The organism is Nonlabens sp., from assembly GCF_965657255.1.
Lineage (GTDB): Bacteria > Bacteroidota > Bacteroidia > Flavobacteriales > Flavobacteriaceae > Nonlabens.
Window position 1 is genome coordinate 173014 of record NZ_CBFHNM010000003.1, and the last position, 57671, is coordinate 230684.

Annotated in this window: 51 protein-coding genes and 1 tRNA gene (2 of these 52 only partly in view); 37 read left to right on the forward strand and 15 right to left on the reverse strand. The window is 33.9% G+C overall.

The annotated features are described in order from the left end of the window. Window positions 1–453, forward strand: the 3' end of a protein-coding gene (locus ACTF54_RS05070; protein ID WP_438968871.1) for a DUF4837 family protein. Its footprint begins 537 nt before the window's first position; the window shows 453 of its 990 coding nt (coding positions 538–990); the start codon falls outside the window, past its left edge; it ends in the stop codon at window positions 451–453. Window positions 454–527: 74 nt separating this feature from the next. On the opposite strand, the gene ACTF54_RS05075 is transcribed toward ACTF54_RS05070, so the two are convergent. Next, the gene (locus ACTF54_RS05075; RefSeq protein WP_347196385.1) at window positions 528–722 is read right to left on the reverse strand and encodes a Sec-independent protein translocase subunit TatA/TatB; all 195 of its coding nucleotides are present in this window, start codon (window positions 720–722) and stop codon (window positions 528–530) included. 285 nt (window positions 723–1007) lie between these two features. Here ACTF54_RS05075 and ACTF54_RS05080 point away from each other — a divergent pair, with 285 nt between their 5' ends. The 19 genes from ACTF54_RS05080 (at window position 1008) to dprA (ending at window position 23842) form a co-directional block, all read left to right on the forward strand. After that, entirely contained in the window at window positions 1008–1874 is an 867-nt protein-coding gene (locus tag ACTF54_RS05080; RefSeq protein ID WP_347196384.1) for a M23 family metallopeptidase, read from the forward strand. Further along, complete coding sequence (locus ACTF54_RS05085) at window positions 1875–3383, forward strand: GH3 auxin-responsive promoter family protein (RefSeq protein ID WP_347196383.1); 1509 nt, start codon at window positions 1875–1877, stop codon at window positions 3381–3383. A 389-nt stretch (window positions 3384–3772) separates the two neighbouring features. Further along, window positions 3773–6376 carry a sulfatase-like hydrolase/transferase gene (locus ACTF54_RS05090; protein ID WP_347196382.1) on the forward strand — a complete coding sequence of 868 codons (2604 nt, stop codon included), beginning with the start codon at window positions 3773–3775 and terminating at the stop codon, window positions 6374–6376. Between the two features lie 3 nt (window positions 6377–6379). Beyond that, window positions 6380–7240, forward strand: a complete 861-nt coding sequence (locus tag ACTF54_RS05095; RefSeq protein ID WP_347196381.1) for a diacylglycerol/lipid kinase family protein — start codon at window positions 6380–6382, stop codon at window positions 7238–7240. Window positions 7241–7269: 29 nt separating this feature from the next. Continuing rightward, window positions 7270–8991 (forward strand): DUF6909 family protein, encoded by a 1722-nt coding sequence (locus tag ACTF54_RS05100; protein ID WP_438968872.1) that lies wholly within the window; start codon window positions 7270–7272, stop codon window positions 8989–8991. A gap of 94 nt (window positions 8992–9085) precedes the next feature. Then, window positions 9086–10123 (forward strand): hypothetical protein, encoded by a 1038-nt coding sequence (locus tag ACTF54_RS05105; RefSeq protein ID WP_438968873.1) that lies wholly within the window; start codon window positions 9086–9088, stop codon window positions 10121–10123. Further along, window positions 10123–10659 carry a dTDP-4-dehydrorhamnose 3,5-epimerase gene (gene rfbC / locus ACTF54_RS05110; protein WP_438968874.1) on the forward strand — a complete coding sequence of 179 codons (537 nt, stop codon included), beginning with the start codon at window positions 10123–10125 and terminating at the stop codon, window positions 10657–10659. Before ACTF54_RS05105 ends, rfbC begins: the two co-directional genes overlap by 1 nt. Before the next feature lie 133 nt (window positions 10660–10792). Next, window positions 10793–11629 carry a dTDP-4-dehydrorhamnose reductase gene (gene rfbD / locus ACTF54_RS05115; protein ID WP_347196377.1) on the forward strand — a complete coding sequence of 279 codons (837 nt, stop codon included), beginning with the start codon at window positions 10793–10795 and terminating at the stop codon, window positions 11627–11629. Window positions 11630–11663: 34 nt separating this feature from the next. Continuing rightward, the gene (gene gmd / locus ACTF54_RS05120) at window positions 11664–12791 is read left to right on the forward strand and encodes a GDP-mannose 4,6-dehydratase (RefSeq protein WP_347202046.1); all 1128 of its coding nucleotides are present in this window, start codon (window positions 11664–11666) and stop codon (window positions 12789–12791) included. Continuing rightward, window positions 12791–13834, forward strand: a complete 1044-nt coding sequence (locus tag ACTF54_RS05125) for a GDP-L-fucose synthase family protein (protein ID WP_438968875.1) — start codon at window positions 12791–12793, stop codon at window positions 13832–13834. Before gmd ends, ACTF54_RS05125 begins: the two co-directional genes overlap by 1 nt. A gap of 50 nt (window positions 13835–13884) precedes the next feature. Beyond that, window positions 13885–15159 carry an oligosaccharide flippase family protein gene (locus tag ACTF54_RS05130; protein ID WP_438968876.1) on the forward strand — a complete coding sequence of 425 codons (1275 nt, stop codon included), beginning with the start codon at window positions 13885–13887 and terminating at the stop codon, window positions 15157–15159. After that, complete coding sequence (locus ACTF54_RS05135; protein WP_347196979.1) at window positions 15160–16188, forward strand: glycosyltransferase; 1029 nt, start codon at window positions 15160–15162, stop codon at window positions 16186–16188. A gap of 8 nt (window positions 16189–16196) precedes the next feature. Then, on the forward strand, window positions 16197–17636 hold the full coding sequence (locus ACTF54_RS05140; RefSeq protein ID WP_347196980.1) for an O-antigen polymerase: 1440 nt from the start codon (window positions 16197–16199) through the stop codon (window positions 17634–17636). Continuing rightward, the gene (locus ACTF54_RS05145; protein WP_438968877.1) at window positions 17615–18874 is read left to right on the forward strand and encodes an O-antigen ligase family protein; all 1260 of its coding nucleotides are present in this window, start codon (window positions 17615–17617) and stop codon (window positions 18872–18874) included. Before ACTF54_RS05140 ends, ACTF54_RS05145 begins: the two co-directional genes overlap by 22 nt. Beyond that, entirely contained in the window at window positions 18871–19926 is a 1056-nt protein-coding gene (locus ACTF54_RS05150) for a glycosyltransferase (RefSeq protein ID WP_347196982.1), read from the forward strand. Before ACTF54_RS05145 ends, ACTF54_RS05150 begins: the two co-directional genes overlap by 4 nt. Further along, window positions 19923–20651 carry an SGNH/GDSL hydrolase family protein gene (locus tag ACTF54_RS05155; protein ID WP_347196983.1) on the forward strand — a complete coding sequence of 243 codons (729 nt, stop codon included), beginning with the start codon at window positions 19923–19925 and terminating at the stop codon, window positions 20649–20651. Before ACTF54_RS05150 ends, ACTF54_RS05155 begins: the two co-directional genes overlap by 4 nt. Before the next feature lie 36 nt (window positions 20652–20687). Continuing rightward, window positions 20688–21233, forward strand: a complete 546-nt coding sequence (locus ACTF54_RS05160) for a putative colanic acid biosynthesis acetyltransferase (RefSeq protein ID WP_347196984.1) — start codon at window positions 20688–20690, stop codon at window positions 21231–21233. A 2-nt stretch (window positions 21234–21235) separates the two neighbouring features. Beyond that, the gene (locus tag ACTF54_RS05165; protein WP_347196985.1) at window positions 21236–22444 is read left to right on the forward strand and encodes a WcaI family glycosyltransferase; all 1209 of its coding nucleotides are present in this window, start codon (window positions 21236–21238) and stop codon (window positions 22442–22444) included. Window positions 22445–22744: 300 nt separating this feature from the next. After that, entirely contained in the window at window positions 22745–23842 is a 1098-nt protein-coding gene (gene dprA, locus ACTF54_RS05170) for a DNA-processing protein DprA (RefSeq protein WP_347196986.1), read from the forward strand. Window positions 23843–24032: 190 nt separating this feature from the next. Here dprA and ACTF54_RS05175 read toward each other — a convergent pair whose 3' ends face one another. Together ACTF54_RS05175 and yiaA are read right to left on the reverse strand one after the other, a co-directional pair. Continuing rightward, window positions 24033–24311: a hypothetical protein gene (locus tag ACTF54_RS05175; protein ID WP_347196987.1), complete on the reverse strand. Its 279-nt coding sequence runs from the start codon at window positions 24309–24311 to the stop codon at window positions 24033–24035. A gap of 61 nt (window positions 24312–24372) precedes the next feature. Then, the gene (yiaA, locus tag ACTF54_RS05180) at window positions 24373–24831 is read right to left on the reverse strand and encodes an inner membrane protein YiaA (protein WP_438968878.1); all 459 of its coding nucleotides are present in this window, start codon (window positions 24829–24831) and stop codon (window positions 24373–24375) included. A gap of 133 nt (window positions 24832–24964) precedes the next feature. On the opposite strand from yiaA, the gene ACTF54_RS05185 reads away from it, so the two are divergent. Beyond that, window positions 24965–26431, forward strand: coding sequence for a hypothetical protein (locus ACTF54_RS05185; protein WP_438968879.1), 1467 nt, complete (start codon window positions 24965–24967; stop codon window positions 26429–26431). 106 nt (window positions 26432–26537) lie between these two features. After that, window positions 26538–27140: a thioredoxin family protein gene (locus tag ACTF54_RS05190; protein WP_347196990.1), complete on the forward strand. Its 603-nt coding sequence runs from the start codon at window positions 26538–26540 to the stop codon at window positions 27138–27140. 270 nt (window positions 27141–27410) lie between these two features. Here ACTF54_RS05190 and ACTF54_RS05195 read toward each other — a convergent pair whose 3' ends face one another. Then, on the reverse strand, window positions 27411–29450 hold the full coding sequence (locus tag ACTF54_RS05195; protein ID WP_438968880.1) for a TonB-dependent receptor family protein: 2040 nt from the start codon (window positions 29448–29450) through the stop codon (window positions 27411–27413). A 917-nt stretch (window positions 29451–30367) separates the two neighbouring features. Here ACTF54_RS05195 and ACTF54_RS05200 point away from each other — a divergent pair. After that, entirely contained in the window at window positions 30368–31120 is a 753-nt protein-coding gene (locus ACTF54_RS05200) for a helix-turn-helix domain-containing protein (protein WP_347196992.1), read from the forward strand. 194 nt (window positions 31121–31314) lie between these two features. Here ACTF54_RS05200 and ACTF54_RS05205 read toward each other — a convergent pair. Beyond that, window positions 31315–31388: transfer RNA gene (locus ACTF54_RS05205), tRNA-Ile, on the reverse strand. A 71-nt stretch (window positions 31389–31459) separates the two neighbouring features. Then, the gene (gene mce / locus ACTF54_RS05210) at window positions 31460–31867 is read right to left on the reverse strand and encodes a methylmalonyl-CoA epimerase (protein WP_347196993.1); all 408 of its coding nucleotides are present in this window, start codon (window positions 31865–31867) and stop codon (window positions 31460–31462) included. Window positions 31868–31983: 116 nt separating this feature from the next. Here mce and rbfA point away from each other — a divergent pair, with 116 nt between their 5' ends. Together rbfA and ACTF54_RS05220 are read left to right on the forward strand one after the other, a co-directional pair. Beyond that, on the forward strand, window positions 31984–32379 hold the full coding sequence (rbfA, locus tag ACTF54_RS05215; RefSeq protein ID WP_347196994.1) for a 30S ribosome-binding factor RbfA: 396 nt from the start codon (window positions 31984–31986) through the stop codon (window positions 32377–32379). Between the two features lie 32 nt (window positions 32380–32411). Continuing rightward, on the forward strand, window positions 32412–33596 hold the full coding sequence (locus tag ACTF54_RS05220) for an ABC transporter permease (protein WP_438968881.1): 1185 nt from the start codon (window positions 32412–32414) through the stop codon (window positions 33594–33596). Here the strand turns inward: ACTF54_RS05220 and dusB are convergent. Together dusB and trhO are read right to left on the reverse strand one after the other, a co-directional pair. Further along, a complete protein-coding gene (gene dusB / locus ACTF54_RS05225) occupies window positions 33581–34573 on the reverse strand; it encodes a tRNA dihydrouridine synthase DusB (RefSeq protein ID WP_347196996.1) in 993 nt (330 codons plus the stop codon). The two genes, ACTF54_RS05220 and dusB, sit on opposite strands and share 16 nt — an antisense overlap. Window positions 34574–34627: 54 nt before the next feature. Further along, entirely contained in the window at window positions 34628–35683 is a 1056-nt protein-coding gene (gene trhO / locus ACTF54_RS05230; protein ID WP_347196997.1) for an oxygen-dependent tRNA uridine(34) hydroxylase TrhO, read from the reverse strand. Between the two features lie 554 nt (window positions 35684–36237). On the opposite strand from trhO, the gene ACTF54_RS05235 reads away from it, so the two are divergent. The 5 genes from ACTF54_RS05235 (at window position 36238) to ACTF54_RS05255 (ending at window position 40286) form a co-directional block, all read left to right on the forward strand. Next, window positions 36238–36411, forward strand: coding sequence for a hypothetical protein (locus ACTF54_RS05235; RefSeq protein ID WP_347196998.1), 174 nt, complete (start codon window positions 36238–36240; stop codon window positions 36409–36411). A gap of 177 nt (window positions 36412–36588) precedes the next feature. Beyond that, window positions 36589–37602 carry a recombinase RecA gene (recA, locus tag ACTF54_RS05240; protein ID WP_347196999.1) on the forward strand — a complete coding sequence of 338 codons (1014 nt, stop codon included), beginning with the start codon at window positions 36589–36591 and terminating at the stop codon, window positions 37600–37602. Between the two features lie 121 nt (window positions 37603–37723). Continuing rightward, on the forward strand, window positions 37724–38137 hold the full coding sequence (locus tag ACTF54_RS05245) for a hypothetical protein (protein ID WP_347202251.1): 414 nt from the start codon (window positions 37724–37726) through the stop codon (window positions 38135–38137). A 14-nt stretch (window positions 38138–38151) separates the two neighbouring features. Then, window positions 38152–38700, forward strand: coding sequence for an RNA polymerase sigma factor (locus ACTF54_RS05250; RefSeq protein ID WP_347197001.1), 549 nt, complete (start codon window positions 38152–38154; stop codon window positions 38698–38700). A gap of 2 nt (window positions 38701–38702) precedes the next feature. Next, window positions 38703–40286 carry a hypothetical protein gene (locus tag ACTF54_RS05255; protein WP_438968882.1) on the forward strand — a complete coding sequence of 528 codons (1584 nt, stop codon included), beginning with the start codon at window positions 38703–38705 and terminating at the stop codon, window positions 40284–40286. A 140-nt stretch (window positions 40287–40426) separates the two neighbouring features. Here ACTF54_RS05255 and ACTF54_RS05260 read toward each other — a convergent pair whose 3' ends face one another. Further along, window positions 40427–41164: a lysophospholipid acyltransferase family protein gene (locus ACTF54_RS05260; protein WP_438968883.1), complete on the reverse strand. Its 738-nt coding sequence runs from the start codon at window positions 41162–41164 to the stop codon at window positions 40427–40429. Between the two features lie 154 nt (window positions 41165–41318). Here ACTF54_RS05260 and trpS point away from each other — a divergent pair, with 154 nt between their 5' ends. After that, on the forward strand, window positions 41319–42287 hold the full coding sequence (gene trpS / locus ACTF54_RS05265) for a tryptophan--tRNA ligase (protein ID WP_347196045.1): 969 nt from the start codon (window positions 41319–41321) through the stop codon (window positions 42285–42287). 174 nt (window positions 42288–42461) lie between these two features. On the opposite strand, the gene ACTF54_RS05270 is transcribed toward trpS, so the two are convergent. The 4 genes from ACTF54_RS05270 to ACTF54_RS05285 all read right to left on the reverse strand — a co-directional run bounded on the left by ACTF54_RS05270 (window position 42462) and on the right by ACTF54_RS05285 (window position 46157). Next, a complete protein-coding gene (locus tag ACTF54_RS05270) occupies window positions 42462–43079 on the reverse strand; it encodes a deoxynucleoside kinase (protein ID WP_347196046.1) in 618 nt (205 codons plus the stop codon). A gap of 2 nt (window positions 43080–43081) precedes the next feature. Further along, window positions 43082–43867, reverse strand: a complete 786-nt coding sequence (locus ACTF54_RS05275) for a hypothetical protein (RefSeq protein WP_347196047.1) — start codon at window positions 43865–43867, stop codon at window positions 43082–43084. 96 nt (window positions 43868–43963) lie between these two features. After that, window positions 43964–44653 (reverse strand): response regulator transcription factor, encoded by a 690-nt coding sequence (locus ACTF54_RS05280; RefSeq protein WP_347196048.1) that lies wholly within the window; start codon window positions 44651–44653, stop codon window positions 43964–43966. Further along, entirely contained in the window at window positions 44646–46157 is a 1512-nt protein-coding gene (locus ACTF54_RS05285) for a sensor histidine kinase (RefSeq protein ID WP_438968884.1), read from the reverse strand. The genes ACTF54_RS05280 and ACTF54_RS05285 overlap by 8 nt, the downstream gene beginning before the upstream one ends. Window positions 46158–46273: 116 nt before the next feature. Here ACTF54_RS05285 and ACTF54_RS05290 point away from each other — a divergent pair, with 116 nt between their 5' ends. The 6 genes from ACTF54_RS05290 (at window position 46274) to ACTF54_RS05315 (ending at window position 54957) form a co-directional block, all read left to right on the forward strand. Further along, window positions 46274–47152, forward strand: coding sequence for a GLPGLI family protein (locus ACTF54_RS05290; RefSeq protein WP_347196050.1), 879 nt, complete (start codon window positions 46274–46276; stop codon window positions 47150–47152). Between the two features lie 96 nt (window positions 47153–47248). Continuing rightward, window positions 47249–48118: a GLPGLI family protein gene (locus ACTF54_RS05295; protein ID WP_347196051.1), complete on the forward strand. Its 870-nt coding sequence runs from the start codon at window positions 47249–47251 to the stop codon at window positions 48116–48118. 80 nt (window positions 48119–48198) lie between these two features. Next, window positions 48199–50904, forward strand: coding sequence for a carboxypeptidase-like regulatory domain-containing protein (locus ACTF54_RS05300; RefSeq protein ID WP_438968885.1), 2706 nt, complete (start codon window positions 48199–48201; stop codon window positions 50902–50904). A gap of 558 nt (window positions 50905–51462) precedes the next feature. Further along, a complete protein-coding gene (locus ACTF54_RS05305) occupies window positions 51463–52803 on the forward strand; it encodes an MATE family efflux transporter (RefSeq protein WP_438968886.1) in 1341 nt (446 codons plus the stop codon). 104 nt (window positions 52804–52907) lie between these two features. Continuing rightward, window positions 52908–54041, forward strand: a complete 1134-nt coding sequence (hemW, locus tag ACTF54_RS05310) for a radical SAM family heme chaperone HemW (protein ID WP_438968887.1) — start codon at window positions 52908–52910, stop codon at window positions 54039–54041. Between the two features lie 100 nt (window positions 54042–54141). Next, window positions 54142–54957, forward strand: coding sequence for a DUF6624 domain-containing protein (locus ACTF54_RS05315; RefSeq protein ID WP_438968888.1), 816 nt, complete (start codon window positions 54142–54144; stop codon window positions 54955–54957). A gap of 45 nt (window positions 54958–55002) precedes the next feature. On the opposite strand, the gene ACTF54_RS05320 is transcribed toward ACTF54_RS05315, so the two are convergent. Both ACTF54_RS05320 and ACTF54_RS05325 read right to left on the reverse strand, forming a co-directional pair. Then, window positions 55003–56469 carry an MBOAT family O-acyltransferase gene (locus tag ACTF54_RS05320; RefSeq protein ID WP_347196056.1) on the reverse strand — a complete coding sequence of 489 codons (1467 nt, stop codon included), beginning with the start codon at window positions 56467–56469 and terminating at the stop codon, window positions 55003–55005. Beyond that, on the reverse strand, window positions 56466–57671 hold the 3' portion of the coding sequence (locus tag ACTF54_RS05325) for a LysM peptidoglycan-binding domain-containing protein (protein ID WP_438968889.1). The gene runs 171 nt beyond the window's last position; the window shows 1206 of its 1377 coding nt (coding positions 172–1377); its start codon lies beyond the right edge, outside the window; its stop codon occupies window positions 56466–56468. The genes ACTF54_RS05320 and ACTF54_RS05325 overlap by 4 nt, the downstream gene beginning before the upstream one ends.

A 57671-nucleotide genomic window follows, 5' to 3' on the forward strand; every position in this document is an offset into this window, starting at 1 on the left:
TATAATGGAGAGATAGATAATAATTTCTTCTGGCTGCGCAGAGATATTAAAGAAGGAACGATGGATTTGATGATCTATGAAGTAGATCGCAATAGAATTAAACGCAGTGATAGTACTGTTTTAGATATCGTTAAAGTAAGAGATTCTATAGGTGCCATAAAAATTCTTACAGATGGTGGACCATTCCAGACAGAGCCTGCTTTTTCACCTTTCTTAAATGAAAGTCAGATCGATGGCAATTTTGCTTTTGAAACTAAAGGAACTTGGGAAATTAAAGATATGTTTGTCGCAGGTCCTTTTGTTAATTATGCGATTTACAACAAGCAAAAAGACAACTGGTTGATAATTGAAGGATATGTAAGCGCGCCTAGTAGTGCGCAGCGCAACTATTTATTTGAAATAGAAGCTATTTTGAAAAGCGTTCGTTTTGTAGAGGCTGATAAAGAAGAATAAGTTAAAATTATCCAATAAAAAAATGCGCATTGTTTCAAAACAATGCGCATTTTTAATTTTATAAGAATAAGAACCTATGCGTCTAGATTAGGTTTCTCATCTTTTTTAGATTCGTCATCTTTTGACGCCTCTTTAAATTCTTTAATTCCACCACCTAGGCCGCGCATTAGTTCTGGAATTTTCTTACCTCCAAAAATGAGAAGAATAACCACCACTATCAGAATGATACTCCATAGACCTGGCATTGCTAAAAAGAAATTTGCTATCATGATTTGCTCTTTTAATAGATTGCAAAGATACAATAAGCCATATAACCACAAGTAATTAGGCTGTTAATCTTTAATAAATCAAAATTAAAGTCTAACTAGCTCATCTTCAAATATCATTACCTATGTGTTATAAACTTACAAAAGGTATGTAATCAAGGATAACATGGTATGAAAGGTATAGAAATTTGACAAAACGATTTTAATTTTTAAACTTGTTTCTATCCGTATCACGGTCATGGCTCTTTTGAAAGAAAACTATTTATATTTGTTTCAGGTTACTTCACAATGGCTAAAAAGAAAAAAAATAAAAGACAAAAAAGTAAGTGGACACACCATTACCGCATGGTGGTGCTTAATGATGATACTTTTGAAGAGCGTTTTAGCCTTAAATTAAACAGGTTAAATGTTTTTGTAGTCACATTTATCACAGCCGTATTATTGATAGGTGCGACCACCGTACTGATTGCATTTACACCATTACGCGAGTATATTCCTGGCTATGCAGATCTTAGCATACGCAAGAACACTATAGAATTGAGTAAAAAAGCAGATTCTCTCCAGCAAGTAGTTCGTATTAATGAAGAATTTTATGGACGTATAAAAATGCTTCTCAATGGCGATATCACTACTGAAGAATATGCACGTATTGATAGTATTGCAAAAGTAGAAACCAATTTAGGAGTTCCAGACCTAGCACCTATTAAAGAAGATAGTTTGCTTAGAGAAGAAGTTGCAAATGAAGATCGTTACAGTGTAATAGCTGGCGCAAAGGCCCAAACTAATTTTGTGTTCTTCCCACCAGTACAAGGGACTATTTCTGGTAATTATGATGCAGAATTGAAACACTATGCAGTAGATATTGCTGCCGTTAAAGGAACACCAATAAAAGCTGCTGCAGATGGGACAGTTGTCTTTTCTGGCTGGAGTGCAGACACTGGTTATACCATATTAATCGAGCATGCATATGGGCTCATTACGGTCTATAAACATGCTGGTAGTTTAAATAAAGATCAAAATGATCAAGTTCTTGCTGGAGAAGTTATTGCCAGCGTAGGAAACACTGGAGAATTTACAACAGGACCACATTTACATTTTGAAATTTGGAGTGATGGATATCCTTTAGACCCAACTAACTTTATCAATTTTGAATAAATGTCATTAAAATCACTCGCAGCAAAAGTGTTTGCAGCCATCGTTGATAAACAAACCAAAAAATGGGCTTCAGATCCAGTAGGCTCACAAAATAGGGTGTTTAAACATTTATTAAAGACTGCTAGTGATACCGCTTTCGCGAAAGCGCATTCTTTTTCCAGTATCAAAACACATCAAGATTTTATTGATCAAGTACCAGTACGAGATTATGAGGATTTAAGACCTTTTGTGGATCGAGTGGTCGCTGGCGAAATTGATATTTTATGGCCTGGAAAACCACTTTACTTTGCAAAAACATCTGGTACCACAAGTGGTGCTAAATACATTCCTATTACCAAAGAGTCCATGCCAGAGCACATAAAAGCTGCTCGAAATGCGATATTGAGCTATGTTCATGAAACAGGAAACGCCAGCTTTGTAGATGGTAAAATGATATTCCTTCAAGGTAGTCCCGAAATGGAAACTAAAAATGGGATTCAGTTAGGTAGGTTAAGCGGTATTGTAGCTCATTACGTACCTAATTACCTTCAAAAAAACAGATTGCCTTCCATGAAAACCAACTGTATAGATGATTGGGAAACAAAAGTAGAAGCAGTAATTGATGAAACGCTTCCAGAAAAAATGAGTGTTATTTCTGGAATTCCTAGCTGGGTGCAAATGTACTTTGAACGTATCGTGCAGCGCACTGGTAAGAAAGTAGGCGAGGTATTTCCAGATTTCAATCTCTTTATTTACGGAGGTGTCAATTTTGAACCATATCGTGCAAAATTTGATCAGTTGATAGGTCGTAAAGTAGATAGTATAGAACTGTTTCCTGCTAGTGAAGGCTTTTTTGCCTATCAAGATAAACAGAATGAGAAAGGAATGTTGCTACTTCTTGATGCTGGTATTTTTTACGAGTTCATTCCTGCAGATCAATTTCATGAAGAAAATGCTCCACGACTCACGATAGGCGAAGTAGAAATAGGCGTTAATTATGTTCTTATTCTTTCTACAACAGCAGGATTATGGGCGTATAACATAGGCGATACGGTTGCTTTTACTTCTACAAATCCATACAGAGTAGTGGTAACTGGTCGTATTAAACATTATATAAGCGCTAGTGGAGAGCATGTCATAGGAAAAGAGGTAGAAGAGGCTATGAAAGCAGCTTCACAAAAGTTGAATATAGTCATTAATGAATTTACCGTTGCGCCACAATTAAGTCCAGTAGAAGGAGAATTACCTTATCATGAATGGTTTGTAGAGTTCGGTCAGAATAAAATAGACTTGAACAAATTAGAAGTATCTCTCGATCTCCAAATGAGAGAACAAAATAGCTATTACGACGATTTAATATCTGGTAAAATCTTACAGCCGTTAAAAATTACGTCTGTTCCTGAAAACGGTTTTAAACGATACATGAAAACTATAGGCAAATTAGGTGGTCAGAATAAGTTGCCGCGATTATCAAATGATCGTAAAATTGCTGAGGTTCTTGAGAAGATAATAAGCTATGATCAAAAATAATAGAACAATTACAATTTGATATATTTACTGCAATCAATTATTCTTACATGGTATACTTGCAATTATTAGCTTTATCTCTTCTTAGTTTAGGTGTTTTGACTTTGATCAAAAACAACCTTTTAAAATGTATAATTGCTATTATTTTTTCAGCGTTTTTTTTATTGCAGCTTTCTTCCGTGTATTTAACAGGCAATGTTGGTGATTATAGGTTTTACGAACATTTAAAATGGAATGTTATTGCAAACATTTATAAAGAGTTCCTTGCAGACGGAATACTTTTAATATTGCTATTTGTGGCTGTTACTTTTTTATTTTTTTGGCTTTCACAGAAATTAAAAAATATTTCTAAAATAATTTTTATTCCAATCCTATTAACAAGCTTAATTTTTTTGAGCTTTGATAACTATGTTTTTCATAATGTATATGAAATATATTCACTGCAAAGATCAAATACATACACACTTAAAAAAGCCTTAGAACAGCTGCCGCTTAAGAATGCGAATGAGCTATTAAGTAACACAGTTAGCGCAAAAGCTGGTAATAATGTTATTTTCCTTTCTCTAGAATCTTTTGAGAAAGGATTTATAAAAGAAAGGCCAGACTTGACACCATTTCTCAACAAACTTAAAAGAGAGTATCATTACTATGATTTAAATCCTACAACAGGTGGTGATTGGACTAGTGCTTCAGCATATATGGCTCTTACGGGAATGCCCGCTTATTTTGGTGAAGATGGGAACAATATTTTTCAGGGTTCACAGAATTATAAGTTAAACACTTTAGGACAGGTATTTGAGAGTGCTGGCTATAGTATGACCTACTTAATTGCAAACAAGGATTTTTCTGGAATAAATGACATGTTACAAACTTTTGGCTTTGAGGTAAAGTCAGAGACCGATTTTGATGAAAACTATGAGAGAATTCCTTGGGGCTTACATGATAAGGATCTTTTCAACGAGCTTGAGAAAGAGATACTCTTAAAGAAAAATAATAATACTCCATTTGCAATATATGCAAGCACTGTGGCAACACATTTTCCAGATGGACTGTATGATAAACGTATGGAAGGTATAATTCCAGCACAAAGAACTGATCTAGAGTTTATGATCGCTGCTGTGGATTATTATATAGGCGAGCTCTTTGAAATGCTTAATCGGGAAAATTTACTAGATAGTACAACAGTTATAATTGTTCCTGACCATCAGTTTATGGCAACACATCCAGTTATTGACGATCTGAAAGAAAGGGGTTTGTTTGTGCTATCCACTGAAAAATTAGAAGAAGTTGAAACTAAAGAATTATATCAATTATCTATACCTGAAATAGTATTAGACCTTTCTGATATACAGACTAATGCAGTTTTTCTAAGCCATTTAATAGGTGCTGATAAGAACCAGTTTATTGATGCAAATAGAAGTCATCTGAGAGATATAAATGTGGCTGCACTAACTACAATAAATTTAGACAAAGGCTTTACCATAACAAAGGATAATCAACAGCTTATTATAAAGATCCTTGATCAAGAAATTATTGCTACAAATCTCAAATTAGGAAACAATTCAGATGTTTATCAAATAGAATTGGATGATCAGTATAGAATTGTGAAAACACAAGAGATCGCACAAAGCCAATTAAAGAAAGCTGTACTAAAGCCATTAACACTTACTATAGACGCTTCAGTAGAAGATACGATCTCCTCATTTTTTACAGATATTGATGGAATCATATCATACAAAAAAGGCAAAACCCAGGTGGATTTTGAAACTTATGATGTGGAGTCAAAATTTGATGTAAACAATACCATCACAGAATCGATTGTCGATTTAGATCAAAACACTACTTCTCTTTTCCTAAAAAGCTCTAGTTTTAATTCAAAGAAACTTAGTTATGTGAAGCTAGGAGAACAGCAATTTTTACTTGACAGAGGAGTAAACTTAATAACCGTAGATCAAGAAGGAACACTATTGATAGATAGGTTTGACACTTATTTAGAACCAGAAACTATTGAAGAGTTAATTGAAAGTATTTCAAAAGCTAAACAATCAAAAAAACATATTTTCTTAGTCGTCCATGATACAGCTGGAGCGTCGTTCTCTAATTACGATGTACAGTTAAAAAATTTAGGACTTAAAAAACTTGTTGATCTTAAAAATAGACAGGCTTATATTGCTACTCTGAAACAAACAGAAACACAGGAGTATGTAGATAATCTCATCTTAGAGTCTACTTTTAACGTGCCACTTAAAAAAGTACAATTGATTAAAAATACAGATATTGCTATCAATAAATTTAGTAAAGATGTAGATCGCTTTATTGCTCATGCAGGTGGGAAAATTGACGGTAAAGTTTATACTAATTCTTTAGAAGCAATGGACCTCAACTACAAGAAAGGATTTAGAAATTTTGAATTAGATATAATAAAAACTACTGATAATCATTTTGTTGCGGCTCACGATTGGGATATTTGGAAAGAGCAAACAGGTTATAGTGGTAATACACCAGTGACGCTAGAGGTTTTTAATTCATATAAATTACTAGATAATTATACAGCTATCGATATGGCTGCGATAAATAAGTGGTTTAAAAAACACAAAGACGCCATTTTAATAACAGATAAAACTAGAGATGTAAAAGGTTTTGGAGATCTTTTTATAGATAGAAATAGACTTGTAATGGAGGTGTTTACGACTAAGGATGCAGAGATAGCTAGAGCAAATAGTATTAAACCTATGCTGTCAGAAAACATTATGGATAGATTGAAAGACCAGTTGATTCCTTTTATGAAAATAAATCAAATAGAACACCTAGCATTTTCTAGAAATTCTATTCAAAAATTCCAAGTAGTATTAGAACAAGCAAATGAATTAGGATATAAATCTTACGTTTATCATGTTAATTTTCAGGCAGGCAAAGATGAAAAATATGTAATAGATTACGAGTTAGGAAAAGTTTATGGAATGTATGCAGATCAATGGAATTTTAAATTAGACTAAACAGTGATTAAATTAGCCTTTTTAGTAAATCCTATTTCAGGTAAGAGTGGAAATAGACTGGAGTATAAAGAGTTGACTTCTCACCTAAGCGAGAAAAGCTATCAAATTGATATTTTATATTCTTCTTCTAAAAGGAATCTAGAAAAACTAACTCTTTCTTGTGTTAAAAATAAAGTAGATATCATAATCGCTGTTGGTGGAGATGGAACCGTCAACACAATAGCAAAACACCTAGTCAAAACAAATATAAAACTTGGAATACTTCCTCGTGGTTCCGGTAATGGACTAGCCGGTCATTTAGGGATTTTAAATTCGGTTCCAGAAATGTGTCGCTCATTAAAAACTTTAAATACAATAAGAATAGATTGTGGAATAGTTAACGACCAGTTTTTCTTTTCAAATTTTGCATTAGGATATCCTGCCGAGGTTATTCATAGGTATGATAAAGATTTCAAAAGAGGTTTTATTACCTATTTCAAGCATGGAATAAAAGCTTATTTCGCAAATCGCAAAAATAAAATTAAAATAGAAGGGCATTCAAATCCTAAATATTCTGTTTTAGTTTCAAACACAAAATATTTAGGATATAAAGTCTCTTTAACTCCAGGTGCAAAAATTAACAATGGATATCTATCTTTAATATATGCTAAATCTAGAAAAGATCTTACTTTAAAAATTGGTCAAATACTTTTATTTAAAAAAAACTATGCACAATCTGTAAAAGAAATAAACCTTCATTGCAGTGTAGAATGCCCAGCACAATTAGATGGAGAGCCAGTTCATTTACAACCTCCATATAGTATAAAAGTAAAACAAAATTGCTTAGATATACTTATTCAAACTAAAACCAAGTCACCACACTAAATACTTATCTTTGCCACGAAAGAGAATATATGCCTATAATTAACGTAGAACCACGTACAAGAGCTCAAGAAAGTACTAACGCCATAGAACGCATGTATATTACCATGCGACACCTTTTCAATAGAGGTTTTTATAAACCTATGGGCGTAAGTGGAGAATCCTTAAGAGAATCCTTACTTACCTTACGACCAGAAATTTATGGTAGTATAGGAGAAGATAAAATAGAATTAAGTGGTCTGCTTTATGTAATGGACAGATTACCAGTAGGTATAGAAGAATGTACTTATATCAACCTTACTAGTGATGAAGGTTATGAAGGGTCTCATTTTAAAGCTATTATTCCTAAAAAAAGACGCCGTCATTGCTATCGTATTGATGAGCATCAAATGAATATAGAAGTAACTCGTGGACGTTCTGAAATCTATGATATCCTCACGCACCTTACTTTCTTAATGATCGAGTCTCATAAGATCATGAAACAAGTGATAGTGGGCGATAATGGTAATACCACACGTGACTGGAAATGTCTTGAAGATGCTGTCTCAAAGAAAAAACTAACTCAAGAAGAGAAAGAAGTTGCTATTACTCATGTAGCAAACATATTAGGGCGCACTTTTGATGAAGTCACATCAGTTTATAAAGACTTCAGCACGACTGGAAATCACAACCGGTTTTTAAGTATTATATATCATTTAGGTAGATTAGCAAAACAAGAAGTACTGGATGAAGAAAAGCGACTCGTTACTTTTTCACCTGTTTTGAGAGAGCGTCTAGGACATCATATTCATGGTGATGCTTGGGCGATGCGTATTAAGAAACACCTTATAGAAAAAGACCTTTTTCATAGACCACTACATATTATAAGCGCAAACCTGCATAGTGTAATGAATTCACTTTACGGTCCCAAAGCGCTTGCTAGTCAAATGATCAAAAAGAGTCGCATGGAAATCTTTGCAGACTTAAGTAATGATAGCGGTAAGAAAAACCGTGACTTGATTAAGAAACACGCTCTTGCAAATGGAATGACAGAGCTTAAAGATAAAAGCGGTACTAATATCGATGTACAAATTTTTGATCTTTCTAATTGTGAATTTGAAAAAGTAGATTTTTGTGATATTCGCTTTCGCGAAAGCGATAACAGTAACAAACCTGTACTTGTTGTTATGGACTATGCTTTTGGTGAACAGGCTTATGAAACAATGGATGAGTTGTTAAAACCGTTCAAAGATGAAAAAGGCCAGACACACCAAATGAATGTAAAATCTATAAATATCATGGGTAAAGCTGGCATTCTAGAAGGTGATAAAGGAGATATTATGGTTCCTGATGCACACGTTTTTGAAGGTACAGCAGACAATTATCCATTTGTAAATCAACTTTCTAAAACAGATCTTGAGCAAGAAGATGTAAAAGTTGTTACTGGTTCTATGGTCACAGTTTTAGGTACATCTCTTCAAAATAAAGATCTTTTAGAGTTTTTCTATAGCTCCAGTTGGAGAGTAATCGGTCTAGAGATGGAAGGTGCACATTATCAAAAAGCTATACAGGCAGCATCTAGAGTTAGACGTAGTATTAGTGAAGATGTAAATGTACGCTATGCATACTATGCGAGTGATAACCCATTAAAAACAGGACATACGCTGGCTAGTGGTGGACTAGGTTTAATAGGTGTAAAACCTGTTTATGTGATTACTGAAAAGATACTAGAGCAAATTATGGAGAATAGCATTAAAGAAGATAAAACGATTTAGAGTTTCAAAAAATCACAATAATTTTATCTGTGTTTGCTCGTTAAGACAATTCATTGAGTTCTATTATATTTGAATTTAAAAGAAAAAAAATTTCATGAATAACCAGCCTGATCAAAATCAAGAACAAGAAGTGGACTTGGTGCCCGTATTTGTATGGATAAGTAATGGATTTCAAAATCTAATTAACGCGATAGTTGGACTCTTCAAGAACATCGCTCATTTCTTAATCTTGTTTCTTATTTTTATTAAGAACCATATAATTTTACTAGGTGTTCTATTCTTTATAGGTGCTGGACTGGGTTGGTATATGAGTAAGGAAAGTAAGAAAAGTTTTAACGCTCAATTGCGCGTACAGCCTAATTTTGAAAGCGCTGGTCAGCTTATTTCTAATTTAGAATATTACAACTCTTTAGTTGATCAAGAAGATTTTGTATCCCTAAGTAAGGAATTAGGGATAACAACTGAAGAAGCTAGAGAGCTTACCAGCTTTCATATTAAAGCAGATTTTAACGATACCGAGCTTTTAAAAGAGTATGACTATATGGCACGCCGTGCAGATACTATTGCTCTAGAAAATTACACTTTTGAAGGTTTTAAAGAAGCTAAACGTGAAATAGATTATCAGTTTTATACGGTACAGATATCTTCTAAAGACAGGAAGGCTCTTGAAAAAGCGGCCATAAAAGCAGTACAGGTAGAAGATAATCCACTTATAAAGGCACAACGTAAAGCAAGTATAGAAACTACTGCCTTTAATCTTAAAATAATGGAGAATCAACTCAAGGAAATAGATTCTTTATTAGTGGCGTTTCAAATCGCAATAAAAAGTAAAGATAGCAGTACTTCTCCAGGGACAAATGTTTTCGTGAGTCCACAGAATAAGTCAGAAGTTTTTACTGAATTATTTGAAGAAAAATCAAGAATTTTATATAACCTAGAATTTATACGCGAGAATAAATATGCATACGAGAATACTGTAAATATTGTTTCTTATTTTGTTAAAAAAGGTACAATCGAAAAGAAACATTTAACGGTTATTTTTGCGTTAGTGTTTCTAGGCTTTGGATTACTTATTGCATTGATACCTTTAGTCTTCAGGTTTTTAAATAACTATCAAGAAAGTAATCAATAGTGCAGATTATCGATACTCCGTTTATAGATTGTAAGATTATTGAACCTTCTGTATTTCCAGATGCTCGCGGTAAATTTGTTGTGGCATTTGATAGTACCGCTTTTAAAAAAGCATTTCCAGAAAAGCCTCTTTTTCTATCCATAAACGAGAGTACTTCTAGTTACGGTGTTTTGAGAGGCTTGCATGCCCAAAAAGGAGAAGCAGCTCAGGCAAAGTTAGTAAGATGTATCAGCGGTTGTATTCTAGACGTTGTTGTAGATTATAGACCAGAATCATCTACTTATTTACAACATTTTAAGGTAGAATTATCCGGCGATAATAATAAACAGTTACTAGTTCCTAGAGGGTTTTTACATGGTTTTTCTGTACTTTCTGAAACGGCAATTGTAAACTATCAAATAGATAATACGTATCAACCTGATATGGAAATAGGTATCAGATATGATGATCCATCCTTAAACATAGACTGGCAACTACCCAAAGAAGATATAATTTTATCTGAAAAAGATGAAAAGTTAGGGTATTTAAAGCTGTAATTTAGGATAGATTCATAAATCAGTTACTTTAGTCGCACTTCTATAAGCTCATTGTGATAGGTGTTTCAATTACTAATAGAATAAAAATGTCAGTCTGATCCTGTCGAAGACGTTTCATAAAAAACGAATTAATTTGAAAAAAATTCTCATTACCGGTGCAAATGGAATGCTAGGTACAGCTATTGCAGCTGCATTAAAAGACTATGAACTATTCTCTTTTTCAAGTAAAGAACTAGATATCACTTGTAGTTTTCAACTAGATCAAAAAGTTAAAAATATACAGCCAGATTACATCATCAATTGTGCAGCATACACGGCTGTAGATCTAGCAGAAACGGAACAAGAAAAAGCATACAAGATTAATGCGCTAGCCGTTCAAAAAATGGCTCAAGTTGCAAAACAATACAAAGCCACATTAATACATTTCTCTACAGATTATGTGTTTAAAGGTAATGCTGCAACTCCTTATACTACAGATCAAAAAACAGATCCTATAAATGCTTATGGAGCGAGTAAACTTGCTGGAGAAAAGGCAATTACTCAAATAGGTGGTAATCACTATATTTTTAGAATCTCTTGGTTGTACGCACCACATGGTAAGAACTTTTTTAATTGGGTAGCTAATACAGGTATGGAAGAGCTTAATATAGTCAATTCCCAAACCGGTTCTCCCACGAGCGCACTTCATGTAGCAGACTTTATTGATCACTTGCTTAAAAACGATCCTACGGCTTACGGGATCTACCATTTTACGAATCAAGGGGATATGACGTGGTACGCTTTCGCGAAAGCGATAAATCAAAAACTTCATTTAGATAAAAAAATCAATCCTGTAGCAACTTTTAAAACTGCAGCGGCACGACCGGCTTACAGTGTAATGGATTGTGAACAAACAGAACGCATATTTAATTATAAAATTCCTTCTATCAGCAATGGGCTGGAAGAAATAATAAGCAATTACAAGTCCTAAAGAAACCTTATTTTTACAGGTTTACAACTAGAATATGTCTGAGAAGAAGCATAAAGTAGCACTCATTACTGGAGTAACCGGTCAGGATGGTGCTTATTTAAGTGAGTTTTTATTAAAAAAGGGATATGAAGTTCACGGTATCAAGCGTCGTGCATCTTTATTTAATACAGATCGTATCGATCACTTGTATCAAGATCCACATGAGACTGATGTAAAATTTAAATTGCATTATGGAGATCTTACCGATACTACCAACTTGACCAGAATCATCAAAGAAACACAGCCAGACGAGATTTATAATCTTGCAGCAATGTCACACGTTCAAGTTTCTTTTGAAATGCCAGAATACACGGCAAATGCTGATGGAATAGGAGCGTTGCGTATTCTAGAATCCGTACGCTTACTAGGAATGGAAAAGAAGACTAAAGTTTATCAAGCCTCTACCTCAGAATTGTATGGTAAAGTGCAAGAAATTCCACAATCAGAAACCACACCATTTTATCCTCGTAGTCCTTATGCCGTGGCAAAAATGTATGCCTATTGGGCAACGGTAAATTACCGTGAGGCCTATGGTATGTTTGCTTGTAACGGGATTCTCTTTAACCATGAATCACCTGTACGTGGTGAAACATTTGTAACCAGAAAAATTACACGTGCTACTTCTAAAATTGTAAAAGGACTTCAAGATAAAGTGTATTTAGGTAACCTAGATGCCAAAAGAGATTGGGGACACGCTAAAGATTATGTACGTATGATGTGGATGATTCTACAACATGACCAGCCAGAAGATTGGGTCATCGCTACAGGAACAACGACTAGTGTGAGAGACTTTGTACGCATGGCTTTTCAGTACGTAGGAATACAGTTAGAATTTAATGGAGAAGGCGTGGATGAAATAGGAACCGTAAAATCCTGCTCAAATCCAGATTACCAACTAGAAATAGGAAAGGAAGTAGTAGCGGTAGATCCACGATATTTCCGCCCTACAGAGGTGGACTTATTAATCGGTGACCCTACTAAAGCCAAAGAAAAACTAGGTTGGGTTCCAGAGATCGCATTAGAAGAATTAGTAAATGACATGATGAAAAGTGATTTACACTTAATGTCACGAGAAGAATATTTAAAAAGTGGTGGTTATAGAATAAACAACTACTTTGAATAATGAATAAAGATTCAAAAATATACGTTGCTGGACACAGAGGTCTTGTAGGAAGTGCGATAGTTAGTGAGTTAAAAGAATTAGGGTACACTAATTTTGTTCTTAAAACACATAAAGAACTCGATTTAACAAATCAACAAGCCACAGCAGACTTTTTTACATCAGAAAAGCCAGAATATGTTTTTCTAGCAGCGGCTAGTGTAGGTGGAATAGTGGCAAACAATACGTATAGAGCAGATTTTATTTATAAAAATCTCATGATTCAGAATAATGTGATTCATCACAGTTATTTGAATGGTGTGAAAAAGTTATTGTTTCTAGGTAGCACCTGTATCTATCCTAAAATGGCACCGCAGCCCATGCCAGAGGACAGTTTACTTACTGGTCCGTTAGAATATACTAACGAACCTTATGCGGTAGCAAAAATAGCAGGTATTAAAATGTGCGAGAGCTATAATCTGCAATATGGTACTAACTTCATATCAGTAATGCCTACTAATTTGTATGGCCCTAATGATAATTTTGATTTGGAGAAATCTCATGTACTACCGGCATTGATTCGTAAAATGCACTTAGGCAAATTGCTCATGGATGGAAACGAGCAAGAATTAATGGAAGATTTAGGTGTCGATAGTTTCGCTTTCGCGAAAGCGGAATTACACAAACACGGCATCACATCAACAGGCATCGCTTTATGGGGAACAGGCTCACCAAAAAGAGAGTTTTTATGGTCACACGACATGGCAAAAGCATGTGTTTACTTAATGCAGAACAAAGATTTTGCTCATGTAAAAGGAACCGATAAAGACATAAGAAATACACACCTGAATATAGGAACAGGTGAAGATATCTCCATAAAAGACCTCGCAGGGTTAATCAAAAAAACTGTAGGATATGAAGGAAACCTCGATTGGGACAGCTCAAAACCAGATGGTACACCACGTAAACTGACGGACGTTTCAAAGTTGCATGAGCTAGGCTGGAAGCATGAAGTCGATCTTGAAAAAGGTGTGGAGATGATGTATCAGGCTTATCTAAACCAATAAGAATACTATAACGACTATTTTAGCGTTGGTCAAGGTAACCTAACCATTACATGAGTAGATTTTCTAAAAAACTTTCTGGAGAAGAAAAAACAGTTGCTAAGAATTATGGGGCATTAGTCGTTCTTCAAGGCTTAAATTATTTATTACCATTACTTATAATCCCTTTTTTAGAACATCAATTAGGATTAGAGAAATTTGGGCTAGTCATGTTTGCTCAATCATTAATGGTCTTTTTTGTTTTGATTACAGATTTTGGTTTCAGTATAACTGCAACTAGGGAAATAGCGATTCTTAAAACAGAAAACAAAGACTATTCTGAAGTTTATTTTAAAGTTTTTTGGGCACGAATCGTTTTAGTGATTTTTTGCTTTCTATTATTACTTATTCTAGTCTTTTCATTTGATAAATTTAGAATCAACTGGCAGCTTTATTTACTTAGTTATGGACTAGTCGTTGGACATGCTATTTTTCCAGTTTGGTTTTTTCAAGGAATAGAAAAAATGCGATTTATTACCGTGGTTAACGTTGTAGCCAAAGTTATTTTTACAGTATTGTTATTCTTATTTATTAGTAGTCCAGACGATTATTTAAATGTTCCTATTTTTAATTCTATCGGTTTTATTATTGCTGGATTACTAAGTTTTTTGATAAGTCTAAAATCTGTAACATGGAGAAAACCAAATTTTATCTCTGGTAAAGCTTTTTATAAAGAGAGTTTAAACATGTTTGTTTCTAATCTATCTTCATCGCTATATACATCGTTTAACGCTTTTCTATTAGGAATATTTGGAGGTGATATATTAGTAGGTATTTATACACCTTTTGAAAAGCTTATCCTTGCTGCAAAAAATATGTACATTCCTATTTATCAAGCTATTTTTCCATATATGGCTAGAAAGCCTATTGAGGAGATGAGAAGTATGATGAAAAAGTTACTCATGGCTGTTACTGCTTTGGGAATTTTGATTTGTGCCATTTTTACCATTTTAGGAGAATGGATTTTAGGCCTTCTTTTCAAAGACCCACTTATTGTAGAAAATGTGGACTTGTTTAAAATAATGAGTTTGATAGCTCTGTTTTCTGGTATAAATATGTTATTCAATGTATTGTACTTTCCAGCTACAAAACAATTTAAAAAACTTATGAAAATAATGGTAGTTGCAGGTGTTTTTAATGCTGTGCTAAGTTTAATTATTGTTCCTATTTTTAAATTAGAAGGAACTATTGCAGCGGTTGTGTCTACCGAATTTCTATTACTTATAATAGCTTTATTTTTATACCGAAAAGAAATAAATAATACAAAACCAACAATAGTTCAAACGTAAATGACCATTTTATATTTGTATTCTGAATTGATGGGCTATAATGTGCCTGTGTTAAAAGAGTTGTCATTTAAATATGGTGCAAAAATACATGTGATCTCTTGGGATCAAAAAAAACTAACTCCTTTTAAAATTCCGGAAATAAAAGGAGTCAAATTTTATAAAAGATCTCAATTTGATAAAAATTCAATAATACAGCTAGCAAAAGAACTACAGCCTAATTTAGTATATGTTCCTAACTGGTTTGATAAAGGTTATCTTCCTGCATGTCTTATGATGAGAAAGATGGGTATTCCCGTCGTAGCAGGTTTAGATAATCAATGGCGTGGTACTTTAAAACAGTGGGCAGGATGCTTATTGATGAGAATAAGACTCAAAAATTATTTTTCTCATCTATGGGTTTCCGGTCCATATCAGTATGAGTTTGCGAGACGATTAGGTTTTGATAAAACAAAGATACTTTTTGATTTTTATAGTGCAGATACAGCTCTTTTTAAAAAGCCAAAAAATGAAACGGTTTCAAATTCTAAAAAATTTCTTTTTGTAGGAAGACTTGAGCCTGTTAAAGGAATTGATATATTATTAGAATCATGGAAATCTATCAATAACAAAGATTGGACATTAACATTAATAGGTAACGGTAGTTTAAAGGATCGCTTTAAGGAATTAGACAATGTCATCGTAAAAGATTTCATGCAACCACAAGATTTAGTAAAAGAAATAAGAGATTACAATTGTTTTATACTTCCTAGTATCTATGAACCTTTTGGCGTTGTTTTACATGAATTTGCTGCAGCGGGAATGCCTATAATAGCAAGTGATTGCTGTGGTGCAGCTCCTATATTTGTAAGATCTGGATATAATGGTTATCAATTCAAATCTGGAAACAGTAAAGACCTTGCCCACAAAATCGAACTAATAATTAATTCAAATAAGAATACGTTACAATTAATGGGTGAAAGATCTATAGAACGTTCTATGGTCATTTCTCCTCAAACAAGTGCAGCTAGTTTAATTTCTGTTTTAAAATAAAAAAGGAAATGCTACTTAGAAACGTATTCATTTTTATCTATTTAATTACGACTTTAATTCTCTTTAGCACTTTTAATGCTTCAGCTGGTTTATGGTTGTCGTTTTTTGGTAATGCAGTTTTGCTCACGCTTATAACATATTACCACATTTTTATTGAGAAAGCTTACAGTCCTTTTCTTAGTACCTATATCGTTTTTAATTATTTATTTTTTTTAGTGGCACCTATTGTACAAGCCGGCGTTTTAGGCCCAATGGAAGTCGGTTTGTTTGAAAATAAATATCCTTTTGACGAAGTAACTTTTATGAAAACTAACGGTCTTATCGCTATTTTTCATGTTGTATTTTTTCTTTTTTATGTTAGCATTAAAGGTTATATAAAAACAAAAACTAAAGAGATTAAAGTCAATAAAATACCTGCTTCTAGTTTGTTTAGAGATAATTTAATTTTTATTGTTCTTTCAGTGATATTTATAGCCATAAGTTTCCCTTTTCTTATGGATGAGTATGTTAGACCGGGATGGTTTGTATCGCCTTATAGTCCAGGTTTTCAGTTGGTTTTTAAAAAAGTACTTTATACACTTCCTTTAGCTGGAATTATTGTTAGTAAAATGGTTTTTGATAAAAACGGAATTTCTACGCAAACCTGGATCATTAATTTAGCTATTTGCTTCGTATTATTTCTCATTTTATTTGTTGTCAAAAATCCATTGGTAGAAAAGCGTAACGCTCTAGGACCTATTTATTTGTTGATCTTATATCTGTTTTACCCTAGACTTTTTAATAGTAATGTAAAGACCAGTCTCGTGCTGTTTTTAGCAATGATTATTGGGTTTCCTTTAGTTCAGATTTTAACCCATATCAATTATGGTATTGATGACGTTATCAATAATCCCAGTTTGATCACAGATGTTATAGATAATGGGGCTTTAAGCAAAGGTTATATGTCTTTAAATTATGATGCTTTTTGCAATATAGGAGTAGCCATGGAAGTAGTAAAGGAAAATGGCTTTTCCTATGGATTTCAACTACTCAGTGCTTTATTATTTTTTATTCCGCGAGGTGTTTGGGTTGGTAAACCAGACTCATCAGGCCTTGTTTTAGGAGATTACTTGATAGAAAATTACGATTATCACTTTGCTAATATTTCAAATCCTGTTGTTTCAGAAGGCTATATGAATTTTGGAATACCTGGAATTATAATAATGGCCATTGCACTAGCTATGTCGATGATTTACTTTTTGACGTGGCTGAATAGTAATGACATTTTTAAAAGATCCGTAGCTTTTTATTATGCGATTCACTTACTTTTTCTCCTCAGAGGAGATTTTACAAATGGATATAGCTATTTTATAGGAACACTTGTAGGTTTGTACATCATCCCAAAGTTAATAATTAAGCTATCTCATTTCATTTTTGATCAAAAAATATGGGTTTCAAAGAAAAACTAAAGCCTTTTTTACCAAAGCTGTTATTTTATCTAACAGCATTAATGTTTCTTATGCCTGTTGTGCCGAGAGGTTTACGACCTATCGCAATTGCTTTATATGCCATAATGGCTTTGGTCAGTAAGTTCATAGATAAGGAAGAGTTTAAATGGACCTATTTTTTCCTTAATTCAGGGCTTTTCATTATGTACCTTTTAAGCCTTTTTTATACGGAAGATCTTTCCTATGGACTGCGTAAGGTCTCCACTGGTGCCGCATTAATAATTTTCCCATTAGTTATATCCAGTATGAGCAAACGATGCCTTTCTTATATTTTAGAAAGACGTTATTTCTTGATGTGGTGTTTTATTGTAGCCACCTTAATTCTTAATGTAGGTGCGTTCATTATATTTAGTCAACAATATACTTTTGATGAGGTAGTGTTGCATTTTATCAATATCATTAGGTCAGATATATCAGGCTGGAAAATACACCCTATTTACCTAAGTATGCACATAGGTGTTGCCATGATTTTCTCTTTATTCTTAGTACAAAAAGGCTTGAATTGGAAAAAACTTACAGCATTAATTTTAATCAATTTAGTCTTTATAGGTTTTTTACTAATCATGATAAAAAAAGGGCCTATCATAGCATTGATTCTGGTTGCAGCTTATTTAGTATTGATGTTTAAGAATAAACTTCTTTCACTAGTTTTTGCACTCTGTGCTGTCGGTTTAGTCGCTGTTATCATATTAAATCCTAAAGTGAACGACCGTTTTTCAGAACTTCTTCAAATTCAAGATGCTGATGAGTCCTTAACAAATTCTACCAACATTAGATATTCTATTTATAAATGTGTCACAAACGAAATACCTCAAGCAGGATTTTTAGGTTATGGTATAGGTGACGGAAAAAACCAATTGATAGATTGCTATCAAGAAGATGCCGCATTTCTCGCCATACACCGGTACAATTCTCACAACCAGTTTTTAGGCATCATTCTTAACGTAGGTTATTTAGGACTTTTATTTTTCACACTATTTTTATTGTATCATTTAATAAGAGCATTTTCAAAGAAGAATTACCTTTTTATAGCGTTACTGTTATTTTATTGTATAGTGATGTTTTCAGAAAATATTTTGGAACGAGAAAATGGCGTGATATTTTTCTCATTCTTTATTAATCTATTTTGCATGTTAGATTATAATTTCAACAAAGGAATCAAACTAGAGCGGCCGGTAACTGAAATCATAAACAATTGAATAATTTATATCACATAGCAGAGGATATTTCCAGAGCAAGCGGTGGCGTGCGCACTGTCGTAAAAGATATTCAGTTACAGTTCCCCAAATCACAAATTCTTACAACTCAAAAAGATCCTGACGATGATGCTATACAGGACTTTGTTAAAAAAGGTCCTTGGTTATATTCCCGTGACTTAGCCACGCACCTCAACCATTTAGAAAGTAACTCGTTGTTTCACATTCATGGAGTATGGATGCATGCACAATATACCGCTGCAAAAACCGCCTCAAAACGCAACATTCCCTTTATAGTAACACCACATGGAATGTACGAACCTTGGCTTTGGCAAGAAGGTAGGTTAAAAAAGAAGCTCTATTTTAAAATGTTTTCTTGTTCCGCTTTCGCGAAAGCGAGATACATACACGCTATAACACCAGACGAGCAAAAAAACTTGAAAGAACTATTCCCAAATACAGAAGTGGTTTGTATTCCTAATGCCATAGAAATCGTTGATGTAGTAGAAGCAAATGAGCCGTTACGACCTTATTTGCTCTTTTTAGGACGTATTCACTCTAAAAAAGGAGTAGAATTATTAATAGACGTATTTACATCGCTTAAATCGCTTGATTTTGATTTAAAAATTGTGGGACCAGAGAATGATCACGCACTAGAATTGATGGACAAAGTAAAACAACTTAAAGATTCTAGAATCCAATTTTTAGGTGCTGTACGAGGTGCAGATAAACAACATCTTTATAGAAATGCACATGCGTTTATTGCGCCCAGTTATTCTGAAGTTGTAGGAATGGTAAATCTAGAAGCAGCTATGATGGCAACACCAGTAATTACAACACATCAAACAGGTCTTTTATCAGATTGGAATAAAAATGGAGGCAAGTTGATTGACCCAAACTTTAAGCAATTAGAAGCTGCGATACTAGAATGCTCTAACTGGACAAAGTCAGAACGTGACTCAAAAGGACAGCGCTTACGTGAATTTGTCATTCAAGAATATTCATGGAAAGTAAATAGACCTAAGTGGGAAGCTTTGTATAATTCTATGAAATGAAAAGATTCTTATTTTTATTAATAGTTCTTCTTCTATCTAGTTGTTCTAATAATTTTTTAGATCAACAGCAATTACAAGAAATACATCCCGACAAGAGTTTAATAGAAGAACTAATTTCAATCAGAGAAAAACTTGATAAAGAATCCTTAAACTCAACTTTTAAAATTCAATTTCATGGTCAGTCTATAGTAAAAGGCATCAAAGAAAAACGAATCAAATCTACGTTACAAGAGTATTTTCCTAAACCAGATTTTGAAATTATCAATACGGCTAGAAGTGGATTGCAGGTTCCTCAATTATTACCATTTATTGAAGAAGATATCTATTCACATCAAGCTGATGTACTCTTTTTTCATGCCTATGGTGGTACTGAAACTGGGGAATTAGAAAAGTATTTTGAATTTTTAGATAAAAAATTTCAAGGTAAAGTCATTATATTCAATCATCATCTTTCATATCCAGAAGACAAAGTCCGTAATAAAAAACTGACAACTTTAGAAGACCTAACTTCTATACAAATGGAAGAAACAGCAAAAAAATATAAATTTGGTTTTATTGATGTAAGAAAAGAATGGAGCACCTTCTTAGATCTCAATAAAGAACTAAAACCCACAGATTTGTTAAGAGACGGCATACATCCTAATGAGGATGGTAAACTAGTTTTAGAATGGATTTTAATGGAACATTTCACAAAAGCAATAAATCAAAATAAGATTCCTCAATAAAGGAAGTACCTTTGTTTAACAAGACAGTATTTGATTTTGAAAAACTACCAACAACTTGATAAGTTCAAATTACCACAAAACTTCCGTGGTAAAGGAGCGATTACTGTACAGTTTTGGTGGTTGGTTCAAAGTACATTATTTGCTTGGTCACCACAATTTATGTACGGCTGGCGTAGATTTTTATTAAGAACTTTTGGTGCGAGAATCGGTAAAAATGTAATTGTTAGACCAACGGTAAGAACACAATTCCCATGGAAAGTAAGTATAGGAGATCACAGTTGGATAGGTGATGATGTCGTTTTATACAGTCTAGGAGAAATAGAAATAGGTGAACATGTAGTTATTTCTCAAAAATCATACATCTGCACAGGAACTCATGATCCACAATCTGTTAGTTTTGATATCTACAGTCATAAAATCACGATAGAAGATCAGTGCTGGATTGCAACAGATGTGTACGTTGCACCAGGAGTAACAATAGGTCGTGGTACTTTAGTTGGGGCACGTAGTAGTGTTTTTAAAGATCTTCCAGCAGGAAAAATATGTTTAGGTAGTCCCGCACAGGCAATAAAAGACAGATAAACTTGCAAGGAAAACACATCACATTCATAGGGCTTAACTATGCTCCAGAAGACACCGCCATAGGCTTGTATTCTACCCAAATGGTAGAAGCACTAATCGATGCTGGTGCACAAGTTAATGTGGTTACTGCTTTCCCGTATTATCCTCAATGGAAAATAGTGGCTGCTTATGCAAATAAACCTAATTACCTTAAAGAAGACCATAATGGCGCAAAGTTATATCGTTACAAACAATACGTTCCACAGCAGCCTACTTTTTTAAAACGTATCATTCATATTTTAAGTTTTACAAAAGGAAGTTTTTTCAATCTTAGGAAAATCAAGCATACCGATCTTGTTATTTCCATCATTCCGTTTACTTCCAGTGCATGGTTAGGTAATTATCATGCAAAACGTCATAATGCTAAAACCTGGATTCATATACAAGATTTTGAATTTGACGCGGCATTACAGTCTGGACTTTCTAGTGGTGGTAAAAAGTTTATTTTCAAGTTTCTTTTCAGTTTAGAAAAACGCATTTTAGGAAAAGCAAATACGGTAAGTACCATTAGCCACAATATGATTACAAAGCTGCAATCTAAAACAGCTCAACCTACTTATTATTTACCCAATTGGATTGATGAGAACCAAGTAAATCCAGAGACTTCGACACAACACAAATACTTGAAAAGCGATAAATTCAAGATTTTATACAGCGGTAATGTAGGTGATAAGCAAGATTGGGAATATTTTTCTGCTTTCGCGAAAGCGTTACCACAACAATCTTATGAAATAATAATAGTAGGTGCAGGAGCAAAATACCAGAAATTAAAAGAAACGGTAAATCAAGAGAACATCCACTTTTACGATCCAGTGCCGTTTGAAGAATTATCAGACTTACTTTGTAGTGCAGATGCTCACTTTCTATTCCAGAAAACAGAAGTACTCGATACGGTAATGCCGTCCAAATTATTAGGAATGATGGCAAGTGAGAAACCTTCATTAGTTTTAGGAAATGAGGCTAGTGAGGTTAAAACAGTCATGAATAATGCAAATGCGGGATTGTATTTCTCTGAACCAGATGTGCAATTAGCTATTCAACAACTGAAAACCTGGCGCGCAAATCAAGACCTTAGAAAAAAGATAGGAACAGATGCCCGCAACTATGTGGTAAAACATTTTTCACGTAAAGAGATTCTAAATAATTGGATCCATGAACTTTCTCAATTATAGAGGGAGATTTTATAGATTATGCACTAAATAAAAACTCCTTTCCTTAGAAAAGGAAAGGTAGGCAAATGGAGTGAAACCAGATTTGGTCGGAAAGGTTGGAAAAAGCCTGAAACTATATTCTATTTTTATGGAGAATAGACATAGTAGTTTAATGCATTTATAAGTCATTATTAGTTTAGCTTTTCAACTTTAGTTTTTCTCCAAGGAAATGCTCAAAGTAAATGAGTGTTTGTTCTTTGTGATAGTCAACGCTTATTTGTAATCTTATGTTTACATTTAGATTTCCTTTTATTTTTAAAAATGGACCAACATGAACTTCTTTCTTTACTAGCGCTTAAAAAAGCACCGCTAATAGGCGATATCATGGCAAAAAAGCTGATACGCACCTTTGGAAGTGCGGCAGGTGTTTTTGAGCAACAGTATAAAGATATTGCAGCCATAGAAGGAATAGGAGAGAAAAAAGCGCAATTTATAAGAAATAAAGACAGTTTGTTTTCTAAAGCTCAAAAAGAGCTGGAATTCATTGAAGAAAACAACATTAAATACCGTGTATATTATAACGATGATTATCCTGAGCGATTAAAATACTGTATTGATGGACCTATCATTTACTTTGAAAAAGGAAACATCAACCTTGATAATCCATATACATTAAGTATCGTCGGCACGAGACAAATTACAACGGTAGGAGCTGCTTTTCTTGAGAAATTTATCAATGAAATAGCACCTTTAAATCCTATTATCATAAGCGGTTATGCGTATGGAGTAGATATTCTAGCTCATAAAATGGCTATAGAAAACGGTTTACAAACCATTGCTGTTTTGGCGCATGGATTGAATCAAACTTATCCTAGAAATCATGAAGCTTATAATGAAGCTATGATGAAAAACGGTGGTTTTATCACCGATTTCTGGCATACCGATAATTTTGATCGTAAAAACTTCTTAGGTCGCAATCGCATCATTGCAGGAATGAGCGAGGCAACCGTAGTTATAGAAAGTGCTTCAAAAGGTGGCTCACTAGTCACAGCAGATCTTGCAGTAGGATATAATCGCGAGGTTTTTGCAGTTCCAGGGCGTGTGAATGATAAATATGCAATAGGCTGTAACGAACTCATCAAACAAGCAAAAGCCCACATGCTCACAAAAACTGCCGATATTCCTTATATACTAGGCTGGCAAGTGCGGGACGTTGCTGTTCAAAAACAACTCTTTGTGGAACTCACAGAAGACGAAAAATTGATTTACAGGTATCTGAAAGAACACAAAGAAGAATTACTAGATATTATAGCATTAAACATCAAGCAACCAGTTCATAAAGTAGCATCTTTATTAATGAGTATGGAATTAAAAGGAGTGATTAAACCGCTTCCTGGAAAGAGATTTCGGCTTGCATAAGTTCCAGAAAATTTGCTTTCAAATATTTCAATTTACAGGAATATCTTTTTTATTTTACGCTTTGACATGCCAAGTATTTGTCTTGGCATTGTCTAACTTTTAGAAGAAGTGTAAAATAAAAAACGACCTTTCCGTAAAAGAAAAGGTCGTTTCTACCATCAAAACAGGCTGAGGTTACCAGCCTGTTTTGTTATGAAAAGCTATTATGAAATTGCCAGATAATAGAAACTGTTGAAATACCGCTTATCACCATTGATACTAAGTACCATTTCCATTGCTGTTTTTTAAACATCAATATAAAATTTATTATAAATAAGACAGGCGCTAGCAAAAGCATAGGAATCATCAATAATTCATGAATAACTCCTGCTATTGTCCAGGTAATATTATAAATATGAGTCATATAAATCCACATAAAAAACAGTGCGTTACTTATACTAGCAATTAATATGATTCTAGCTGTTTTCATTTTATTTCAATTAAATACATTAATTTTTTCATAACTCTGAACTCATAATTCTGAACTTTTTTCACTTCCAGTTCTCATCAATAAACTTTACATCTCTGGTGTTCTTTTGTACGGCGATGGCTGCAAATAGACTTAATAGAAACGACATGCCGTAAAATCCTTTCTCGCTTAAAAGTAAATCGGCATTCCACAGGCCTATGATTAATAAAACGATCGATGCTAATGTGACAAACCAGCTGATACCGTAATAAATATCAGTTACGGCGGCGCCTTCTTGCTTATCTCTAACTGCTTTTTGAACTGATATCACAGAAAACAGTCCAAATAGTAAAATCACAAAATAATAGCCCTTTTCATTGAGCGCCATGTCTGCATTCCATAATCCTATGCAGTAGGAAATCATTCCTACCAGCAGTGCGGTCCAAGATGCAGAGATAAATGCTGCCGTAGGTTTACCAGTAAATACTTCTGGTTTTTTAATTTCTTTTTTCTCGGTGTTGTAATTCACTTGATTTTCCATTGTTATTTGTTTTGATGGTGTAAATATGTGGCAGCATTTTAGTTCAAAAACACCTACTTTTACATAATTCTTACGATTTAAAATTAATATATTTAAAAATAAGTACTGATAAACAATTAATTATAGTTTTTATATGAACGATTTAATTAGGTTAATCTATTCATTAAATGACGATGATGTGGCTGCTTTTCTCGCTTTCGCGAAAGCGAGAAACCAACGAACCGACGTGAAAAATATAAAGTTATTCCAGCTGTTACAAAAAGGTGCTAGACGCGATCTCGATATCAAAATCTATGGAAAACCGAATAAAAATGCTTTGCATGCACTCTTAAATCGGCTAAAAGAAAGCTTGATAGAGTTTATAGCCATACAGGGATTTTCTAATGAATCTGAAGAAGAAATGCAAATTTTTAAATTGCTGCTTGCTGCGCGTATATTTTTAGAACAAGGGCAATTTTCATTGGGTTTTAAAACACTTCATAAAGCAAGGTCAAAAGCGCAATCACTAGATTTATATGCTGTTTTACAAGAGATATATCAAACACATATTCCATATATACATTTAGACCCTAAAAATGATTTAGAAGACATCGTAAACGCATATCAGAACAACGAGCAACTTTATTTGAAGGAATCAAAAATGGTTATGGCTTATGCAACTGTTCAAAAAGCCTTAAAAGCGCATCCGCCTAATATCTTTGAAGAGGTTAAAAAGCAAATGGATCGTTTTGATATTTCGATTGATCAAAATCTATCGTTTAAATCATTGTATCAATTAATGAATGTAGCTACAGAGGCTGCAACATTAAAATCAGATTATGCAGGTGTTTCCATTTTTATGAATCATGTATATAACATCGTAGAAAATAAAAAACACCTAGCCAATAAGCATTTGTACTATCATTTAGAAATCATCTACTTGATGGCAGGAACTTGTTTTAGGAACAGAGATTTTACTCGATCACAAGAGCTGCTCGGCAAATTATATGTAGAAATGCAAAAGCAAAAAGGGAAGTTCAAAAGCCAATTTCAAGAACGTTACCAGTTATTAAAAGCATTGAACCTCAATTATACAGGAGAAGCTCAAAAGGCATTGAAAGAACTAGACGATATCAAAAAACCATCACTTTCCACACAATTAGCCCATATTATGGTTCTTTTTCAGCAGGAAAAATGGAATCTAGCACGTAAAACGATGAAAGAACTGTATCATAGCGATTCCTTTTACGAGAAGAAAGAAGGTTTTTTATGGGTAGTTCAAAAAAACATTCTTGAAATTTTAATTTACATAGAATTACAACAGCCAGATCTAGTAGAATCTAGAATGAAGAGTTTTATAAAACGTTTCAAAATACGGCTGGAACAAATAAATGAACAACGAGTGGTTAGCTTTATGAAGTTATTGCAATTCTATTTTGATAAACCTTATGAGATAACAAACGATGAATTCTTAACTAAAGTAGAACAGTCATTTGAATGGAAAACCGCGAGTCAGGAAGATATATTTGTCATGAGTTTTTATGCCTTTTTGAAAGCGAGAATGGAGAATACATCTATTTACGAAGCAACATTAAAGTTGGTAAATAATGCTCATAATTAGGTTATATTATATGTAGAGATAAGAATAGGTTGTTTTAGGAAAAATATATCATCATAGATGACTTTTATCATCTTATGAAACTTCCTAACTATCTTATTTTTGTAAGATGGAATTACAAGAAATTATCAAAAAGGCGTATGAAGAAGCTATCTCATACGAACAGTACAGAGCTTTTGTAGAAGCACATACCGCAAATGGAACTAATAGTGGCGATGAGGTCACAGAAGCCTTAGCCGAATATACAAAGTTGAATAATCAGCGTATGAAGCGACTGGATAAAACCATGAAGCTGTTACCAGAAAACCAAGAGTTTCTTGAAGCATTTGATAAAGAGGTTTATTTCTTAATTATTACAGAAAGCTGGTGTGGCGATGCTGCTCAAACCATGCCTATGATGAATAAGGTTGCACAAGCTGCCGGAATCGAATTTAAAGTAGTTCTAAGAGATGAAAATCCATTATTGATGGATCACTTTCTAACGAATGGTGGGCGTTCTATAGCAAAGCTTATTTTAGTTGATAAGCAAACTGGATTGCCAGTCACCACATGGGGACCTCGACCTACAAAAGCAACTACTCTAGTAGCTGCAGAAAAAGCTGCAAAAGGAGTTCTAGGTCCAGAATTTAAACAAGAATTACAGAACTGGTACAACAAAGACAAAGGAAAAGATACTGAAAATGACCTGATCGAGATGTTGAAAGCGGTTTAATAGCATTCAAAACCATCTTTCTCATAATTCTAAATGTTTGTTTGTGAGATAGTTAAAACTTTTTTTACTAGCACAATCTTTGTTCAAGTTCAGACGTTTTCGACTGTCGCTCAAACTGGCAAATTGTAGTTTCAGAAATTTGGTCGGAAAGGTTATGCGATTCAGAAATTAATCGATAAAACCTGTCTTAAACTAACATGACAAGTGTTTTTCTTGGCACGTTTAGTTGTTATCGTTAAAAGCCAGATTTTAATTGATACAAACTATAAATTAAAACTTAATCTCAATCCCTCCATAACCATTAATGCCTGGAGCTGGTTCAAAAAACCGTGACCCAAAGGCGTTGATCCTCACGTTATCAATAAATTGCTGACCTAATATATTATTCATTCCAGCATAAGGAAGTATTTTAATTTTTTTATAAGTAAAGTTATAACCGGCTCTGATATTAATATTCTCATAGCCATCTACTTCAGTCTGATTGCTGTCGTTTGCATATTGTTTACCTACTAACGATGCTTGCGCGTTAACATAAAATCCTTTTTCTGATTTGAATTGTAAACCTAGATTTGTATAATGTTGAGGTATGCCAGGTAATATGTTCCCATTAAAAGTTCCATTTGTGGTGGTAAAGTCGTCATATGTAAAGTCTGAAAAGGTATAGGCAGCTGTAAATGCCCATGCTTTTGAAATAGTGTAAACGCCTTCTATCTCAATACCATTGCGCACTGTTCTTCCTGCATTTCTAAAGAACGTACGGTCGGGAAACGCAGCCAGCTCAAAGGGTACTAAATCATCTTGCGTATCTATATGGAAAAGAGCGACTTGATAGCTTAGAACTTTTGTTAATTGCCCTTTAATTCCTAATTCATAATTGGTTGCTTTTTGTGCTTCCAGATTTTCGTTAAATCCACGGTCTCCATTAGGATTTGCAGATAATTCTGATAATGCAGGAGTTTCAAAACTAGTTGCTAGATTGATGTATAGGTTGTTCGCTTTCGCGAAAGCGTAACTAACACCAGCACTAGGGTTTATACCATTTAATGTAATCTCTCCAGAGTCATCACCATCTTCTAGAAACTCATCTACTGCTGCGAGTTTATTATAATCAAAACGTATTCCTCCAGTAAAATACCATTTATTAATTTCTAAATGATTTGTAACAAATATACCTAGGTAAGTAAACCGCTCTTTCTGATCTAGCGTTTGGTCACCTTTTACTCCTTCTAAGTTTCTGAAACGTTGCCTATCATCATTTTGAAATCCAAAATCATATCCTGCTTTTAAGGTGTTTTTTCCTGTAGAGTAAGTGATGTTTGTACCTTGCCCTATATAATCTCTTCCTAGATCAACCAGACCGCCAAATTCAAAGGGCAATCTTCCTTCAAACTGTCTGTTATTATAAAACAAATAACCTTCGCCAGTAGTATTAGAGTTCATGTTCCATACAGCACTTAATCCAGATTTAAATTGCTGAATCGTCTCTCCTGTTTTGAAAAGAATATTTCTATCTCTAGCTTGTCTTCTATTTTCTTTTACTTCTTCTATGTTCAGTCCACCAGGATCATCTGCTTGTGGAGAATCGCTATAATTAACGAGAGCTTTAAGATTTAACTTTTCACTGAGTTTGAAGTTAGCATTTATATTAAAATTGTATTGCTGGAAACCGCTTTGATCTCTGTATCCGTCAGACGTTACATAATTACCATGGAAAATATAGCTGGATGTACCGGACTTGATTCCAGCGGTAGCCTGATAATTTTCAAAACCATAAGATCCTACCGCAGCTTTCCAGTTAGAAAAGGGTTGTTCTACTTGATCTATGGTTTGTATGTTAATCACACCACCTGAGGCATTTCCATATAAACTAGAGCTAGGTCCTTTTAAAACTTCTATCTGATTTATAATACCTAAATTAAGATTGTCTAATTGTCCTTGACCATCTGGAGTAGTTTCAGGAATTCCATCTACAATTAATTTAATACCTCTTATACCGAATGCAGCTCTTGATCCAAAACCACGTATAGAAATCCGTAAATCTTGAGCAAAATTAGCAGTATTTTGAGCAAATAATCCTGGTGTTTGTTGCGTGTATTCTTGTAATGAAAGCTGCTGTCTTGTGGCATCACTATCTGTCGCTTGATAAACAGACACTGCAGCAGGTAACTTTTGAATCGGACTAGAAATACGTGCCGACTTTATAAAAACAGTATCTATTTTTTGAGCCGGATTTTTACTAGGTTCTTGACTATAGCTTAATGGAACGAGAACTATAAATAAAACAAAGCAACAGAATACGGTTTTCTTCAAAGGAATTATCTTTTTGCGAAAAATACATTTTTTTATATAGCTTATTCAAGAATATCATTGATTAAACTGGGAATCATTTTGTTTAAGAATGTTTTGAATTCTAAAATAATAACTCCTTTCCTTTTTTCGTGGAAAGGTGGGCAAATTGTAGTTTACGGAAATTTGGTAGGAAAGGTTAGAAGGTGTTAGTAATTGAAAAGTAAACTTATTTAAAACCAACATGCCAAGTATTCTTCTTGGCATGTTTGGTTGCTATCGTAAAGCTGGATATCATTCTTAAAACTAATACCTCGATTAGATTTAGACGATGCCAACACAAATAGTTGGCATGTCAAATCTTAAATCTTTTTTCTTTCATCTTAAGATTTCTCAAAGATTAAGCAATCCATCTTATGTCGGTCGTCTGTCGTTAATAAGTCTATCGTCATTTAGAAAGCCCATTCCGCAACACCTCTTTAATACCATCTTGCGGATTCTCTCTGGTAATTTCAAAATTAAGTTCTTGTAAAAAGTCTTTTATGGTATTAAAGTAATTTGTTATGTTTCATTTTTGGTAGGTTTAATATTACGAAAAAGCATGATTCTATCCCACTAAAATTTGAATGGTGATTTTGATGATGTAAATAATTAAAGCGGTCATAGTTTTTTGGTTTTTATATAGTCTGTTGGTAGCAGCACTATGTTGGGTTAGTAATCTTTTTTATCTCGCTTTCGCGAAAGCAAAATAGCAACCAACTTTTCAATGAATATTAATTTTTGATATGTCATTTAATGAATTAGCCTAAGTAATTTTCAAAATAGTTGGTATTATTTAGAAAGTACTACTCAAAAAATTAGCTAAATCAAATACATTTAGCTAATATTGTTAGTGTAAAGACACACATTATTTTAATATTTGCAAATAAAATTAGCAAAATATGTCATTGTTTGGAAAAAACATCAAAAAAATACGTGGAGTAAAAGGTTTGAGTCAGCAAGCCTTTGCAGACCTATTTGACTTAAAGAGAGGTACTTTAGGAGCTTATGAAGAAGGTAGGAGTGAGCCTAAAATTGATACGATTATTTTAATTGCTAATTATTTTAGCATCGCTATAGGAGATATGCTAACGGCCGATTTAACCGTAAATCAATTGTTGCGATTTAATGAAAAGCTTACTTTAACGCCCGAGGAATTAGAAAGAGAACAGTTTGCACAAATACCATGTATCACGCAAAAAACAGCCGACGATTATATAGAATATTATGACAACGAAGCTTTTCTTGCAGATCTTCCTAAACTGACTTTACCTCTTAATACAGAAAAAGAATTCATAGGTTATACTGTGACAAATCTGGAAATGACCAACCACGATAAGGGTTTATATCCTAAAGATGTGGTAATAGGTGAGAAAGTACCTAAAAATGTGATTACCAAATTAAATAATGGAACGGTTGTAATCGCCGTAACAGATAAAGAATTGATCTTACGTAGGCTTTATGTTACTGATAAAGGACTGGTCCTGCGCGCAGATCATAAAAACATAGAAGATATTACCGTAGACAAAAAGTCTGTCAAACAACTATGGCGTGTATGTTATGTGTTTTTTAGGAGATTGCCAGAGTTTTCTGATTCTTTTGAGGATAAACTGGCAATGCTGGAGTTGCAGATGAAAGAGTTGCGAGAGAAATAGGTGTAAATTGAAGCTTTTCCACCGAGTCTACTGATGGATTTTGGATAATTTTAAATTTACTATATAGGGTGAGTATTGGTGTGTTTACAATATTTAAACAACTAGAATCAATCATTAGATCACGAATATTGTTTCACCAAACATCTAAAATTTAAGACATAAAAAAACCCCAACTTACGTTGAGGTTGATTTTGTGGGCCCACCTGGGCTCGAACCAGGGACTTTCTGATTATGAGTCAGATACTCTAACCAGCTGAGTTATAGGCCCAATAAGATAATAGCTGGTAATATCTTATCTAAAAAGTCTGCAAATTTAAACTATTCGTGCATACTCGCAAACTATTCTTCAATTTCTTGACATAATTCTACAAGAACACCATTCGTTCCTTTAGGATGTACAAAGGCTACCCATTTATTATCGGCACCACGTTTAGGTTCTTTATTTAGTATTTGAAAGCCTTCTTTTTCTAGTCTAATGAGTTCTGCCTTAATGTCTTGTACTGCAAAAGCTACGTGGTGGATTCCTTGTCCTCTTTTTTCAATATATTTTGCAATAGCGCTGTTTTCATCTGTTGCTGCTAGTAACTCGATTTTATTTTCTCCCGTCATAAAAAAACTGGTTTCTACTGCCTCACTTTCTACCGTTTCACTTTTATAAGGTTCACGACCTAAAAGTTTTGTGTAAACTTCATTTGCCTCTTCCAGGTTTTTTACAGCAATTCCTAAATGCTCAATCTTGCCAAACATATTTTTATATTTTTATAATAATTCAAAGTTAGAACAGTTCATAGAATTAGAACGGTTAACAACTCATTTAATAATAGATAGGCAACTATTAATAAGGAACAACTTACCTTTGCAGCATGGAAGAAAGTAATAGACAGAAAAAAATTGCCGGAGTTTTACAAGAAGATTTATCTGCTGTGATCCAGGATGTGATGAGAAAAAATGCCGTGAATAACCTATTAGTTTCGGTTACAAAAGTTACTGTTACTCCAGATTTAGGTTATGCAAAAGTATATTTATCTGTTTTTCCAGCAGATAAGGCGGCTACTGTTGTGAAAGAGATCGTTGAAATGGGTGCAGAAATACGTTATGAAGTTGCCTCAAGAGTGCGTCATCAGTTCCGTCGTATGCCAGAACTTCAGTTTTTCAATGACGATTCCTTAGAGTACATGGATCAAATAGATCAAGAATTGAAAGGAAAGAACAATCCTATTGAGAATCCAGATATATTACCACGACGCAAAAAGTCTTAGTGAATTTTTCTTTTTACATAGCGAGAAGGTACTTGGTTTCAAAAAATGGCAAGAACGCCATTAACATTATTAATATCCTTAGTTTTATTATCACCGTTGTAGGAACTGCAGCGCTTTTTATTGTGCTTTCTGGTTTTTCTGGACTAAAGGACTTCAGTACAGAATTTTCTAATTATTTTGATCCAGATCTTAAAATTTTACCTGTAGAAGGCAAGACGGTTGGGATTCCGATTTCGCGAAAGCGAGAACTAGAAAAAATCCCTGGAGTAGAACTGGTCTGTGCAGTTGTAGAAGAAAAAGCGTTCTTAAACTATGAAGAAAAAAACGACATCGCTTTTATTAAAGGTGTTCCAGATGAGTATGTGAAAATGATACGTACTGATTCTATTCTTTATTATGGAAGCTGGCTTTCTAAAAGTGATGCGCAAGTAGTCGCTGGTTATTCTTTAGCTTCTAGATTATCACTGGTCGTTAATAATTATGGTAGTTACATGCAAATAATGGTTCCTAAACCAGGATCAAATGCTATCAATAAATTAAATATAAATAGCTCTTTTTCAAGACTAGATGCGATTCCTGTGGGAACTTTTAGTGTAAATGAGACTCTAGATAGTAAATATATTTTTACCAGACTAAGTGCTGCTCGTAAATTATTAAATATGGCAGATACTATCGCTAGCGCTGTAGAAATTAAATTATTGCCAGATGCAAATGAAACACAGGTAAGAAAAGCAATTCAAGCGGTATTTGAAGAACCTATCAAGATAAAAGACAAATTCCAAATGAATGATGCTTTATATAAAATGCTCAATTCAGAGAATCTGGTGGTGTATTTGATTTTTACTTTAGTATTGATTATCGCACTGTTTAATGTTGTAGGTAGTATAATCATGATGATTCTTGATAAAAAGAAAAACATGAAAACCTTACTCGACTTGGGCGCGACGGTAAGTTCATTACGTCAGATTTTCTTTATTCAAGGTAGTTTAATGACGCTATCTGGCGGTATCATTGGACTGGTGATAGGTATTGTTTTTGTCGTACTACAGGTAAACTATGACCTGATCTATATCGCACAAGGTATTCCATATCCATTTGCTATGGAGTATGCTAATATTTTTATATCCTTAGCTACGATTACTATTTTAGGAATCATCGCTAGTTATGTAGGATCACGTAGGATCAATGATCGTTTACTTTCTCAGGCAAAACTATAATCACCAAATTTTTGTAAGACTTCATCAAAAGCAGCAAATACTCCTGCGCTATCATCGCTGGTGACCATTTGCATGCGGTACTGTTTAAAATTAGGGATTCCTTTAAAGTAGTTAGTATAATGTCTGCGAGTTTCAAAAACGCCTAGTGTTTCTCCTTTCCAGTCTATAGCCATTTGTAAATGCCTACGAGCCACTTCTACACGCTCTGCCATGGTAGGTTTTACCATATGTGTACCATGTTCAAAGTAATGCTTTACTTCTCTAAAAAACCATGGATAACCTATACTGGCTCTACCTATCATACAGCCGTCTAGGCCGTATTCATCTCGCATTTTCATGGCAAGCTCTGGCGTTGTTACGTCACCATTTCCAAAAATAGGAATGTGAATACGAGGATTATTCTTTACCGCCGCAATAGGAGCCCAGTTAGCATTTCCTTTATACATTTGTGCTCTTGTGCGACCGTGAATGGAAAGGGCTTTGATACCTACATCTTGTAAACGCTCTGCTACTTCCATAATTTTAATAGAATCGTCGTCCCAGCCTAACCTGGTTTTTACGGTAATGGGTAAATCAGTATGTTCTACCATTGCTTTAGTAAGAGATACCATTAAATCAATATCCTTTAATATTCCTGCGCCAGCACCTTTTGAAACTACTTTTTTTACAGGACAACCAAAGTTGATATCGATCATGTCTGGCTTGGTTCGTTCTACTATCTCCACAGACTGTAACATGGAATCTAGGTTTGCTCCAAAAATTTGTATTCCTACAGGACGTTCTGTCTCATAGATGTCCAGTTTCATGGTGCTTTTTGCAGCGTCTCTTATCAATCCTTCACTTGAAATGAATTCAGTAAAAACGACATCGGCTCCATTTTCTTTACACAACGTTCGGAAAGGTGGATCACTTACATCTTCCATAGGAGCAAGTAGTAGTGGAAAGTCTGGTAATTCTATGTTGCCTATTTTAACCATGTTGCAAAGGTAAGAGGTGTTTGTTGTTCTCGCTTTCGCGAAAGCGGTATAATTTTATATCAACTCGTTAATTTTCTCGTGTTTCTTGAAAACCAGCTTTTCTGAACGTCCTTTTTTGAAAATATTATTACTGTTGTAGTGTCCAGCTCTTAATGCCTTTTGTTCTTCAAACGGTAGTTGAATAATATCTGTGCATTCCTGGCTACAGCAATTTTCCATTTTTTCTTTGCAAGAATCACATTGAATAAACAGAAGATGACAAGCGTCATTTGCACAATTTGTATGGGTATCACAAGGATTACCACATTGATGACAATTTGAAATAACCTCTTCTCCTATCTTTTCTGAAAGTCTATGATCAAATACAAAGTTCTTTCCTTTAAATTTATTTTCCAGACCTTGATCTGTCACCTGTCTATGGTATTCTATGATTCCACCTTCTAATTGATAGACGTTTTCAAACCCTTTGTGTTTGTAATAAGCGCTTGCCTTTTCACAGCGTATGCCACCTGTACAATACATGACTAGATTCTTGTCTTCTTTGTGATCTTTGAGTTTATCTTCAATATAATCCAGACTGTCTCTAAAGGTGTCTACATCTGGTGTCCAGGCATTTTTGAAATGACCTATTTCTGATTCATAGTGATTGCGCATATCTACTAGAACCGTGTTAGGATCTTCAATTAATTCATTAAATGCTGTAGCATTCACATGGATGCCTATATTAGTAACGTCAAAAGATGCGTCCTCCAGTCCGTCGGCCACTATTTTATTGCGCACTTTTACTTTCAGCTTTAGGAAGCTTTCGTTATCCTGTTCTCTAGCGATATTAAGTCGCACGTTTTCTAAGAAATCAATGCTGTCCAAAAATGTTTTGAACGTTTCAAAACGATCTGCAGGAATGGAAAGTTGTGCGTTTATTCCTTCATGAGCCACGTAAATACGCCCTAGAACCTCCATGGGATGCCAGTGTAGAAATAGATGGTCTCTAAATAATTGAGGATTACCAATGTTGTGGTACTGATAGAAAGAAATGGTAAGGCGTTCTTTTCCAGCCTCGCGTATAAGAATACGTCTCTCTTCAGCACTTAATTTGTTGTACAGTTGCATGCTATAAACAGTTTATGTGTTGAATATTTTAGCAAAGATAGATAGAATTATCAAATGGTCATCTCTTGCCTTAAATACACTTACGTAGAATGTTTAAAAAGCCATAGAGTCTAAGAGAAGGTTCTTTTAAATTAATAGTTTCAGGTATTTAGTGGAATTTAAGCCTAAAAATATCTAATAAAAATATCTGTTTTAAATAAAGTAATGATTTTTAAGAAATAACCTTAAATAGGTATAATTAATTCATATTATCACAGGTATAAAATAGTTAAGTTAATCGCAATTTATGTGTTTGAGTTCTTGAAATTAATTTTCTTTTTTAATTCAAAAATTTGATGGGTAATAAATTATGATTAAAAAGCTGTGGTCTCTTGAAACATTAGTACAATAGAGGTTGTTAGGTGATTCCATAACAATTTCATAACACTAAGGATGCAATGAATTTATTGTACAAATTTTTAGTTTTAGAAATGGGCTTGTATATTTAAGGTCTTAAGGTGATTATTATTTAACATAGGTTTAAAATAATACTTAAGTCAAAAGAAATTATAACTATGAAAAATAAAAAGTACATAATTTTATATCTATTTTTAGTCATAACTACAATTAGTTATGCCCAGCCTACTTTTGAAGAAGAAGTAGAAGATGTTGCATCCATACCTGGACTCTTTTTAGCCCTTGCAGCAGCGATTGGGATAGGTATTTTAAAATTTAGAAATAAGGAGTAATACTTATTTATAATTCAAAAAGGAATCTACTTAAATAGATTCTTTTTTTGTTTCAGATTGAAGGATAAGACCTCTTTTTCGCAAAAGCGAAACAAAAATTTATATAGTTAATAATCTACTTTATATAAGGTTGTTTCTACTTTAGTTAGATCGTATTTTTACCTAAAAATAAATACAATGGCAGAAGATAAAGAGAAAGACGCAAAATTAAAAGCTCTTAAACTTACCCTAGATAAGCTAGATAAGGCTTATGGTAAAGGCACCGTGATGAAAATGGGTGATAAACAAGTTGTTGAGGTAGAATCTATTTCAACTGGTTCACTTGCTTTAAACGCTGCGTTAGGTGTAGGTGGTTATCCAAGAGGTAGAGTAATTGAAATATATGGGCCAGAATCTTCTGGTAAAACTACATTAACTTTGCATGCAATTGCAGAGTGTCAAAAAGCTGGTGGTATCGCTGCTTTCATTGATGCAGAGCACGCGTTTGACCGTTTTTATGCTGAAAAACTAGGTGTTGATCTTGATAATTTAATCATTTCACAACCAGATAATGGAGAACAAGCACTAGAAATTGCAGATAACCTTATACGTTCAGGAGCAATAGATATTATCGTAATTGACTCTGTAGCAGCTCTTACTCCTAAAAGTGAGATAGAAGGTGAAATGGGAGATAGTAAAATGGGACTTCATGCCCGTTTAATGTCTCAAGCGTTAAGAAAACTTACTGGTTCTATTTCAAAGACTAATTGTACAGTTATTTTTATCAACCAGTTGCGTGAGAAAATAGGGGTTATGTTTGGTAATCCAGAGACTACCACTGGTGGTAACGCATTGAAATTCTATGCTTCGGTTAGATTAGACATAAGAAGGTCTACACAAATTAAAGATAGTAGTGGTTCTGTTTTAGGTAATAAGACTCGCGTAAAAGTGGTGAAAAATAAAGTAGCGCCACCTTTTAGAATGGCAGAGTTTGACATTATGTACGGAGAAGGCGTTTCAAAACTAGGAGAAATTATTGACCTAGGTGTTAATTATGAGATTATAAACAAAGCTGGTTCTTGGTTCTCTTATGAGGATACTAAATTAGGACAAGGTCGTGACTCTGTTAAAACCATACTGAAAGATAATCCAGACCTTGTGGAAGAATTAGAAACTAAAATTATGACAGCTATAAAATCTGTTAACGATTAAAATTTCTAATATTTAAAAATAAAGCCGCTACCGTCTAACGATAGCGGCTTTATTTTTTCTACATTTTCACGCAACCTTTTTAATAGAGTTGTATCTACCATATATAATTATGAAAATAGAAATGAAATTTAAAGTTTTAATGATCTTAGCCATTGCAATGGTTAGTCTTAATAGTTGTGATATTGAAGATGATACGAATTCAATAGTAAATTATCAATTACTACCAGTGCTTGAGGTAGAGATGCCTCGACAATTTGTATTTGGAGAAATACACACGATCCCTGTTATTTTTGAATATACAAATACGTGTGAAAGCTTTGCAGGCTTTGAAGTTAGTTCTGATTTAAATGAGCGTCTGGTGACTGTAGTAGCATCTGTAACTGATGATAATTGTGGAGAGGCTATCCAGAGAACACAACAGGATTTAAGATTTCTTGCAGCAAGCAATGGTACATATGTATTTAAGTTTTTTACAGGTTTAGATGCAAATAATGAACCTACTTATTTAGAGTACACCATACCGGTTGTAGAATGATTGAACTTTAAAATGTGGTCTATAAAGATATAATTACACTATGTCAGAAAAACGATCGTAAAGCACAAAGAGAATTGTATGAAACAATTTCACCTAAGCTTTATGGATCCTGTTTGAGATATGCTCCTAATGAAGCAGAAGCTCAAGACATACTGCAAGATACCTTTATCATCATATTTGATAAGATTGATCAATTTAAATTTAAAGGTTCTTTTGAAGGCTGGTGCAAAAGAATAACGGTAAATACGGCTTTACAACGTTATAGAGGCACAAAAGTTTATGGTCTAGTAAATGAAGATCAATTAGAAGATACGGAAGCTGTTGAAATAGAAGAGTCTGACGATGTGCCTCTTAAAGACTTATTGTCTATGGTACAAGGGCTGCCTGAAAGATACAGACTTGTATTTACTATGTATGTAATGGATGGATACAGTCATAATGATATTGCAGAGATGATGAAGATTACAGTTGGTACATCAAAATCTAATCTTGCACGTGCAAGAAAGCACTTGCAAATAATGGTAAAAACATGGCGAGAATCTAATAATTCTAATGCCAGCTGAATATGAGTGAAAAGAAAAATATAGATAGGCTTTTTCAAGAAAGATTTAAAGATTTTGAGGTGCAACCACCTTCAGCGTCATGGAATGCTATTGAAAAACAAATAGATAAAAAAAAGAAACCTAGAGTTATTCCTTTATGGTGGACTTTAGGAGGAGTAGCGGCTGCAATTGCGATTTTAACTACATCTTTATATCTAGGAGCTTATGGTGATGTAGATAATAGTGAAGGGACTTTTGTGAATTCTGAAAAAGAATTTGAGATGGACGCAAGTTCTACAAATACTTTTGAAGATAATGATCGAACTATAAACAATGAAACACAACTTTTTGATGAGGTGACTAACGATAATTCACAGTTAGTTACTGAAGATTCTAAAGTGGATAAAGAATCTTTGAATACTTCTACTCAAAAATCTAAGGTGGACAACAAAGCAAATGCTATATTGAGAAAAAGCACTTTGATAACCTCTGGAAATGAATCTTCAGATCCTAATCAGATTTTGAAAGAGAAGACTAGAAAATATTACTCAGATAATCCTGTCAAAAAGAAAGATGCAAATAATGCAGTGGTACAAAAGGATAATTCTATTCCATTACCAATTAAGGGAGATACACTTTTGTTTAATGGAGAGAATAAAACAATAACCCATTTGCAAAATGGTGTAGCTGTTCAAAATAATCCAGTTATAACAGATAATTTGAATGCAGCTAATAAAGGTATTAAAGATTCAATGATAGACAGTACTATTGCAGCAATAGATAGTATTAAGAAAAAATCACCAACACTTGAAGAAATAGCAGCACAAGAAAAACTAGTGGATAGCATCAAAGAAAACACATTTAAAGGAAGATGGGCAGCTACTACACAAGTAGGACCTGTATATTCAAATAGCTTAAGTGGTAGTGCTATAAATAGTGATGTTAGTGAAAACAGTCGCGATGCTGGGTTTAATTTAAGTTATGGAATAGGTCTAAGCTATGAGATCTCTCCTAGATTAAGTGTTAGGACAGGTATTCATCAGGTAAATATGAGTTACAGCACTCAAGATATCAACTATCAGGTTGATATAAATCTATTTGCTCGCAGTCAGGCCATACCTCAAACCTACAATGTAGATGCAGTAAGAAATGCAGGACAAGTGAATAGTAACAGCCCTATATCTAATAATGGAATAGCAACTGGATTTGCAGCTCAAGAATTTACTAGTAATGAATTTAAAGGTATTGAAGGAGAGTTATCGCAGCAATTGGGTTATATAGAAGTCCCTTTAGAATTGAAATACAACTTGATTAACTCTAAGTTCAAAATAAATATTTTGGGAGGAATGAGTGCTCTTTTTTTAACCGATAACGTTGTTGCGATACAAAATTCTAATGAACGATTAGATTTAGGCGAAGATCGCAATTTTAATGAATTTAATCAAAGTGCCAATTTTGGACTGGGCTTTGGATATGATTTTACAAATCAATTAGGAGCGTTTATAGAGCCTTCATTTAAATACCAATTAAATACCTTGAGGAATAACACTGCTAACTTTAGACCTTATACTATAGGGATTCAAAGCGGTATAATGTACAGATTTTAAACTACTGATTATTCATCATAAGTCAGTTAAGATTTTTCGTGAAAAAGGAAAAGAAGAATATTGAGGTTGGTTATTTTAAACTCAATTATTTGCAATGATGATGAAGAGCCGTTCCAGTGCCATGGAGCGGTTTTTCTATTTTAGTATTTTTCTAAAGAATTGAGAATGGTATTTTTTACGCTTTCGCGAAAGCGAGCCTTATCTCTACTTAATTCCATACCTACAGTATCTATAGCTTTATGAGTCTGTGCTCTCATTTTACCTGGACTACCTCTAAAAAATTCAAATGGAAATCTTTTTCTATTGTCAAGTAAAGTAATTGGTAATAAAGGAATTTGATGTTCGATAGCAAGTCTAAAAGCACCATCTTTAAAAGGAAGCATAACAATATCATCCTCTTCAGGAATACCACCTTCTGGGAAAATACAAATTCCCACACCATCTTGCATGCGCTTTCTTGCCCGATCAAAAACCTCTTTGCGACTTCTAGGATTATTTCTATCGACCAGAATACAAGTTCTTTTGTAGAAAAAGCCGAAAACTGGGATTTTTGCTAGTTCTTTTTTTCCTACAAATACAAATGGATTCTTTGAGATCAGTAACATCATCATAATGTCAGTCATACTAGTATGATTAGCAACTAACATATAGCTTTGGCCTTTTTCCATTGGCTCAACTCTTTTGATAATAGGCCAAAATCCCATTCCGTACAGAATAATCGCCGCCCAAAAACGAGCTACCATGAAAAACAAATGATAGGTTTTTTCTGAAATAGTAAGTATAATAAGGATAGGAAAAAGTAAAATAATAGGTATACCCATAAGGATATAAAACCATACACGATATATGGGCAATAATATGTAGCGCATCCATTTCATTAGTTCAAAAATAGTAGAATTTATGACTTAAGCTCTATGTATTTTAGGGTATTAGGTAATATTATATATTTATGGGGATTCAAATAGAGCTTTAAGAAGATTCCTTTGTTATGAATAGCTATTACTAATTATCTTTGACCCTCAATTAAAAACAATGGCAAGAATACTTACTGGCGTTCAATCAACTGGAACACCGCACTTAGGAAACCTTCTAGGTGCTATTTTACCGGCAATAGAGATGTCTTCTGATGATAAGAACGATTCTTTTCTCTTCATTGCAGACATGCATTCTTTAACACAGATTAAAAATGGAGAATTATTAAGAGAGAATACTTACTCTACAGCAGCCGCATGGTTAGCTTGTGGATTAGATATTAATAAAACTGTTTTCTATAGACAAAGCGATATCCCGCAAGTAACAGAATTGAACTGGTATCTAGCCTGTTTTTACCCTTTTCAAAGATTAACTCTTGCACATAGTTTTAAAGATAAAGCAGACAGATTGCAAGATGTAAACGCAGGTCTTTTTACTTATCCTATGCTTATGGCAGCAGATATTCTTCTTTACGATGCGCAGGTCGTTCCAGTAGGAAAAGATCAATTGCAACATGTAGAAATAACTCGTGATGTAGCTGGTAGATTTAACAATCAGATGGGAGAAACCTTTATCGAACCTCAAGCAAAAATTCAAAAAGACGGAATGCTTATTCCAGGAACTGATGGAGATAAAATGAGTAAGTCAAAGGGAAATATAATCGATATTTTTCAGTCAGATAAAAAATTGCGCAAACAATGTATGTCTATTGAAACAGACAGTACTCCATTAGAAGAGCCTAAGAATACAGAAACATGTAATGTTTTTGCATTGTATAAATTAATTGCATCAGATCAAAAGGTACAAGAAATGCGTAATAATTATGCAGCTGGTAACTATGGCTATGGTCATGCAAAACAAGCTTTATTTGAAGCACTTTGCGAGCGATTTAAAGAGGCTAGAGAGCGTTACGACTATTTAATGGATAATAGGCATGAGTTAGACATGGCCTTAGAAGAAGGAGCTTTTAAAGCGCGTCATATAGCAAATGATGTTTTAAAGCGTGTACGTTCTAAAGTAGGATATTAAATCCAATTATAATCTTTATAAGAAAGCCTGTTCTAAATTTTAGAACAGGCTTTAATATTTAATGTAAAGAATCTAAACCAAATTGATCCTTATTTTCATTTTTTAAATCAAAGACAATTTAGATATTTTAAAATATTAAAAAAGAGAGTTGTAATGAAGTAAACTCGTTAACTCTTAAGCAAAAAGACCAGTCAATTCTGCATCGATTTTATTGATAATTTCTCCTAGATCCTCTGGATTATTTACAAAATCAATATCATCTACATCTATAATTAGAAGATTTCCTTTATCGTATCCATGAATCCAGCCTTCATAGCGCTCATTTAAACGGCTTAGGTAGTCGATAGAAATGCTATTTTCATAATCACGACCACGCTTGTGAATTTGCTTTACCAGATTAGGGATAGAACTGCGTAAATAGATCAGTAAATCTGGAGCAGCGACTACCTTTTCCATAAGATCAAATAGCGAACTATAATTATCAAAATCACGTTGTGATAAAAGTCCCATAGCATGAAGGTTAGGTGCAAAAATGTTTGCATCTTCATAAATAGTTCGATCTTGAATGATCTTTTTACCGCTTTCTCTTATCTCCATTACCTGACGGAAACGGCTGTTTAAGAAATATACTTGTAGATTGAACGACCAGCGTTCCATATCGGTATAAAAATCTTCTAAATAAGGATTCTCTAGAACATCCTCAAATTGTGGCGTCCATCTGTAATGTTTAGCAAGTAATGTAGTAAGAGTGGTTTTACCAGCACCTATATTTCCAGCAACGGCTATATGCATGTTTAATTCTTAATGGGGTTGATTGTATAAATGTCAATACGATTCCTGTGCCAAATATAAAGTTTTCCGCTCTTTAGATAAAGGGAATTGATGTCCTTTTCTGTGACTGTAATAGTTGTTATCTCGCTTTCGCGAAAGCGGTACTCCTTATCCATCTTTAAAACCTTAATTTTATTTTCATCAAGAATAACTAACCTTTCAAAGTCATAATCGAGTATGGAACCAGTGGTAAAAGGGATAGTTCCTGTTTTACTACCGTAGGAATTATACGTTTCAATATGATTTTTACTCACTACGTGACAAAAATTATAATCACTTAAAAGTTGAGAAACTTGATCCTTAAGTACTGCTGTGCTGATTAACGTTTTATCGTTAATATAGTCATACAGTTCTAGTCGGTTTTGATCTAGATCATGCAACCATAAACGTCTTTCTCCAGCAAGTCGTGCATGTTCAAAAAAACGGGAAGGTATAATTTCACTTAGAGAAATACGTTGTTTCTCATTAAGTCTATTATCAAGTAGCACCACAGTTTGCGTGTCTTTATAAAATAATAGAATACGTAACGGATTAATTAAATCGACTTCTGTCAGATCACCTAATTGTACATCATAAAACTGCTGTATCCCTTTTTCACTTTTTTTGATGAAAGCGTCACTTTTACCGTAATATATAGCGCCAAAATCATCAATACCATAGAAGTAATCTGCAACAAGGGTAAATCCTTCTTCAGTTTTCTGAGCAACAGTTATAGAACATGTAAAGAGTAAAAGAAAAATCCATTTCATAAAAAGCAAATTACAACTATGAAACGGATTTTATGTTATGATCTTGTAAACATACTTTTTCATTACTGAGAACTGCTACTCAATACCTAGAGCAATTTACGGCGCCATTAACTTGTAACCATAACCTCTTACGTTTACAATTTCTAGCTGTTGATCTTGAGCGATTTTTTTTCTCAATTTAGTGATAAAAACATCCATACTTCTTCCTGAGAAAAAATCATCATTTCCCCATAGTTTTTTAAGAATAAAAGTTCGGTCTAGCACTTTGTTTTTCTTAAGAACCAGATGATAAAGCAAGTGAGCTTCTCTATGAGTCAGTTTTGTAACCTCTTTTTTATAAATTAATTGCTGTTTAGGGAAATTAAAAGAATATTCTCCTAGCTCATAAATAGCTGCAGTTTTTTGTACGGTCTGACGACTCAGTAAATTTTCAATACGTACGATCAATTCTTCCATAGAGAAAGGTTTTTTGAGGTAGTCATTACCACCTACATGAAAACCTTCTAGAACATCTTCTGTTTGTGATTTTGCCGTCAAGAAAATAATAGGAATTTCTTCGCTTTCTATACGTATCTTTTTTGCTAGTTCAAATCCATCTAGCTGTGGCATCATGACATCTAATACCAGAATATCTGGCTGCTTTTCATGGAATGCATCTAATGCAAGAGCTCCATTAATTTTATGACGCACTTTAAACCCTCTAGTTTCAAGACTTTCTTTTACAATCATTCCTAATGCTGGTTCATCTTCGGCTAGGATAATATCTATAGTAGTATTTTTATTCATAAGGCAAAGTGATATTAAAAGTAGTTTGTGGTTGTGCAGTCGCAGTAATCATTCCATTATGTTTTTCGATAATGGATTTAGTATAAAACAATCCTATCCCAAATCCTTTTACATCATGGCGATTTCCTTTGGCCACTCTGTAAAATTTATCAAAGATTAGTTTTGCATCTTTATTGGTTAACCCATTGCCGCTATCTGTAATAGTTAATTCAACATTTTCTGGATGGTTTTCAAGCAAAATATCTATTTGATCACCACCGTATTTTATCGCATTATCAATGAGATTGTTGATAGCATTTTCCAGATGAAAAGCATCTACCATTACACTTATTTCTTCACTTTTAGCTTTAAAAGAAATGGTTTTAGAGGTTTGGTTTTGGTGTTTACTCACTACCATCTCAATCATTTCATTTAAATCTGTGGACGACTTTTGAAGCATAAGTTCTTTACTGTCTAGTGTGGCAGTTTCAAGTATGCGTTCTACCATACCATTTAATTTTACCAGTTGATCGCGTCCCATGCTTAAGTAGCGATCGGTTTTATCAAGGTCGCCACTATTCGTAAAGCTTTGAACTCCTTCTAGCGCAGCACTTGCAGTTGCGATAGGCGTTTTAAATTCATGAGTAATGTTAGAAATGAGATCATTTTTCATCTCGCCCAGCGCTTTTTGTTTTTTAATAATTTGTAATAGGTAAAAAAGACAAAGTACTACTGCCGCTATGAGTAAAGCGCTTAAAATAATACCAGTTAGGTTTAACTTGTAAATATTAGGTGATAATCCAGTAAAGCTAAGAATAAGAGCATCATTATTGGGTAGTAATTGAGACTTTGCTCTTAATTCATTAGAATTTAAGGATGTAAGTAGAAAATCTTTATTATCTGTGTCAGCGATGTAGAGTTTGTAATCCACATCGATCCCTTGATCCTTTAAGTTATTGGATAACAAACTATCTACTAGAGATAGGTTCATATTACCTTCTTTGATACTTAAAACCATTTTTGCGGTAAGTATGGACATGGTTTCTTTAAGATTTTGCTGGTCAGAAAAAAACCGTTCTATTTCTAGAGCGTCTATATTAGGTCGTTCTATATTATAATTAGGAAAACTCCATAAACCTTTCATCGGTTCTAGAGCGTTCAGCGAGTCCATATTTATATTTCCTTGAGTAATTAGAATCTCACTCATGTTGGTACTTATAAGATTATCTAGATTAAAGCCTTTGCGACCAGAAGCTCTTCGGCTACTATCCATTTGTTTGAAAATCTCTTTAAATTCGGGCTTATCATTGGTAGTTTTTTTAACAACGATTCCTACCTTATTGTCTTTTAAGAGTCTTTCATAATAAGCATCTACACTCTGATCAAGACCGTTTTGTAAATCTGCTACTAGTTCTCGTTTTGACTCTTGAAAATTATTATAATTCCAGTAAATCTGTATCGCAAGAGTAGCAGCGATTACAACACTTATTAGGACTAGAATAAAGTGATACTTTCTATCATTCATAATTCAAAGGTGCATTATTCCTCCTTTAGTTGGAACTCGGTTAACAAATATTAACGCAGCTTAACCATATAACTATAAAAATAGTTGATATTTGAGTGTTCTTAAAAATGATCAACATGAAAAATTTTAAATTTTCTATGCTGCTTTTTACTGTTCTCGCTTTCGCGAAAGCGGATTACCTAAAAGCCCAACAAGACTTTAAAGCTAGAGCAACCTACGTTGCACTTACTAAGATCCAAATTCCAGAAGACAGTACCAGCAATAAAAAAGCAGAAAGTAATCCTATGATTAAGCAGCTTATGGAGCAACTTAAGAAAGGAAGCACGCAGGAATATACGCTAGAATTTACAAGAACAGAATCTTCTTACGATAAAGTTAAAGAACTTAAAAAACCTGGTGGACCTAGCGGAATGTCGATATCCTTTTCGGCGACTGGTGGCGTAGGAAGTACTATATATAAAGACTTAACGACAAACATCTATGTGAAACAAGGTAATATTATGGGTAAAGACTTTGTGATTAAAGACAAGTTACCTGCCTATGAATGGCAATTGCTTAGCGAGTCTAAAATGATAGGTAAATACAACTGTTTTAAAGCTATTTATCTACCAGTTAAAAAGGAGCAAGAAACAGATAAGGAAGAAGAGTCTGAAGATGAAGTAGATGAAGAACCTGGCACAAGTCTTCTTTCTATGGTAAAAGAAAGAGACCGTACCATTACTGCGTGGTATACACCAGATATACCTGTAAGTAATGGACCAGGTGAATTTCATGGATTGCCAGGACTTATAGTAGAAATCCAACTGGATGAAACCACCATTTTATTAAAGGATATAGAGATGAATCCTAAAGAAGGTATAGAACTTAAAATACCTAAAGCTGGAAAAAAGATCAACCAAGCCGATTTTGACGCGCTTCAAAAAAAGAAAATGGATGAGGCTATGGAAAAAAGAGGTAATAAAAACGGTGTCTTTATTCAAACTATAGGTTTCTAGATCAATTTGTTAAAAATATCTTAAGATGAAACTATTATAATTTAAGATCGTCTTAGAGTTGTCTTCCTTATTTAATGTGGTAAAAAAAAATTAAAAATGAAAAAATCAATTGTATATGCTTTAGTATTCCTTTTTACAGGAATAATTAATGCGCAAGAATTTTATGGTGAGGCTACTTACATGTCTAAAACTACTATGGATATAAGTAGTTGGACTGAAGGTCGTGAGATATCGCCTCAGCAAAAAAAGCGTTTTGAAGAGCGTATGAAAAAAATGGGTGAGAAAACTTTTATTCTTAAGTTTAATCGCAATGAATCCACTTATAAAGAAGATGTAGAACTTGCTGCACCTAGTCAAGGTGGTCGTGGTTGGGGAAATTTTATGGGCACTGCAATGGGTGGAGAAAAGTATAAAAACCTTAAAAACGGTGAGTGGATAGAACAACGTGATATGATGGGAAAAACATTTCTCATAAAAGACAGTATTCCTGCTTTAGAATGGAAAATCACTGGTGAGACCAGAATGATAGGTCAATATCAAGCCATTAAAGCTACCGCTAGTAAAAAGAATAATGAATTAGATTGGTCCTCTTTTAGAAGGCGTAGAGGAAATAGCGCAGAAGAAAAGAAGAAAGATAGCCTTGCTATTGCAGAAGGTAAAGTAGATGAGGTTTTTGAACAAGATCCACAGGTAGAGATTACTGCGTGGTTCACACCACAAATACCGGTACAACATGGCCCTGCAGAATATGCTGGTCTTCCAGGATTGATTCTAGAAGTCAGTGCAGGAAATACCACTTTACTTTGTAGTAAAATAGTTGTGAATCCAGAAGACAAGGAAGAAATTAAACCTGCTACTAAAGGAAAGGAAACTACAGAAGAAGAGTACAACGCACTTTTTAAAGTTAAAATGGAAGAAATGTCACAACGATTTAGAGGTCGTGGTCGTGGCGGTCGTGGAGAGTAATTGATATATCACGCCTAAAATATTTACAATGCGAGAGTAAACTAACCAGTATTCTCGCATTTTTTAATCAAAAAACTAAAATGAAAAAAAACTTACTCTTAATAGTACTAGCGTGTTTCACTTTCTCAATAGCAAGTGCACAATCGGTAAAAATTACAGGTGTTGTCGTAGATAGTACAGGAACACCGCTTCAAATGGCAAATGTTATTGCCTATCAAAAGGATAAGAATCTGGGATCTTTTGGAATTACTAACGATGCCGGAAAGTACCAACTACTCAATCTTAAAAAAGATAGCACCTATGTTTTAAAGGTTTCTTTTTTGGGCTTAAAAACTATAGAAGATACTATCAAAAATATACAAGAAGACAGGACTCTCAATTATATTATGTATGAAGATAATAACATGCTAGATGCTGTTAATATCGTTTATGATATGCCTGTCTCTATCAAAGGAGATACCATTACTTATAATGCTGATAGTTTTACAAATGGAACAGAACGTAAATTAGGCGATGTTCTTAAAAAACTTCCAGGTATGGAAGTAAACGACGACGGAGATATTCAGGTAGAAGGAAAAACAGTAGAGCGAGTTTTTGTAGATGGCAAAGAGTTTTTTGAAGGAGATTCCAGACTTGCCACAAAAAATATCCCTGCAGATGCTGTTGGTAAAGTTGAGGTATTAAAAAACTTTAATAATCAAAGCCAATTAAAAGGATTAGGAAATGATGATGATCGTATTGCGATTAACATTAGATTAAAAGAAGGAAAAAAGAATTTCTGGTTTGGAGAAGTTACAGGTGCCATAGGTCAAGGCGATGATGCCGTGCGTTATCAGGCAAAACCTAAAGCTTTCTATTATAGTCCAGACGTTTCAATAAACATACTTACAGATTTCAATAATTTAGGATTGCAATCTTTTACTTTCAGAGAGTACTTACGTTTTACTGGTTTCAATAGAGGTAATACTAGAGCATCTGGATCAACTATAAATGTAGGAGTAGGCGCTGGAGGAATTTTAAACCTTCAAGCAAATCGTGCTAAAGAAATAGAAAGTAAATTTGGAGCTTTTAATGGTTCGTGGCAGGTAAATAAAGCCTTGAGTCTAGATGGGTTTGCCATTTTTTCCAGTGTAGATACAGATCAAGAAACCCTTACTAGTAGAGAATTTATAGGTACTGGAGTCTTAGAAAATACAGAAGACCTCTCTTTTCAACGCAACCAGATAGGTATTTTCAAATTAGGAGCAGATTATAAACCTAATGAAAACTTCACTTTTGAATATGATGGACAAATAAATCTAAGTGATGTAACTCAATTCAACGACTTTACTTCTTCTCGTAGTGGTTTTGTTGAAGATATAGATCAAAATGAATCTCAAAAACCTATTACATTAGATCAATCGATCAATATGTATTATACCTTAAGTGATAAGGATATTTTTGCTTTTGAAGGTAGGTATATAGACGCTGAAGAAGATCCTTTCTATAATGCTATTAGAGACAGACAAGGTATTGCAGATCCAGAGCCATTTAATGGTAACTTAGGACTCGACCCAGCAGATCCATATAATATTAATCAGCAAAAATTTGTTGAAAGTCAAAAGTTAGACGCTAAAGTGGATTACTGGCGAGTGCTTAACAAAAAAAGTAATATCAATTTTACCGTAGGAACATCTATCGTAAATCAAGATTACAACACAAACATTTTTCAAATACGTAATGACGGTTCTCAAAATGACCTCACAGATCCAGCTCTAGGAAATGATGTGAATTATAAATTTAGAGACCTTTTTGGAGCCGTGCATTATAAATTTATTACTGGTAAATTTACGATTACACCAGGAGTTACCGCTCATAGTTTTCATATAGAAGATACTCAATTAGGCAATACTAATGAATTAGATTTTCAAGAAATACTTCCAGATTTTAATGTACGTTTTACCTTAAGATCTAGTGAGAACATTAATTTTGATTACCGTAGAACGGTTAGTTTTACAGATGTAGAAAACTATGCGTTAGGAACCGTTTTTAATAATTATAACTCTTTATTTAGCGGTAATAATCAATTGATCGGAGCTACAACCGATAATTATAGTTTGAATTATTTCAACTTTAACATGTTCAATTATACTAATATTCGCGCACAACTATCTTACTCTAGAACTACTGACCAGGTGCAAAGCGACATAGATATACAGGATATTAACCAAGAAAGTGACTTAATAAATTCTCCATTTGCAAATGAAAGGGCTAATGGTTCAGGAAGCTTTTCTAGAGAATTTGGTAAAATTAGAGCAAGTGTAAATGCTGGTTTAAGCTGGAGCACCTTTAATAATATTATTAATGGCGATGCACAGGAATCTGAAAACGTTCTTCACAATTATGGAATAAGTGCTAGAAGTAACTATCAAGAAGGAGTGAATTTTGAAGTAGGTTATGATGTAGCATTTAACAATTCTGATAATGGTGGCAGGACTAATAACTCAACAAGACAGACTATAACTCTTAACGCAGACTGGCAAATTAATAAAGCATGGTTTTTTGATGTAGATTATGATTTGAATCTTTTCTCTACCTCAAATGATGTAGAAAACAATTACGACTTTCTAGAGGCTGCATTGTTTTACAATAAGCCAGATTCTAAATGGGAATATAAAGTTGCTGCGACTAACTTGTTAAATACAGAAGCATTGAACAACAACTCGTTTGGTCAGATTGCAACGAGTACTCAGTTTTATACGGTACAACCTCGCTATGTGTATTTGCAGGTTAGATATGATTTGTAACCAGTAATTAACTAAGAAATTAAAAAAGCAGTTCTTAAATTTAAGAGCTGCTTTTTTAGTTCATAATTAGTTGTAATTCTGCTTTCGCGAAAGCGGAACATTTTCATTCTAGCTTTATCACTTTAATTTCAAAGATTGTTAGATGTCAATAGTTATCGAGAATACTTACTGGATTTTAGAAAAATAGGGGATCAATTTCTTCGCTTGATACTTGGCTTTTTAGAGCCAAGTTTTCTAGAAATACAAATCGATAAATTTATATAGTTTCTCAGAGTACAAGCATTTCCCTTTATTTCAAAGGGAAAACAGATTGGCGACGAGATCAGCAAAGCTGATGGAGCAATCAAAAGGGTTCTGCGGTGCTAATAGTTACCGAGAATATTTATTGGAATCTAGATAAATTTGGAAACAATTTTTTCGCTTGATTTAATCTTTATAGAGTCAAATTTTCTAGATTGACAAACTGAGAACTTAATAGTATTGTTTGCAAAGAATACTATAAATTTTAATAGGTTCTCTTAGTAATACCGTTAATTTTGCCATCCGTTGAAAACACAAATGGCTTTAAGAGATTACACTAGAGAATTTAAGAAAAACACACAGATTGCACTGCCTATTATTTTAGGACAACTAGCACATTTACTAGTTGCCCTAGCAGATAATATCATGGTGGGACAATTAGGAAAAGAACAACTGGCAGCAGTCTCTTTAGGTAACACCCTTATTTTTATTGCCATGTCAGTAGGAATAGGATTTTCATTTGCCATCACACCGCTTGTTGCTGAGGCTGATGCCCAAAAAGACACTAATAAAGTCACTTCTATCTTTCATAATGGATTATTCTTATGCGCGATTAGTGGTGTTTTGTTAGCAATCGTTTTATTCATTGCAGAGCCTATTCTCTATTATTTAGACCAACCAGAAGAGGTAGTTGTGCTGGCCATTCCATATATGAGATGGGTTTCTATTTCTTTAATTCCATTGATGTTATTTCAGGCCGTAAAGCAATTTTCTGATGGTTTGTCAAAGACCGTTTATCCTATGATGGCATCTATTTTGGCAAACGTGATAAACATAGGTGTCAACTATATTTTTATTTATGGTAAGTTAGGCATGCCTCGATTAGAAGTAGAAGGTGCTGCAATCGGGACACTAGTGGCTAGAGTATTAATGTTTGTTCTACTCTGGGTTGTTTTGTCCAGAAAAGCACTGCTAAAACAGCATTTTGTAAACTTTAAAAGCTATTCTAGCAAGACTGTCAGTAAATTAATGAGCATAGGTTTTCCTACTTCTTTACAAATGTTTTTTGAGGTTTCTTTATTCACTGCTGCTATATTTTTATCTGGTGTGATCAGTACAGAAAGTCAGGCCGCAAATCAAATTGCTTTGAACCTGTCGGCGCTTACTTTTATGTTTGGCGTTGGTTTAGGTGTTACCGCAACCATACGTTTAGGAAATCAATTAGGACTTAAAGATATACCTGCATTAAAACGCATCGCAAGATCTATATTTTTAATGTCCTTGATAGTAGGTGTTTTCTTTGCTCTTTTATTTATTTCTCTCAATAATTTTTTACCGACTATTTATATAGAAGATCCTGGTGTTCTAGAACTGGCCGCTGGTTTATTAATAATTGCTGGAATTTTTCAAATAAGCGATGCAACACAAGTAACCTTATTAGGAGCACTGCGTGGACTTCAAGATGTATGGATACCTAGTTTGATATGTTTTACAGCATATTGGATTGTAGGACTGCCTATTTCCTATTATCTAGGGATTGAAAGTGATTATGGTGTAAATGGAGTCTGGATCGGACTACTTTTTGGACTTACTACATCTAGTATTTTGATGTATGCGCGCTATCGTTATTTACTGGTTAAACTTTTTGAAAAGCATTAAAATTTTGGTTATCACATTCTATTAATAACGGTTTTTCACAACAATCTGTGGTTTTTGTCACACGCCTTGATTCTACTAGTGTTTTAACGATTACTTTTGTGCATATGAGCGGCATTTACATCCATATCCCATTTTGTAAACAGGCATGTCATTATTGTGACTTCCATTTTAGCACTAATTTGAAATATAAGGCTGGGATTATTGAAGCAATTTGTGACGAATTACGCTTTCGCGAAAGCGAGTACATCAACACCACCGTGCAAACTATTTACTTCGGTGGTGGAACACCTAGCGTGTTACAAGTGGATGAGATTGAAAAGATCATTCAAACTGTTTATGATCATTATATCGTAAGCATACATCCAGAAATTACTCTAGAAGCAAATCCAGACGATCTTACTATTGAAAAAATAATTTCTTTCTCAAAAACAAGAATCAACAGACTTTCTATAGGTGTGCAAAGTTTTTTTGAAGAAGATCTTAAATTAATGAATCGAGCCCATAATGCCGTAGAGGCCACTACTTGTATTGAAGAAGCTGTCAAATATTTTCCTAATATTTCTATTGATTTAATTTACGGTATTCCTGGGATGAGTAACGATCGATGGAGAGAAAACCTATACCAAGCAATCAATTTAAAAGTGCCACATATTTCCAGTTATGCACTTACTGTAGAAGAAAATACCGCGCTTAAATCCTTTATTGAAAAAGGGATAGTACCTCAGGTAGAAGATCAGGTAGCGCAAGAACATTTTAATATTCTTTTAGATGTGATGGAAATGCACGGTTTTGAGAATTATGAGTTTTCGAATTTTGGAAAAAAAGGTTTTTTCTCTCAGAACAATACTGCTTATTGGACAGGAAAAAGCTATCTAGGTATAGGCCCTAGTGCTCATAGTTTTGACGGTAAACGTCGCGGTTGGAATATCAATAACAATGTAAAGTATATGAAAGCTATTCAGGCAGGAGAATTGCCTATGGAAATAGAAGAACTGACCGCAGTAGATAGATATAATGAATACATCATGACGGGCTTACGGACTATTTATGGGGTTTCTTTACAAAAAGTGGAAACAGATTACGGCTTTCATTTTAAAGAATACCTTTTAAAACAAGCTGAAGATTATATCAAAGATCATCTTCTTTATCTGGATGGAGATGTATTATTAGTAACTAGAAAAGGGAAATTTTTAAGCGATGGCATTGCAAGTGAATTGTTTATGATCAATCTAGCATGATATTTGAAATTTTCTAAACAATAATTTATTAGAGTATCAGGCAGGTTCTAAGACAGTTTATAAACTTTATATTAGTACTGATCTTATAATCTTTATAGCTATGAATAAATACATACTACTGCTAATTTGTTCTATTTTGCTCATTTCTTGTAAAGAAGAAGAAAAGCTGACTCGTATTAATTACGAAGAAATGACCGATTTGATTATGGCCAATAATTTCACTATGCCAGAAGATGTGAAATATTACGACCTAAATAATCAACTACTTTCTGAAGAAGAAAAAGAAGCGCTTTCTAACGATCTACCTTATGCAAACTGGTTCATTAATGATAAAAATGTATTGCGTAAAGTAGTATTTCAAGATCCAGAAGTAGCTCGTGTAGCATTAAAAAAAGAACCTGTTTTTAAGGACATCAACACCATAGATTGTTCTAACTTAAATCGTGTTCTAGAACGTATTTATGATCGTGATCAGGATAATCGTGGTGATAATTTAATAGATCAAGAATTAGATTTGAGTAATATGGCGGCAATAGAGCAAATTCTAGATAAATGCGGTATGCCTTCTATTGAAACAGCAGGAGAGAAAGGAATGAGTGCTATCTGGTTGGTTATACAACACGCGGGTACAGAAAAACGAACTAAGTATTTCCCTATGCTATTAGAAGCATCAAAAAAAGGTGATATAGAACGTCAAGAAATTGCTTTAATGCAAGACCGTATGTTAATGGAGTCTGGAGAACCGCAATTATACGGATCACAACTTTTTATGAACGCAGATGGATCTTATGAATTGCATGAAATTAAAGAACCTTCTAAAGTAGATGCCAGAAGAGCCATCATGGGATTAGGACCACTTTCTGAATATGTACAGCACTGGGGTTTAAGTTTTGATGTGGAGCAAGTAGAGAACTAAATAAAAAAGGCATTTTTCAATCTATTTTAATTGAATCTATCTTTTTTAAAATTGAAAATAAATAAAAGGTTGCACCTCACTGCTTGCAGTCGCGCTAATGATCCAAATCACCGCTGCAAATAAGATCGTTTTACCAATCAGCGGAATTTTATGAAAGAATTCTAATTGTTCATCTTGCCAGCGTTGTGGTACAAGATGCCACAAAAACCCAATGAATAGCAGTATGGCTATATTTTGATATCCTAGAATTACACTCCACCAGTTTTGTGGATCCCATTCCATCGTACCTATGTTTGTTATAATATTTAAAGCGTTTGTAAAATCTGAAGCTCTAAAGAAAATCCAGCAAAAGGCTACAAAATGAAAAGTAACAAGTCCTGCAGCAAGTTTTAAGGTAAAATTTTTACTAGTTAATTTAGGGATTTGGAAAGCCTTTTCAATCGCAAGAACAGTTCCATGCATCGCACCCCAAAAAACAAATTTCCAGGAAGCCCCATGCCATAATCCACCTAGCAACATGGTCATGAAAAGATTGAAATAAGTGCGTATTTTACCTTTGCGATTTCCTCCTAAGGAAATATACAGGTAATCCCGCAACCATCCAGAAAGAGAAATATGCCATCTGCGCCAGAATTCTGTGACACTGCTACTTTGATAAGGTGTTCTAAAGTTAGGTGGTAATTCAAAACCTAATAATAAGGCTAGACCGATCGCAATATCAGAATATCCTGAAAAGTCACAATAAATTTGCAACGTATAACCATAAACTGCTAGTAAGTTCTCAAAAGCCGAATAATTATCGGGAAAATTAAATACTCGATCGACAAAATTGACACTTATATAATCTGAGATCACCGCTTTCTTGATCAAACCACCGATAATAAGAAACATGGCATAACTCAATGCTTTTTTTGTCAGTTCTAGTTTTTCATAGATCTGTGGTATAAAATCTTTTGCACGTACTATAGGCCCTGCGACTAGTTGTGGAAAAAATGAAACAAAAAACATAAAATCCCATACGTTTCTGGCTGGTTCTAATTCTCTTCTATAAATGTCTATGGTATACGACATGGTTTGAAATGTATAGAAGGAAATACCAATGGGTAGAAATATGGTTTCAAAACTTAAATCACCAGAGAATATCGCATTAAAATTTTCTGCTAGAAAGCCCGTGTACTTGAAATAAGCAAGTAACCCTAGGTTAATCACACAAGAGAGAATCAGCAGCCATTTACGTTGTCTCTGGTCGCTATTTTTATAGATTAATTCAGAAATATAATAATCTACAAATGAAGAAAAGACAAGCAAAAGGAAGTAGATACCACTACATTTATAATAGAAAAATAATGAAAATGCGATGACGTAAAAGATGCGCATTTTGCGTACATCTTTCATTAGAATATAAATGAGGTAAAATCCTAAGAACAAATAAAGAAATGCCTCACTATTAAAAAGTAAGGGCGTTTTAGGATCATAATTGATCCACTCTATTATTTGAGCCCATTCCATCATTTGCTATATGTCGAATAAGCGTTTATGATAGATTCTACGAGTAATTCTGCTTGTAGTTGATATCCTTTTTCTAAAAAATGAATTTTATCTTTAGAAGTTAGTTTTGCGTCATACCAATCTGGCATAGCGGTGCTAGTTTTTGAAACCGAATGCAGATCATAAAAAGCCCAAGAATTTAAATTTGCAAAAACACCTATTTCATAAGCATATGCAGTAGCTGTAGAATTAATGGTTGTACCTTTTTTCATAGATGGTGGTGGACTGGTTATCAAAACACTGCCAGTCATGCCACGGTTGATCATTTCTCGATTAAAAATATCCATATCTATTTTTAATTGTTCCTCTGTGTAAGTGTCATAAAAACTTTCATTGGTTCCTAAAGAAATCAGTATTAAATCAGGATTTAATGCTGCCATTTGATCAAAAAACCTCGGGAATTTATTGTAATCGCTAAATTTGGTACCGTTTACACCTATTGCGTGATAATGAATTCCTTTATTACCATTTGCTAAAAGTAAGCCATCAAGAACATACTTGTTATTGTTTTGAGCGGCTCTCAAATACAATTGACTTGTACCATTGGGTATTTGAAATTTAACACCATCATTAGTGTATAAATCGGTAAAGTCCACATTAGAATTCACCTTAGTTTTAGAATTATTACTAGGTATTTTAAGAGATTGCCCAGCTCTTAGATTAACGTTTTTCATCCCATTAATGCGCTGGATGTTTTTAACAGTTGTATTGAATTTAACTGCGATTTTTCCTAAATAATCGCCAGATTTGACTTTGTAAGTTTGTGTAGAAGCTACTTTTCTGAAAATATTCGCCTTATTTGCAACGCTTATTTTGAATCGCTCTGGATGTGGAGAAATAATTTTAATTTCGGTAACATTTTCTATAGATTCTTTAAAGTTGATCTCTATAAGGAATTCTTTATCAGTAGTTTCTAGGTTGATCCCGCTTAAACCTATGTTATCTGTTCCATTACTTTTTACATTGCGTACTGATTTCCATTCGCTACTTGCCTTAAATCTTACATCTACCGCTCCATTTGTTCCTGCTACTCGATAGGGAAAGACAAAACCACGACCAGCGTTGCCCCATTTATTTTGTAAACCTTGCCTAATATATTGTGGGAAATAAGGCCCTTGCACGTGAGAATCTCCTATTTGAATTACTGTTACTTGATCTCTTTTATT

Bases quoted from the DNA above. Each gene is read 5' to 3' on its own strand.
- ACTF54_RS05260 (WP_438968883.1), bottom strand. From the start codon at position 41,164: ATGAAATGGATGCGCTACATATTATTGCCCATATATCGTGTATGGTTT.
- ACTF54_RS05300 (WP_438968885.1), top strand. From the start codon at position 48,199: ATGAAAAAAAACTTACTCTTAATAGTACTAGCGTGTTTCACTTTCTCA.
- ACTF54_RS05085 (WP_347196383.1), top strand. From the start codon at position 1,875: ATGTCATTAAAATCACTCGCAGCAAAAGTGTTTGCAGCCATCGTTGAT.
- dprA (WP_347196986.1), top strand. From the start codon at position 22,745: ATGGACCAACATGAACTTCTTTCTTTACTAGCGCTTAAAAAAGCACCG.
- ACTF54_RS05285 (WP_438968884.1), bottom strand. From the start codon at position 46,157: ATGAATGATAGAAAGTATCACTTTATTCTAGTCCTAATAAGTGTTGTA.
- mce (WP_347196993.1), bottom strand. From the start codon at position 31,867: ATGTTTGGCAAGATTGAGCATTTAGGAATTGCTGTAAAAAACCTGGAA.
- ACTF54_RS05275 (WP_347196047.1), bottom strand. From the start codon at position 43,867: ATGAAATGGATTTTTCTTTTACTCTTTACATGTTCTATAACTGTTGCT.
- ACTF54_RS05175 (WP_347196987.1), bottom strand. From the start codon at position 24,311: ATGAAAACAGCTAGAATCATATTAATTGCTAGTATAAGTAACGCACTG.
- ACTF54_RS05140 (WP_347196980.1), top strand. From the start codon at position 16,197: ATGCTACTTAGAAACGTATTCATTTTTATCTATTTAATTACGACTTTA.
- hemW (WP_438968887.1), top strand. From the start codon at position 52,908: ATGAGCGGCATTTACATCCATATCCCATTTTGTAAACAGGCATGTCAT.
- ACTF54_RS05125 (WP_438968875.1), top strand. From the start codon at position 12,791: ATGAATAAAGATTCAAAAATATACGTTGCTGGACACAGAGGTCTTGTA.
- trpS (WP_347196045.1), top strand. From the start codon at position 41,319: ATGGCAAGAATACTTACTGGCGTTCAATCAACTGGAACACCGCACTTA.
- rbfA (WP_347196994.1), top strand. From the start codon at position 31,984: ATGGAAGAAAGTAATAGACAGAAAAAAATTGCCGGAGTTTTACAAGAA.
- ACTF54_RS05130 (WP_438968876.1), top strand. From the start codon at position 13,885: ATGAGTAGATTTTCTAAAAAACTTTCTGGAGAAGAAAAAACAGTTGCT.
- ACTF54_RS05270 (WP_347196046.1), bottom strand. From the start codon at position 43,079: ATGCATATAGCCGTTGCTGGAAATATAGGTGCTGGTAAAACCACTCTT.
- ACTF54_RS05105 (WP_438968873.1), top strand. From the start codon at position 9,086: ATGAATAACCAGCCTGATCAAAATCAAGAACAAGAAGTGGACTTGGTG.
- ACTF54_RS05280 (WP_347196048.1), bottom strand. From the start codon at position 44,653: ATGAATAAAAATACTACTATAGATATTATCCTAGCCGAAGATGAACCA.
- yiaA (WP_438968878.1), bottom strand. From the start codon at position 24,831: ATGGAAAATCAAGTGAATTACAACACCGAGAAAAAAGAAATTAAAAAA.
- dusB (WP_347196996.1), bottom strand. From the start codon at position 34,573: ATGGTTAAAATAGGCAACATAGAATTACCAGACTTTCCACTACTACTT.
- ACTF54_RS05290 (WP_347196050.1), top strand. From the start codon at position 46,274: ATGAAAAATTTTAAATTTTCTATGCTGCTTTTTACTGTTCTCGCTTTC.
- ACTF54_RS05255 (WP_438968882.1), top strand. From the start codon at position 38,703: ATGAGTGAAAAGAAAAATATAGATAGGCTTTTTCAAGAAAGATTTAAA.
- ACTF54_RS05185 (WP_438968879.1), top strand. From the start codon at position 24,965: ATGAACGATTTAATTAGGTTAATCTATTCATTAAATGACGATGATGTG.
- ACTF54_RS05320 (WP_347196056.1), bottom strand. From the start codon at position 56,469: ATGATGGAATGGGCTCAAATAATAGAGTGGATCAATTATGATCCTAAA.
- ACTF54_RS05075 (WP_347196385.1), bottom strand. From the start codon at position 722: ATGATAGCAAATTTCTTTTTAGCAATGCCAGGTCTATGGAGTATCATT.
- ACTF54_RS05295 (WP_347196051.1), top strand. From the start codon at position 47,249: ATGAAAAAATCAATTGTATATGCTTTAGTATTCCTTTTTACAGGAATA.
- trhO (WP_347196997.1), bottom strand. From the start codon at position 35,683: ATGCAACTGTACAACAAATTAAGTGCTGAAGAGAGACGTATTCTTATA.
- ACTF54_RS05245 (WP_347202251.1), top strand. From the start codon at position 37,724: ATGAAATTTAAAGTTTTAATGATCTTAGCCATTGCAATGGTTAGTCTT.
- ACTF54_RS05235 (WP_347196998.1), top strand. From the start codon at position 36,238: ATGAAAAATAAAAAGTACATAATTTTATATCTATTTTTAGTCATAACT.
- ACTF54_RS05080 (WP_347196384.1), top strand. From the start codon at position 1,008: ATGGCTAAAAAGAAAAAAAATAAAAGACAAAAAAGTAAGTGGACACAC.
- ACTF54_RS05200 (WP_347196992.1), top strand. From the start codon at position 30,368: ATGTCATTGTTTGGAAAAAACATCAAAAAAATACGTGGAGTAAAAGGT.
- ACTF54_RS05145 (WP_438968877.1), top strand. From the start codon at position 17,615: ATGGGTTTCAAAGAAAAACTAAAGCCTTTTTTACCAAAGCTGTTATTT.
- ACTF54_RS05315 (WP_438968888.1), top strand. From the start codon at position 54,142: ATGAATAAATACATACTACTGCTAATTTGTTCTATTTTGCTCATTTCT.
- ACTF54_RS05155 (WP_347196983.1), top strand. From the start codon at position 19,923: ATGAAAAGATTCTTATTTTTATTAATAGTTCTTCTTCTATCTAGTTGT.
- ACTF54_RS05135 (WP_347196979.1), top strand. From the start codon at position 15,160: ATGACCATTTTATATTTGTATTCTGAATTGATGGGCTATAATGTGCCT.
- ACTF54_RS05305 (WP_438968886.1), top strand. From the start codon at position 51,463: ATGGCTTTAAGAGATTACACTAGAGAATTTAAGAAAAACACACAGATT.
- recA (WP_347196999.1), top strand. From the start codon at position 36,589: ATGGCAGAAGATAAAGAGAAAGACGCAAAATTAAAAGCTCTTAAACTT.
- gmd (WP_347202046.1), top strand. From the start codon at position 11,664: ATGTCTGAGAAGAAGCATAAAGTAGCACTCATTACTGGAGTAACCGGT.
- ACTF54_RS05100 (WP_438968872.1), top strand. From the start codon at position 7,270: ATGCCTATAATTAACGTAGAACCACGTACAAGAGCTCAAGAAAGTACT.
- ACTF54_RS05190 (WP_347196990.1), top strand. From the start codon at position 26,538: ATGGAATTACAAGAAATTATCAAAAAGGCGTATGAAGAAGCTATCTCA.